At 63.9% G+C, this 54980-nt stretch carries 59 protein-coding genes and 1 pseudogene (2 of these 60 running past the window's edge); 25 read left to right on the plus strand and 35 right to left on the minus strand.

What is annotated here, in order from left to right; translation table 11 throughout:
- The 4 genes and pseudogenes from D2V07_RS07330 to D2V07_RS07345 form a co-directional block, all read right to left on the minus strand.
- Positions 1-633: pseudogene (locus D2V07_RS07330) on the minus strand (isoaspartyl peptidase/L-asparaginase family protein); it reaches 250 nt to the left of the window's first position.
- Positions 634-846: 213 nt separating this feature from the next.
- Positions 847-1704 carry a metallophosphoesterase family protein gene (locus tag D2V07_RS07335; protein WP_119586264.1) on the minus strand — a complete coding sequence of 286 codons (858 nt, stop codon included), beginning with the start codon at positions 1702-1704 and terminating at the stop codon, positions 847-849.
- Positions 1697-2563 carry a diacylglycerol kinase family protein gene (locus tag D2V07_RS07340; RefSeq protein ID WP_119586266.1) on the minus strand — a complete coding sequence of 289 codons (867 nt, stop codon included), beginning with the start codon at positions 2561-2563 and terminating at the stop codon, positions 1697-1699. The genes D2V07_RS07335 and D2V07_RS07340 overlap by 8 nt, the downstream gene beginning before the upstream one ends.
- 36 nt (positions 2564-2599) lie before the next feature.
- The gene (locus D2V07_RS07345) at positions 2600-2866 is read right to left on the minus strand and encodes a hypothetical protein (RefSeq protein WP_119586268.1); all 267 of its coding nucleotides are present in this window, start codon (positions 2864-2866) and stop codon (positions 2600-2602) included.
- A gap of 241 nt (positions 2867-3107) precedes the next feature.
- Here D2V07_RS07345 and D2V07_RS07350 point away from each other — a divergent pair, with 241 nt between their 5' ends.
- Positions 3108-3434 carry a UrcA family protein gene (locus D2V07_RS07350; RefSeq protein ID WP_119586270.1) on the plus strand — a complete coding sequence of 109 codons (327 nt, stop codon included), beginning with the start codon at positions 3108-3110 and terminating at the stop codon, positions 3432-3434.
- Positions 3435-3526: 92 nt separating this feature from the next.
- On the opposite strand, the gene D2V07_RS07355 is transcribed toward D2V07_RS07350, so the two are convergent.
- The 3 genes from D2V07_RS07355 to D2V07_RS07365 form a co-directional block, all read right to left on the minus strand.
- On the minus strand, positions 3527-4273 hold the full coding sequence (locus D2V07_RS07355) for a LytR/AlgR family response regulator transcription factor (protein ID WP_119586272.1): 747 nt from the start codon (positions 4271-4273) through the stop codon (positions 3527-3529).
- Positions 4270-5457 (minus strand): sensor histidine kinase, encoded by a 1188-nt coding sequence (locus D2V07_RS07360; protein ID WP_119586274.1) that lies wholly within the window; start codon positions 5455-5457, stop codon positions 4270-4272. Before D2V07_RS07360 ends, D2V07_RS07355 begins: the two co-directional genes overlap by 4 nt.
- 99 nt (positions 5458-5556) lie before the next feature.
- On the minus strand, positions 5557-7083 hold the full coding sequence (locus D2V07_RS07365; protein WP_119586276.1) for a fumarate hydratase: 1527 nt from the start codon (positions 7081-7083) through the stop codon (positions 5557-5559).
- Between the two features lie 157 nt (positions 7084-7240).
- Here D2V07_RS07365 and D2V07_RS07370 point away from each other — a divergent pair, with 157 nt between their 5' ends.
- The 4 genes from D2V07_RS07370 (at position 7241) to D2V07_RS07385 (ending at position 10285) form a co-directional block, all read left to right on the plus strand.
- Positions 7241-7888 (plus strand): protein-L-isoaspartate O-methyltransferase family protein, encoded by a 648-nt coding sequence (locus tag D2V07_RS07370; protein WP_233548288.1) that lies wholly within the window; start codon positions 7241-7243, stop codon positions 7886-7888.
- Between the two features lie 2 nt (positions 7889-7890).
- On the plus strand, positions 7891-9417 hold the full coding sequence (locus D2V07_RS07375) for a TolC family outer membrane protein (protein ID WP_119586278.1): 1527 nt from the start codon (positions 7891-7893) through the stop codon (positions 9415-9417).
- 11 nt (positions 9418-9428) lie between these two features.
- Positions 9429-9908: a DUF2497 domain-containing protein gene (locus D2V07_RS07380; protein WP_119586280.1), complete on the plus strand. Its 480-nt coding sequence runs from the start codon at positions 9429-9431 to the stop codon at positions 9906-9908.
- Positions 9909-9976: 68 nt separating this feature from the next.
- Positions 9977-10285, plus strand: coding sequence for a (2Fe-2S) ferredoxin domain-containing protein (locus D2V07_RS07385; protein WP_233548289.1), 309 nt, complete (start codon positions 9977-9979; stop codon positions 10283-10285).
- 12 nt (positions 10286-10297) lie between these two features.
- Here D2V07_RS07385 and D2V07_RS07390 read toward each other — a convergent pair whose 3' ends face one another.
- The gene (locus tag D2V07_RS07390; RefSeq protein ID WP_119586282.1) at positions 10298-10642 is read right to left on the minus strand and encodes a hypothetical protein; all 345 of its coding nucleotides are present in this window, start codon (positions 10640-10642) and stop codon (positions 10298-10300) included.
- 126 nt (positions 10643-10768) lie between these two features.
- Here D2V07_RS07390 and D2V07_RS07395 point away from each other — a divergent pair, with 126 nt between their 5' ends.
- The 3 genes from D2V07_RS07395 to xth are packed head-to-tail and all read left to right on the plus strand — an operon-like array spanning position 10769 to position 12363.
- Entirely contained in the window at positions 10769-11197 is a 429-nt protein-coding gene (locus D2V07_RS07395; protein ID WP_119586284.1) for a CBS domain-containing protein, read from the plus strand.
- Positions 11198-11240: 43 nt separating this feature from the next.
- Positions 11241-11570 (plus strand): iron-sulfur cluster insertion protein ErpA, encoded by a 330-nt coding sequence (erpA, locus tag D2V07_RS07400; protein ID WP_119586286.1) that lies wholly within the window; start codon positions 11241-11243, stop codon positions 11568-11570.
- 10 nt (positions 11571-11580) lie between these two features.
- A complete protein-coding gene (gene xth, locus D2V07_RS07405; RefSeq protein ID WP_119586288.1) occupies positions 11581-12363 on the plus strand; it encodes an exodeoxyribonuclease III in 783 nt (260 codons plus the stop codon).
- A gap of 79 nt (positions 12364-12442) precedes the next feature.
- Here xth and D2V07_RS07410 read toward each other — a convergent pair whose 3' ends face one another.
- From D2V07_RS07410 to D2V07_RS07455, 10 genes are all read right to left on the minus strand, one after another.
- A complete protein-coding gene (locus tag D2V07_RS07410; protein WP_233548290.1) occupies positions 12443-13108 on the minus strand; it encodes a cell wall hydrolase in 666 nt (221 codons plus the stop codon).
- 205 nt (positions 13109-13313) lie between these two features.
- A complete protein-coding gene (locus tag D2V07_RS07415) occupies positions 13314-13655 on the minus strand; it encodes a DUF1491 family protein (protein WP_119586714.1) in 342 nt (113 codons plus the stop codon).
- A gap of 7 nt (positions 13656-13662) precedes the next feature.
- Positions 13663-14136: a PaaI family thioesterase gene (locus D2V07_RS07420; RefSeq protein WP_119586290.1), complete on the minus strand. Its 474-nt coding sequence runs from the start codon at positions 14134-14136 to the stop codon at positions 13663-13665.
- Positions 14123-14584 (minus strand): PTS sugar transporter subunit IIA, encoded by a 462-nt coding sequence (locus D2V07_RS07425; protein WP_119586292.1) that lies wholly within the window; start codon positions 14582-14584, stop codon positions 14123-14125. Before D2V07_RS07425 ends, D2V07_RS07420 begins: the two co-directional genes overlap by 14 nt.
- Before the next feature lie 134 nt (positions 14585-14718).
- On the minus strand, positions 14719-15288 hold the full coding sequence (hpf, locus tag D2V07_RS07430; RefSeq protein WP_119586294.1) for a ribosome hibernation-promoting factor, HPF/YfiA family: 570 nt from the start codon (positions 15286-15288) through the stop codon (positions 14719-14721).
- A 55-nt stretch (positions 15289-15343) separates the two neighbouring features.
- A complete protein-coding gene (dnaQ, locus tag D2V07_RS07435; protein WP_119586296.1) occupies positions 15344-16030 on the minus strand; it encodes a DNA polymerase III subunit epsilon in 687 nt (228 codons plus the stop codon).
- A 24-nt stretch (positions 16031-16054) separates the two neighbouring features.
- Positions 16055-16657 carry a dephospho-CoA kinase gene (coaE, locus tag D2V07_RS07440; protein ID WP_119586715.1) on the minus strand — a complete coding sequence of 201 codons (603 nt, stop codon included), beginning with the start codon at positions 16655-16657 and terminating at the stop codon, positions 16055-16057.
- Between the two features lie 2 nt (positions 16658-16659).
- On the minus strand, positions 16660-17517 hold the full coding sequence (aroE, locus tag D2V07_RS07445) for a shikimate dehydrogenase (RefSeq protein ID WP_119586298.1): 858 nt from the start codon (positions 17515-17517) through the stop codon (positions 16660-16662).
- Positions 17514-18092: a Maf family protein gene (locus tag D2V07_RS07450; protein ID WP_119586300.1), complete on the minus strand. Its 579-nt coding sequence runs from the start codon at positions 18090-18092 to the stop codon at positions 17514-17516. The genes aroE and D2V07_RS07450 overlap by 4 nt, the downstream gene beginning before the upstream one ends.
- The gene (locus tag D2V07_RS07455; protein WP_119586716.1) at positions 18089-18943 is read right to left on the minus strand and encodes a pyruvate, water dikinase regulatory protein; all 855 of its coding nucleotides are present in this window, start codon (positions 18941-18943) and stop codon (positions 18089-18091) included. Before D2V07_RS07455 ends, D2V07_RS07450 begins: the two co-directional genes overlap by 4 nt.
- Before the next feature lie 300 nt (positions 18944-19243).
- Here D2V07_RS07455 and hemE point away from each other — a divergent pair, with 300 nt between their 5' ends.
- The 3 genes from hemE (at position 19244) to rho (ending at position 22196) form a co-directional block, all read left to right on the plus strand.
- On the plus strand, positions 19244-20260 hold the full coding sequence (gene hemE, locus D2V07_RS07460) for a uroporphyrinogen decarboxylase (protein WP_119586302.1): 1017 nt from the start codon (positions 19244-19246) through the stop codon (positions 20258-20260).
- Between the two features lie 56 nt (positions 20261-20316).
- Positions 20317-20742, plus strand: coding sequence for a protoporphyrinogen oxidase HemJ (hemJ, locus tag D2V07_RS07465; RefSeq protein WP_233548291.1), 426 nt, complete (start codon positions 20317-20319; stop codon positions 20740-20742).
- 197 nt (positions 20743-20939) lie between these two features.
- Positions 20940-22196: a transcription termination factor Rho gene (rho, locus tag D2V07_RS07470; protein WP_119586306.1), complete on the plus strand. Its 1257-nt coding sequence runs from the start codon at positions 20940-20942 to the stop codon at positions 22194-22196.
- Positions 22197-22243: 47 nt separating this feature from the next.
- On the opposite strand, the gene D2V07_RS07475 is transcribed toward rho, so the two are convergent.
- Positions 22244-23860: an FMN-binding glutamate synthase family protein gene (locus tag D2V07_RS07475; RefSeq protein ID WP_119586308.1), complete on the minus strand. Its 1617-nt coding sequence runs from the start codon at positions 23858-23860 to the stop codon at positions 22244-22246.
- Positions 23861-23869: 9 nt separating this feature from the next.
- Complete coding sequence (locus D2V07_RS07480; RefSeq protein ID WP_119586310.1) at positions 23870-24568, minus strand: dienelactone hydrolase family protein; 699 nt, start codon at positions 24566-24568, stop codon at positions 23870-23872.
- A 67-nt stretch (positions 24569-24635) separates the two neighbouring features.
- Here D2V07_RS07480 and D2V07_RS07485 point away from each other — a divergent pair, with 67 nt between their 5' ends.
- From D2V07_RS07485 to D2V07_RS07510, 6 genes are read left to right on the plus strand one after another with little or no spacing between them, the layout of a single operon-like run.
- A complete protein-coding gene (locus D2V07_RS07485; RefSeq protein ID WP_119586312.1) occupies positions 24636-24905 on the plus strand; it encodes a DUF6489 family protein in 270 nt (89 codons plus the stop codon).
- Positions 24906-24914: 9 nt separating this feature from the next.
- Positions 24915-26189 (plus strand): tRNA uridine-5-carboxymethylaminomethyl(34) synthesis GTPase MnmE, encoded by a 1275-nt coding sequence (gene mnmE, locus D2V07_RS07490; RefSeq protein ID WP_119586314.1) that lies wholly within the window; start codon positions 24915-24917, stop codon positions 26187-26189.
- A gap of 40 nt (positions 26190-26229) precedes the next feature.
- The gene (gene mnmG / locus D2V07_RS07495; RefSeq protein WP_119586316.1) at positions 26230-28083 is read left to right on the plus strand and encodes a tRNA uridine-5-carboxymethylaminomethyl(34) synthesis enzyme MnmG; all 1854 of its coding nucleotides are present in this window, start codon (positions 26230-26232) and stop codon (positions 28081-28083) included.
- Positions 28080-28709 carry a 16S rRNA (guanine(527)-N(7))-methyltransferase RsmG gene (gene rsmG / locus D2V07_RS07500; RefSeq protein ID WP_119586318.1) on the plus strand — a complete coding sequence of 210 codons (630 nt, stop codon included), beginning with the start codon at positions 28080-28082 and terminating at the stop codon, positions 28707-28709. Before mnmG ends, rsmG begins: the two co-directional genes overlap by 4 nt.
- Entirely contained in the window at positions 28706-29482 is a 777-nt protein-coding gene (locus D2V07_RS07505) for a ParA family protein (RefSeq protein WP_119586320.1), read from the plus strand. The genes rsmG and D2V07_RS07505 overlap by 4 nt, the downstream gene beginning before the upstream one ends.
- Positions 29479-30471, plus strand: coding sequence for a ParB/RepB/Spo0J family partition protein (locus tag D2V07_RS07510; protein WP_119586322.1), 993 nt, complete (start codon positions 29479-29481; stop codon positions 30469-30471). Before D2V07_RS07505 ends, D2V07_RS07510 begins: the two co-directional genes overlap by 4 nt.
- A gap of 49 nt (positions 30472-30520) precedes the next feature.
- Here the strand turns inward: D2V07_RS07510 and D2V07_RS07515 are convergent, their stop codons facing one another.
- Both D2V07_RS07515 and D2V07_RS07520 read right to left on the minus strand, forming a co-directional pair.
- A complete protein-coding gene (locus D2V07_RS07515; protein ID WP_119586324.1) occupies positions 30521-31498 on the minus strand; it encodes a glycine zipper 2TM domain-containing protein in 978 nt (325 codons plus the stop codon).
- 112 nt (positions 31499-31610) lie between these two features.
- The gene (locus D2V07_RS07520; RefSeq protein ID WP_119586326.1) at positions 31611-32093 is read right to left on the minus strand and encodes a GAF domain-containing protein; all 483 of its coding nucleotides are present in this window, start codon (positions 32091-32093) and stop codon (positions 31611-31613) included.
- 62 nt (positions 32094-32155) lie between these two features.
- Between D2V07_RS07520 and D2V07_RS07525 the strand changes: the two genes are divergently transcribed.
- On the plus strand, positions 32156-33622 hold the full coding sequence (locus D2V07_RS07525; RefSeq protein WP_119586328.1) for a PQQ-dependent sugar dehydrogenase: 1467 nt from the start codon (positions 32156-32158) through the stop codon (positions 33620-33622).
- A 3-nt stretch (positions 33623-33625) separates the two neighbouring features.
- On the opposite strand, the gene D2V07_RS07530 is transcribed toward D2V07_RS07525, so the two are convergent.
- Positions 33626-34453, minus strand: a complete 828-nt coding sequence (locus D2V07_RS07530; RefSeq protein ID WP_119586330.1) for an ATP-binding protein — start codon at positions 34451-34453, stop codon at positions 33626-33628.
- A gap of 26 nt (positions 34454-34479) precedes the next feature.
- Here D2V07_RS07530 and D2V07_RS07535 point away from each other — a divergent pair, with 26 nt between their 5' ends.
- The gene (locus tag D2V07_RS07535) at positions 34480-35421 is read left to right on the plus strand and encodes an L-threonylcarbamoyladenylate synthase (protein WP_119586332.1); all 942 of its coding nucleotides are present in this window, start codon (positions 34480-34482) and stop codon (positions 35419-35421) included.
- On the opposite strand, the gene D2V07_RS07540 is transcribed toward D2V07_RS07535, so the two are convergent.
- The 7 genes from D2V07_RS07540 to D2V07_RS07570 form a co-directional block, all read right to left on the minus strand.
- Positions 35418-35669 (minus strand): hypothetical protein, encoded by a 252-nt coding sequence (locus D2V07_RS07540; protein WP_325049004.1) that lies wholly within the window; start codon positions 35667-35669, stop codon positions 35418-35420. The two genes, D2V07_RS07535 and D2V07_RS07540, sit on opposite strands and share 4 nt — an antisense overlap.
- Before the next feature lie 158 nt (positions 35670-35827).
- On the minus strand, positions 35828-36595 hold the full coding sequence (locus D2V07_RS07545) for a head GIN domain-containing protein (protein ID WP_233548292.1): 768 nt from the start codon (positions 36593-36595) through the stop codon (positions 35828-35830).
- A 188-nt stretch (positions 36596-36783) separates the two neighbouring features.
- On the minus strand, positions 36784-37317 hold the full coding sequence (locus tag D2V07_RS07550; protein ID WP_119586336.1) for a CarD family transcriptional regulator: 534 nt from the start codon (positions 37315-37317) through the stop codon (positions 36784-36786).
- A 209-nt stretch (positions 37318-37526) separates the two neighbouring features.
- On the minus strand, positions 37527-38354 hold the full coding sequence (locus D2V07_RS07555; RefSeq protein ID WP_233548293.1) for a YihY/virulence factor BrkB family protein: 828 nt from the start codon (positions 38352-38354) through the stop codon (positions 37527-37529).
- Positions 38355-38401: 47 nt separating this feature from the next.
- A complete protein-coding gene (gene fdxA, locus D2V07_RS07560) occupies positions 38402-38740 on the minus strand; it encodes a ferredoxin FdxA (protein ID WP_119586338.1) in 339 nt (112 codons plus the stop codon).
- Between the two features lie 14 nt (positions 38741-38754).
- Positions 38755-39060, minus strand: a complete 306-nt coding sequence (locus D2V07_RS07565; protein ID WP_119586340.1) for a S4 domain-containing protein — start codon at positions 39058-39060, stop codon at positions 38755-38757.
- Complete coding sequence (locus D2V07_RS07570; RefSeq protein ID WP_407641589.1) at positions 39060-41708, minus strand: helicase-related protein; 2649 nt, start codon at positions 41706-41708, stop codon at positions 39060-39062. The genes D2V07_RS07565 and D2V07_RS07570 overlap by 1 nt, the downstream gene beginning before the upstream one ends.
- A gap of 221 nt (positions 41709-41929) precedes the next feature.
- Here D2V07_RS07570 and D2V07_RS07575 point away from each other — a divergent pair, with 221 nt between their 5' ends.
- The 6 genes from D2V07_RS07575 (at position 41930) to D2V07_RS07600 (ending at position 48222) form a co-directional block, all read left to right on the plus strand.
- Positions 41930-43546: a M23 family metallopeptidase gene (locus tag D2V07_RS07575; protein ID WP_233548294.1), complete on the plus strand. Its 1617-nt coding sequence runs from the start codon at positions 41930-41932 to the stop codon at positions 43544-43546.
- Between the two features lie 78 nt (positions 43547-43624).
- On the plus strand, positions 43625-44617 hold the full coding sequence (gene hemB / locus D2V07_RS07580; RefSeq protein WP_199698748.1) for a porphobilinogen synthase: 993 nt from the start codon (positions 43625-43627) through the stop codon (positions 44615-44617).
- Positions 44610-45188, plus strand: a complete 579-nt coding sequence (locus D2V07_RS07585; RefSeq protein WP_119586346.1) for a GNAT family N-acetyltransferase — start codon at positions 44610-44612, stop codon at positions 45186-45188. Before hemB ends, D2V07_RS07585 begins: the two co-directional genes overlap by 8 nt.
- Positions 45181-47370 carry a fused MFS/spermidine synthase gene (locus D2V07_RS07590; RefSeq protein WP_119586348.1) on the plus strand — a complete coding sequence of 730 codons (2190 nt, stop codon included), beginning with the start codon at positions 45181-45183 and terminating at the stop codon, positions 47368-47370. Before D2V07_RS07585 ends, D2V07_RS07590 begins: the two co-directional genes overlap by 8 nt.
- Positions 47367-47960 (plus strand): gamma carbonic anhydrase family protein, encoded by a 594-nt coding sequence (locus D2V07_RS07595; protein WP_233548295.1) that lies wholly within the window; start codon positions 47367-47369, stop codon positions 47958-47960. The genes D2V07_RS07590 and D2V07_RS07595 overlap by 4 nt, the downstream gene beginning before the upstream one ends.
- Positions 47941-48222 (plus strand): DUF167 domain-containing protein, encoded by a 282-nt coding sequence (locus tag D2V07_RS07600; RefSeq protein WP_119586350.1) that lies wholly within the window; start codon positions 47941-47943, stop codon positions 48220-48222. The genes D2V07_RS07595 and D2V07_RS07600 overlap by 20 nt, the downstream gene beginning before the upstream one ends.
- On the opposite strand, the gene D2V07_RS07605 is transcribed toward D2V07_RS07600, so the two are convergent.
- From D2V07_RS07605 to clpA, 5 genes are all read right to left on the minus strand, one after another.
- Positions 48219-48836: a YoaK family protein gene (locus D2V07_RS07605; protein WP_233548296.1), complete on the minus strand. Its 618-nt coding sequence runs from the start codon at positions 48834-48836 to the stop codon at positions 48219-48221. The two genes, D2V07_RS07600 and D2V07_RS07605, sit on opposite strands and share 4 nt — an antisense overlap.
- Before the next feature lie 50 nt (positions 48837-48886).
- The gene (locus D2V07_RS07610; RefSeq protein WP_119586354.1) at positions 48887-50485 is read right to left on the minus strand and encodes a cisplatin damage response ATP-dependent DNA ligase; all 1599 of its coding nucleotides are present in this window, start codon (positions 50483-50485) and stop codon (positions 48887-48889) included.
- Between the two features lie 14 nt (positions 50486-50499).
- Positions 50500-51504 (minus strand): ligase-associated DNA damage response exonuclease, encoded by a 1005-nt coding sequence (locus D2V07_RS07615; RefSeq protein WP_119586356.1) that lies wholly within the window; start codon positions 51502-51504, stop codon positions 50500-50502.
- Between the two features lie 40 nt (positions 51505-51544).
- Complete coding sequence (locus tag D2V07_RS07620) at positions 51545-53245, minus strand: M1 family metallopeptidase (RefSeq protein WP_119586358.1); 1701 nt, start codon at positions 53243-53245, stop codon at positions 51545-51547.
- A gap of 68 nt (positions 53246-53313) precedes the next feature.
- Positions 53314-54980 carry the 3' portion of an ATP-dependent Clp protease ATP-binding subunit ClpA gene (gene clpA / locus D2V07_RS07625; protein WP_119586360.1) on the minus strand. 733 nt of this gene lie beyond the right edge of the window, so only the last 1667 of its 2400 coding nucleotides appear in the window; the start codon falls outside the window, past its right edge; its stop codon occupies positions 53314-53316.

Consider the following 54980-nt stretch of genomic DNA (forward strand, 5'->3'; position numbering starts at 1 on the left):
CCGGTGGCAGAGACGGCGCAAGCGCGGTTGTCAGCATAGGTACCCGCGCCGATCACCGGTGAGTCGCCAACCCGGCCATAAAGCTTGCCGGTCATGCCCCCAGTCGATGTGCCGGCGGCAAGGTTGCCCTCCATATCCAGTGCCACCGCACCCACGGTGCCGAACTTGTAATCCGCACCGGCCAGGTCGCTGGCATCCGCACGGTTGCGCGAAAGGAACTGCTGCAACTGGTCGAAGCGCTCCTGCGTATGGAACCAGTCGGGCCCGGCTTGCTCCAGTCCCTGCTCGATCGAAAATTCGTCCGCCCCGCTCGCGGCCATCATCACGTGCGGGGAATCCTCCATCACAGCGCGCGCCAGGCTGATCGGGTGGCGGGTGGCGGGTGGCGGTAACGCCAGCAACGGCCCCTGCATCGCGCGTGCGACCATCCATTATCGAGGCATCCAGTTCGTTACGCCCCGCGGCGGTAAACACTGCGCCCCGGCCGGCGTTGAAGTTAGGATTATCCTCCAGAACCCGGATCGTCGCCTCGACGGCATCAAGGGCGCTGCCGCCTTCGGAAAGCACCGCGCTGCCCGTTTCCAGTGCCAGTGCCAGCGCCTCGCGGATCTCGGCATCGCGTTCGGGGGACATGCGATCGCGCTCTATCGTGCCCGCCCCACCATGAATGACCAGCCGCCAATCCTGCGCGGCGGCAGGCGTGGCGCTGAGGAAGGCAGATACGATTGCGAAAACGACACCGTGACGCGCCAGCATGGAGGCGACCTTTCCTGATAGCTTCGAGGCTATCTGGCATTATCGACTGGCTGCCGACAAGCCGGATTCGATCGCCAATGTGCCGGGGTGCTAGTGGACTGGGGGATCGGTGCGCGGTACCTTGCCCACGGGGGCTACGGGTTCGCCCGGATCGCGCGGCGGCATGGCATCCTCTGGCACGTCCTCGATCAGCATGTCGCGCGTTCGCACGTGCTCTAGGTTGCGCACGCGCACACTCAGGGCCTTCCCATCCCAGTTAAGTTCGTTGAAGCTGGGCGGTGTCGAACGGACCCGTTGCGACAGTGTTCCTGCACCGATCATGCGTATCCGGCCGTGAACGGTCTCCTCCATGATGTCGAAGGCATCGTGGACATGGCCCGAAAGCACGGCCAGCACCGGTCTTTGCGCAAGTTCGTTGAGGGCGTTCTGCCCGTGCTTGGTAAGCGCCGTGCCCTGCGTGCCGACCTCGCGCAGCGGGTGGTGAACCGTCACCAGCGCCTGAACTCCGGCGGGAAGCGTGTCGATGGCTGTAAGGCAGCGCTCCAGCGCGGCATCGGTTACCCAGCCCTTCGACCAGTTGAGCCGGGGTTGCCAGCGGCGCACCGTCTTCAGGGGAATGATGGCCAGCCCGGGCAGGTCGATCTCTGCTTCCACCTTGTCGGAAATGGCGCGGATGCGCTTGTAGGGGTCGAAGAACCGCTCGATCGGGTTGAAATAGGGCAGGTCATGGTTGCCTACCTCCACCGTCACCGGCGCGTCGAGCGACTGGATCCATTTGCATGCGGCGTCGAATTCCCGCTGCCGCGCGCGCATCGTCAGATCGCCCGTGATCGCCACGGCATCGGGCCGACGCTCGGCAATTTCCTGTTTCACCCAGTCAAGGGCGCTATTGTCCTCCAGCCCGAAATGGATGTCGGACAGGTGGAATAGCAGCTTACCGTCAGTCATTGCCGGGCTTTGCTAGCAGGTCGACTTCGGAAGTCACTAGCTTGAATTCCAGGGGGCCATCCGCTTCTGCCGGTTCTCCGTCGAGGAGGACGCCGAACCTTTCGCCGCCCACGCTCGCGAGTGTTACGCTTTCGGAACTGCCGATCAGGTCGTGCGGTCCCTGGCGGAAATCGTGCTTGGCGAGGGCCAGCAACTGGTCGACGAATTCGGCGGTGGTTTCGGCATGATAGGCATAGAGCACGATTTCCTTATCGTGCGGTTCGAGCAACAGCAGTGGATAGCCACGGGCGCGGCCCAGTTCGGGCTCGATGCAGCGCAGCGGTTTATCCCGCAGGGTGCGGGCAAAGGCCTCCCGCGTCTCGGTCGCCATCGCCAGGACGTCGGTATTGCGCATGGCCTCGCGTACGTCGTTCCAGCTGGTGCCCGGCCCGGCCAGCAATCCCGCATAGGCATTGCCAAGCGAGCTGGAGATGATGCCCGGCCGCCGAACGGCCAGCTTGCGACCGGCCGCCAGTTCCAGCACTTCGTCCAGCGTCATGTCGGCGAACAGGCGATGATAAAGCAGGTTCATCGTGCCTCCGGGCAGCACCAGCACCTGTCCGCTCCAGCCAGACAGCGCATCGAGCGCGGCGTTCACCGTCCCGTCGCCCGCGAAAACCGCTACCAGATCGATCTCGGCCTCATCCAGCATGGCGGGCGTCGGCAGGTCCTCGGTCGGGAAGCTGCTGCGATAGGCGACGTGCAGGCCGCAACTGACGCAACTGGAATCCATCCGCTCCAGCGCCTCGCGATCGTTCGAGCCGCTGGCTTCGTTGTGCACGAGCCAGAGCCGCCTCTGTTGTCCCTTCTGCGCATCCATGTTGCTGAAATCGCCGGAGCGGCAGTGCAGTTCCCGCTACAGCCTTCCCGTGATGACCGACCAGGCGGCACCAAGGTTGATCAGGGAGTATCCGGCATAGAGCCACACCCAGTGCACCACGCCCTCGCTTGCGGCGTAAAGCGCGCCGCATAGCAGGACGAATTCCAGCGCGAGGCTGGCGCTGCGGGCAACCAGCAGGGTGCGCGGCGGCATTTCCGTCAGCATCCGGTGGCCGCTGGCAATCACCGCGCGGTGACAGGCAAAATTGCCCATGCCCAGCAGGAACGTGATGATCAGCGCCATGTCCGCGCCTGTGCCCGAACCGCGTCGCAATCGCAATTGGTCGTTGGTGGAGCCGTGTATGGCGTTGGTCAGGACACACGCCTGCTGGTCGACTGCTCATGCGCACAGGTCGACCCTTTGCAGCGCTCGGCGGCGAACAGGGCTACATCCGTAATCGCACCGCAGCTGTTCCAGTCCCACCGGCTGCGGTGCGACCCCCCAAGAATGACGATACTGGGATTCGAGGAGGAGGAAGCAAGCGATGAAAACCCGTTCAACCAACAGCCTGATCGGCAGTGCTCTGGCCGCTGCCGCCATGACGCTGGCAGCAACCGGTGTATCCGCCCAGGATGAGCAAACACGCGCCGCGAGCGTCAGTCACGCCGATCTGGACCTTTCCACCGCCGAAGGCGTCAGGGAACTGGATCGCCGGATCGACAGCGCAGCGAGGGAAGTGTGCGGTTTCGGCGAAGTCGAACTGGGCAGCCGCATACCCAGCCGCGAGACGCGGCAGTGCTACCGCACTGCCAAGCGCCAGCTTGACCGGCAGTTCGCGCAGATCGTCGAAGACGCGCAGCGCGTCAGCTGATCGGCCTTCCGCACCTGCATCAGGGGCGCTTCCGCCAGGCGGAGGCGCCCTTTTTCATGCTCGTGAGTCAAGCGCCGCAATATTAGCGGCCATCACCGGCCCGCCATGGCCTTTACCTTTTTCAGATAAGTGCGCCCGATACGCAGTTCCTTGCCATCGGCCAATTCGGCGCACCACACGCCCAGCCCTTCGTGCTTCAGGCCGGTAATGAAATCGCGGCGCAGGATGGTGGAGCGATGGATGCGGATGAATTTCTCCGGATCCAGCTTTTCTTCCAGACCCGCAATCGTCTGTAGTAGCAGGTAGCTGGTTTCGCCCACGTGGAGGCGCACGTAGTCGCGCTCTGCATCGATGCGATAGACTTCGCTCGCGTCGATACGCAGCAGTTCGGACCGGTGCGGCACCCAGAATTCGCCGAGCCAGTCGCTCTCGCCCTCCGCCTGTCCCGCGCGCCGCGCCTTTCGTGCCAGGGCGCGCTCGATGGCACGCTCCAGCCGCTCCGTCGCGACGGGTTTAAGCACGTAATCGATAGCTTCGAGATCGAAGGCTTCGACAGCGAAGTTCTCGTGCGCGGTCACGAAAATGACGGCTGGCGGCGTGTCCATTTTACCGGCTTCGGCAGCTACCTGTAGCCCGTCCTTGCCGGGCATCGTCATGTCGAGCAGCAGCAGGTCGGGGTTCAGCTTCTCCGACAGGCGGAGAGCGGATTCGCCGTCACTGGCCGTGCCGATCACCTGCAGGTGCGGGATTTCCGCACACAGGACCTGCATCCGCTCGATCGCCAGCGGTTCGTCGTCCACGATCAGCGTGCGCAGGGTTCCGTTGTCGTTGCTCGTCACGCTGCTACCCTCTCCTTGATCCGTTTCAGCGGCATGCGCAGGTGTGTGGCATAGCCGCCCGGCACCTGGCCGGAGACGACGGTCGCCTCATTGCCGAAGCGCGCTTCCAGCCGCTGGCGCACGTTGCTGAGGCCGATGCCGAAACCCGGGCGCGTATCGTCGCGGTCTTCCGCGCTCTGTCCGTTGTCGGAAATCGTCACCACCAGCCGGTCATACTCTTCCCGCGCGCTGAGCGTGATGGTCACCTGGCCCGACGAAGGGGCCACCGCGTGCTTCACCGAATTCTCGACCAGCGGTTGCAGGATCATGCCAGGCACCAGGGCATTCTCCAGCTCGGCGGGTATGTCGTAATGCGTCTGCAGGCGTAGCGGGAAGCGCACCGCCTCGATCTCGAGGTACAGCTTTTGCAGGTGGATCTCTTCGCGCAGCGGCACGTCGGACGTGGTGTCGTCGGCCAGGCTGCGGCGATAGAAGACGCTGATGGTCTGGATCATCCGCTCCGCCGCCTCGGTCTTGCCGGTCAGCACCAGCGCAGACAGCGAATTGAGCGTGTTAAACAGGAAATGCGGGTTCACCTGGTATCGCAGGCTCTGAAGCTCGGCCGCCTTGGCGGCGTTGCGGAACTGCTGTTCGCGCCGCTCCGCATCGCGCGCCTTTTCACCGGTCAGCAGGGCAAGGTACAGTGCGCACCAGGCAAGCAGCAGGAAATATCGGCTGAAGGCAATCTCGATCAACTGCTGGTACGGGCCCATCGTCACCAGGTCGGAAAGCTCGGTCATCAGCGCCTCGCGCCCGCCTTCCCCGTCCAGGCCCCGCGCCTCGGCAAATTCCTGCAGGACCTTGTCATTCAGCGCACTTTGCATGTCGGCGAAGATCAGCGTGTTGGCCTGGGCGCAAAGCAGGGCGGCAGGCATGGCAAGCAGCAGTGCTGCGGCTATCTTCACCCACAGCGGCCTCGGGTCGAACGGGCGCAGCATGACCCACAGGCCGCAGGTGATGAGGACGCCGAGCGCAACGGAAAGCAGGCGCAACCAGATCATCTGGTCGGCGAAATCCATCTCCAGCAATTCGGCCCGCAGGGTGACGATCACGAAATAGGTCGCCCACAATCCGAAGATCGAGGCGAGCACCGTCTTGAACGGCACGCGCGAGGTAAGCGTCTCTTGCTTGTCAGCAGGTTCCATCCCGCCGGTCTAGCTCACGGGTATTGGCGCGACCAGTAGGCGCAGTGGTTTCCATCGAAAGCACTGTGTCATTGGTCGATCACAAGTTCGGCGCGATCGCTACTTCGTGCCGAGCAGGCCCTCTTCGCGAATCTTCTCGCGCCAGTGCAGCGGAGCGAGCGTGTGAACGTTGTTACCCTCGGCATCGACGGCGACGGTCACCGGCATGTCCTTTACCGTGAATTCGTAGATGGCTTCCATGCCCAGGTCCTCGAAAGCGACAACTTTCGATTCCTTGATCGCACGCGCCACCAGGTAGGCCGCACCGCCGGTGGCCATCAGGTAGGCGACCTTGAAACGGCTGATCACGTCCACCGCGTCGGCACCGCGCTCGGCCTTGCCGATCATGGCGAGCAGCCCCTGATCGAGCATCATTTCGGTAAACTTGTCCATGCGGGTGGCCGTCGTGGGCCCGGCGGGGCCGACGACTTCGCCCATCACCGGGTCCACCGGCCCGACGTAGTAGATAGCCCGCCCCTTGAAATCGACGGGCAGTTCCTCCCCTGCATCAAGCATGTCCTTGATACGCTTGTGCGCGGCATCGCGCCCGGTCAGCATCTTGCCGTTCAGCAGCAGGCGATCGCCGTTCTTCCAGCTGCCGACTTCCTCCGGCGTCAGGTTGTCGAGATCGACGCGGCGTGCCTCTGCATCGGGTTCCCATTGCACGTCGGGCCAGGCGTCGAGGTCGGGCTGCGGCAGGTAGGCGGGGCCGCTGCCGTCCAGCGTGACGTGGGCGTGACGGGTGGCGGCGCAGTTGGGGATCATGCCAACCGGCTTGCCCGCGGCATGGCACGGCCAGTCGAGGATTTTCACGTCGAGCACGGTGGACAGCCCGCCCAGCCCCTGCGCTCCGACGCCCATCGCGTTCACCGCGTCGAATATGTCGATGCGCAGCTGCTCGATATCGGTCTGCGCGCCGCGCTGTTTCAGCTGCGCCATGTCGATCGGGTCCATCAGGCTTTGCTTGGCCAGCTTCATGCAATGCTCTGCCGTGCCGCCGATGCCGATGCCCAGCATGCCCGGCGGGCACCAGCCAGCGCCCATCGAGGGAATCTGCTCCAGCACCCATTCGACGATGTTGTCGCTGGGGTTCATCATCTTGAACTTGGACTTATTCTCGCTGCCCCCGCCCTTGGCAGCCACGTCCACGCCCACGGTCTTGCCCGGCACCATCTCCACCGACAGGACGCAAGGCGTGTTGTCGCGCGTGTTGCGGCGGGTGAAGGCGGGATCGGCAAGGATGGAGGCGCGCAGCTTGTTGTTCTCGTTGGTATAGGCGCGGCGCACGCCTTCATCGACGACCTCCTGCAGGCTCCTGTCCGATTCGAGGCGGCAGTCCTGACCCCACTTCAGGAAGACGTTGACGATGCCGGTATCCTGACAGATCGGGCGGTGTCCCTCGGCGCACATGCGGCTGTTGGTCAGGATCTGGGCGATCGCATCCTTGGCTGCCGGGCCCTGTTCGGCCTTGTAGGCCTCTCCCAGTGCCTGGATGTAATCCATCGGATGATAGTACGAGATGTACTGCAGCGCGTCGGCGACCGTCTCGATCAGGTCTTCTTCGCGGATCGTCACCATGTCGCTCATCGATTATGCACTCCTCTTGATCGGCTTCGCCATAGTCACGCGGGGCCCCGTTCGTCAAAACGCTTTCGTCGACCCCCGATGGCAGCGTGACGAATTGCGACAACGCAGGCCATTGCCCGCATCGCCCGCAATCCCTAAGGCACTTGCCGTCCACCAAATGCGAGAGATTCCAGCCGTGATTTCCGATCCGCTCGATTCAGCAGAAGCCGCCAACACCATTCCGAACACCGGCCAGCACCGCGCCCGCCGCGCGATGATCGACAGCCAGCTGCGCACCAGCGGCGTGAACACGCCTTTCGTCATCCGGCGCATGGGCCAGGTCGCGCGCGAGGATTACGTGCCCGTCGCCAGCAAGGGCGTCGCCTACGTCGATCGCGCGATCCGGCTGGAAAACGGCGCCTGGCTGCCTGCGCCGCTAGTGCAGGGCAAGACGCTGGAAGAAGCGCAGCCCGCAGGCGATGAAAAGGCCATCGTGGTCGATGCGGGATCGGGCTATCTGGCGGAACTGTTCCGCCCGCTGGTGGCAGAACTGACCGTCATTTCTCCCGAAGAGGCCGTGGGCAAGGGCACCAAGGGAAAAGGCGCGGACCTGCTGGTGATCGACGGAGCGGTGGAGGAGATCCCCGCAGCCCTGGCGAAGCGGCTGGCCGACGGCGCCCGGATCGTGACCGGCATGGTGACAAACGGCGTCACCCGCATGGCCGTGGGCCGCAAGACCGACAGCGGCGTATCGCTGATGCCGGTCTATGATCTCGGCATTCCGCAGCTGCACGAATTCGATAAGCCGAAAGGCTGGAGTTTCTGAAGATGCGCAAGACCCTTAGGCTGGCGACCGCGCTTGCGGGTGTCGGCCTGCTGGCGGCCCCCGCTTCAGCCGACACGCTGAAGGAAGCACTGGCCCAGGCCTATTTCGACAATCCCTCGCTGGAAGCAGCGCGGGCGCAGTTGCGCGCAACGGACGAAAACGTCGTGATCCAGCGCTCTGCCCGGCTACCCTCGCTCGACACGACGGGCGGCTATACCGAGTTTATCACCGGCGGTACGGGCGTTGCGGCCCGCCAGGCCACCGCGAATCTCTCGCTTGGGGTGCCGTTGTACCAGGGCGGGGCGGTGCGCAATGGTATCCGCGCCGCAGAGGAGCGGGTAGATGCAGGCCGCGCCGATTTGCGAGGGACCGAGAGCGGTCTCTTCACCCGCGTGGTTGCCGCCTACATGGACGTTATCCTCAACGAGGCGCTGGTCACTCTCTCGGCCAACAACGTCGAAGTGCTTAGCGTCAACCTCGAGGCGACGAGCGACCGGTTCCAGATCGGCGATCTTACCCGTACCGACGTGGCGCAGTCCGAAAGCCGGCTGGCCCTGGCGCGCGGCGACCTTCGCACCGCGCGGGCCAACCTGGTGCAGGCACGGGAAACCTATATCGAACTGGTCGGTGAAGCGCCGACCGATCTCGAGCCTCCGCCGCCGCTCCCCGGCCTTCCAGACAGCCCGGCGCAGGCCGTGGCCGTGGCGCTGGATAACAATCCCGACCTGATCGCGGCCCAGCAGCGCGCCGATGCCTCGGAATATGACATCGCCGTAGCGGGGGCAGGGCGGCTTCCCCGGTTCGAAGTGGTTGGCGGCCCCGGTTACACGAACTTCCTCGGCTCGCGCACCACAATTCCCGGCTCGGGCGCGGCTGCCGATCAGGACGACCTTGGCATCCAGGCCGGTGTGCGGATGACCTTGCCGCTCTTCCAAGGTGGCCGGGTGGCTGCGCAGCAGCGCCAGGCAACAGCGCAGGCGCAGGCCGCGCTCGAACAGGTCATCGCGACCGAACGCAATGTTATCGCCCAGGTGCGGGCTTCCTATTCCAGCTGGCGGGCCGCGCTTGCCATCATCGCATCGAGCCAGGCCGCGGTGGATGCAGCGGCCCTCAGTCTCGAGGGCGTGCGGGCAGAGAACACGGTCGGCAACCGCACCGTGCTCGATATCCTCGATGCCCAGCAGGAATTGCTGCGCGCGCAGGTGCAGCTCGTTACGGCCCGTCGCAACGCCTACGTCGCCGGTTTCTCCCTGCTAGCCGCCATGGGCAAGGCAGAGGCGCGTGACCTCGGCCTTGGCGAAGAGGGTGTGCTTTACGATCCGGTGGACAATTACGACCGCGTCCGTGACATCATCTGGGACTGGCAGCGCGATCCCGAACCGGTCGCCACCAGTTCGCGCACCGTTGACATACCGGCTGCCGATGGAGAAGTTGTCGACGAAAATCCGCTCGAGGAATTCGACACGGAAATCATCGATTATTCCGACACGGCACCCCCGCCGTTGGAAACGCCCGAGACGAACCCGTAGGGAGGGACTGAATGCGGCAGGAAGGCGAACCCTCGGTCGAAGAAATCCTCGATTCGATCAAGCGGGTGATCGCGCGTGACAACAGCGAAGCGGCACAGGCGACGAAAGCGCGCCGCCGCGAAGGCCTGGTTTCCCGCAACGAGGACGACAAGCCAAAGGACGAAGACGTGCTCGACCTGGGCGTTATCGGCTCCGCCCTGCGCGAGGACGATGGCGAAGAGTCCCTGATCGAGGACAGTGACGGGGCTGGCGAGGGCCTGACGACGGACCGGGCCGCCGAGGCCATGCGCCAGTCGCTGGCCGCTCTTGCCATGCTGTCCGATCCACCGGCAAGGCCGCAGATCGTCCGCACCGGTGAAACGTCGCTCGAAGGCATGGTGCGCGAGATGATGCGTCCGATGCTGGCGCAATGGCTGGATGCCAACCTGCCCGAGATTGTCGAACGGCTGGTGAAGGCCGAGATCGCCCGGATCGCAGGAAAAACGCGCTGAGCAAGCCCGCCAGTCCTAGGCGCCTGGCGAAGGCGCGCAAGAAGCTCGCCGAAACCGGCGGGGCTTCGGTGGAACGCCACATCTTCCTGTGCGCGCTGCCCACAAAGGCGAAATGCTGTGTGCCCAAGGTCGGGGAACCGGCATGGAACTATCTGAAAAAGCGCTTGAAGGAACTCGATCTCGTCGGTCCGGGGAAAGTCCAGCGCAGCAAGGCCGATTGCCTGCAGATCTGCGCCGCCGGTCCGGTTGCTGTCGTCTACCCCGAAGGTGTCTGGTATCATTCCTGCACGCAGGAAGTGCTGGAGCAGATTATCCAGCAGCACCTGATAGGCGGCCAGCCGGTCGAGGAGTATCGGCTCCGGCCAGCGGATGATTGACGCGGCGGGCGCCTAGCGCTCTGCCCCGTCCTTCCAGCCCATCGTGCGGCGATCGGCCTGTTTCGCGGACGGATCGAGCGTATCGAGATCGTTTTCGACCGCGTCGTCATGGCCGGTGCCGCTGGACAGGAACACCAGCCCCATCAGCGCGCTCATCAGCAGCATCGAGAACCCGATGCCGAGCGCCGTAGCGATGAAGAAATGCGGCGAAACATCGTCCACCTGGGTGTAGATCACCGCCATCGCAATGATGACCGTCCCCAGCGTGATGCCCATCATCAGGCGCATCAGTCGCCGGTATCGCGCCCAGGCAAAGGCGGCGTTTTCCGGATTGTCGAGGGGGGAAGGCTTGGCCATTCGAGGTCACATGCCCGTCTTGGACCAGTCTGGCAACGCCGATTGCGCGGCGATTTGCCCAGACCCGCCCTCTCGTGGCACAATCGCGACGAGTCCGGGATAGCGCAGGACCAGAGGAGAGGCCGAATGACCGTAGCGAAGATCATCGCGAATCGCGATCACACCATTGTTTCGTGCACGCCGCAGGATTCGGTGCTGCTCGCAGCAAAGCTGCTGACGGACAAGCGCATCGGGGCCCTGCCGGTCATGGATGGAGACGGGATCGCGGGGATCTTCTCCGAACGCGATCTGCTTTATTGTGTGGCCCGCGATGGAGCCGACGTGCTGAATCGTCCAGTGGGTGAGGTGATGACATCACCGGCCATCACCATCGATCAGGATACAAGCGTGCTGAAGGCGCTTTCGCTGATGACGCGGCGGCGTATCCGCCACCTGCCGGTGATGGACGGCAGCCGCATGGCCGGCTTCGTCTCCATCGGCGACCTGGTGAAACACCGCATGGAAATCATCGAGGCCGAGGCCCAACAGATGCGCGATTACATCACCACGGCATGATCGCACGCTTGAGAGCGGGGCGTAGCGGCACTACATTGCGGGAATGACCAGTTCACTCACCCTCACCGAAGCCGCCGCCTCACGCGTGGGCCTGATCGCCCAGAAGCAAGGCAAACCGGCCGTCCTGCGCCTGTCGGTCGAAGGTGGGGGCTGTTCCGGCTTCCAGTACAAGTTCGACCTGGATGACGCGCCGGAAGCGGACGACGCCGTGAGCGAGACCGATGGCGTGAAGCTGGTGGTCGATCCCGTCAGTCTCGATCTGGTGGCCGGTTGCACGGTCGATTACGTCGAATCGCTGGGCGGTGCCGCGTTCCGGGTGGAAAACCCGAATGCCGCGGCAGGTTGCGGTTGCGGAAGTTCGTTCGGCATCTAAGGTTACGGCGATGAAAATCGCCAGCTTCAATATCAACGGAATCAAGGCGCGCCTGCCGCGCCTCAAGGAATGGCTGGAAGAAACCCGGCCCGCGGTCGCCTGCCTGCAGGAAATCAAGACCCAGGACGAGGGCTTCCCCGCCGCCGAATTCGAGGACATCGGCTACAAGGCGATCTGGCACGGCCAGAAAAGCTTCAACGGCGTCGCCATCCTGGCGGACGGTGTTGAGCCGGTAGAGACCCACCGCGGGCTGGGCATCGACGGTCCGAAGGAAGGGGAGGGCGAACAGGCGCGCTACCTGGAAGCAGAGGTGAACGGCGTGCGCGTGTGCAACCTCTACCTTCCCAATGGCAATCCGCACCCGGGCCCGAAGTTCGATTACAAGCTGGCGTGGATGAAGCGGCTGCGCGCCCGGATGGCCGAACTCTCTGCGCTGGAGCAGCCGACAGTGGTGCTAGGCGATTTCAACGTCATTCCGGAGGACAAGGATGTCTGGTCGGTAAAGGCGATGGCCAGCGATGCGCTGATGCAACCCGAATCGCGCGATGCCTACGCCCGGCTGCTGGCAGATGGCTGGACCGATGCCATCGACACGCTCAACCCGCGCGGCGGCGTGTGGACGTATTGGGATTACCAGGCGGGGGCCTGGCAGCGCGATCACGGCTTTCGCATCGATCACCTGCTGCTCTCGCCCGAGGCGGCGGACCGCATGGTCGCCGCGGGCGTCGACAAGGAATACCGTGGCCGCGAAAAGGCCAGCGACCACACGCCGGTCTGGGTAGAACTGAAGTAGCCCGGCCAGCACGCGGCGGCACAGCTACCGGGCGAGACCAGCGCTCACGAACGCGCCGTAGCGCGCCCGCAAGTCGCAATCAGCGATAGAAGACGTGGTTCTCGATCGTGGCGCGGGCCGTAAGGCGACCGGCCCAGCGAGGGCTGACATGCCTGGCATGGAAATACAGCGCATCGTCGGCGGGGCTTTCCCACAACTCGCGGTGCGCAATGCGGGCGATGGCCTTCGCGCGCGTCCATGCGGAGGTTCCGCGGTTCGGCTCCGGAATGCGGCCACCGCGAACGAACGAGAATTGCGAACGCTGCGTCACGACCGAGCAATAGTCGTCGGGGAAGGCGCTGCTCTCGGCCCGATTGATGATCACGCGGGCCACGGCCAGCTGACCATCCAGCGGCTCACCACGCGATTCGAAGTAAACCGCCTGGGCAAGGCACATCATCTCGCGCGACATCGTGTCGCTCGTGTCGACGTGGCCGACCAGCTCGCGCAAGGATGCGGCATCACTGGCCTGAATTTCGGGATCTTCCGGCTGCTCGGGCAGTTCCTGCACCACTTCGTTCATTACGAAGCGAACCTGCGGAGCGGCATCCGGCGCCTGGGTGTTGTTCTGTTCTGCCTGGACCGTTGCGAGCGCTACGGGCTCTGCGTCCTGGGCGACGGCACCATTCAGAGCGGTGCCAAAACTCGCGGCGAAAATCATCGTGGCCAGGGCGAAGGCCCCGGTCCGCTTGCTGATAAATTTCATCTAACCCGTTACTTACGGCGGTGAGAGACACGAAACAGGCCTGCGGACGCGGTTTGATATTTACCGCTCGTCGTCCGCGCTCCGTCCAAGAAGGACCTGCCGGTCATCCCCCCGTCTGCGCGCCGAAAGCCACCGCCTTATTGCGGTGCCAGTCAACCTACGCTGTCGGAAAGCTGCGGGGCAAATAGCCCGCGAACGTCAGATGTCAACCGTTGTGCAGTGCAACATCAATGAAACGCTCTGCATTCGCGATATCCAGCTCAACAACCCAAAGGTCGTCGTCCTGCGCACCGCGGCGTTGATACCATTCCGAGAAATCATGTGGATTTTCAGGGTCTTGCTCTTTCGAGAGCACCCATTTCCGCGTTCCGTCGAGCTGTGGCATCCGCTCGTAGGCCCGCGCCGGAGTGGCGCGATTGCAACAGATTACCATCACCGTTCCTGCTGTGCGCTCACCTTTGGAAAGTACCATGCCGAAACCGCCAGCGCCCTCTACAGCGCGGATCAGGCCGGTCACCTCGAGGTGGGCGGGGATGCGATCGTCCACTCCGCGGTCACTCGGGCTGGCGATAGCCATCGAGACCTGAAAGGGCGATGTGCGAGCGCATGAACGTGCCCGTCCCGCGGCCGATCTCGTCACCCTCGTCGTCCATGAGGTGCGCCTCGGCAATGAACACCCGCCGCTTTCCGCTGATCCACTTGCCTTCGGCAATGACCTTGCCGGTGCGCAGGGGCTTGGTGAAATGCAGGTTGAAGCCCGTGGTGAGCAGGAAACGGTCCGATACCAGCGAATTGGCGGCGTAGAACGCGGCGTCGTCCAGCATTTTGAAATAAAGCGTTCCGTGGGTGGCCCCCGCCGCGTGGAAGTATTTCTCGTCGGCGATGAAAGTGATGCGCGCACGGCCCGCCTCGAGGATGTCGAGATGCGAGCGGAACAGCGCATTCACCGGCGCTGCCGCGTAGAGATTCTCCAAAGCGCGAAAATGGCTGGCAGCGCCGCCCCTGTCAGCGGCCTCAGGCGACGTCACGATCCGTCACATTGGTCAGTACGCCGTAGAGGGCCTCGGCATCGGGCGCATCGCTCAGCGCGTCGTGCACACCCTCGTCGCGGACCAGCCGCGAAATCGCGGCCAGGGCGTGCAGATGGGTAGCCCCGCTATTGGCAGGGGAGAGCAGGCCGAACACGAGATCGACAGGCAGGCCATCGGCGGCATTGAACTCAACCGGGCGCTCCAGCTTGAGCAGGGCGGCAACGGGACGGCCCAGATCGGGCATGCGGGCATGCGGGATTGCCACGCCGCGACCGAAACCGGTGCTGCCCAGCTTCTCGCGCTCCTCGAGGTGCTCGAGAACCTGATCCGCATCGAGCGAGAATGCCCCGGCAAACAGTTCGGCGAGCTGGCGCAGGATGCCGTCCTTGCTATCGGCCTGCGTCACGCAGACCGATTCCGGTTTCATCAAGAAAATCGAATCCATGGTACTGAAAAACTCAAATTGGTTCCGTCCAAGGGGCAGCGCGCGGCCACGCGCACTGTCCGGTGCAAACAACACCTCTCCCTAGAAAGATCGCTGGAAGCGTCGCCCCAATATGGCTCTGGACGCAAGTGCGATCAGGACGGTTCGACCCACCCGATCGACCCGTCTTCGCGGCGATAGACCATATTATGCCGCCCGGTGCCAGCATTTTTGAAGAACAGGGCGTTCGTATGGCGCAGGTCGAGAAGCATTACGGCGTCCGAAACGCTGACTTCGGGCACGTCGATACGGGTTTCGGCGATGATCGGCGGTGATTCCTCGCCAGCCTCTTCCTCGGTTGCGGGCTCTTCGGAGGCGAAGATGGTGTAGGCCGCTTCCTCTTCCTTGGCTGCATGGGAGGCCTGCTCGTGGCGATCCTTCAGCCGGCGCTTGTAGCGGCGCAGCTGCTTCTCGATCTTTTCTGCTGCCTGGTCGAAGGCGAGGTGCGCATCCTGCGCCTGCCCGTGGCTTTTCAGGATCAGACCGTGGTTCACGTGCAGCACGATGTCGGCCGCAAATCCGCTGGCAGGGGCCTTGCCGAAGGTGACCGTGGATGAAAGCGCGCGGCTGAAATGCTTGTCGACAATGTTCTCGAGACGCTCGGAAGCGTGCTCCTGCAGTGCGGTACCTGTATCGACCTGATGTCCAGACACGCGAATATCCATGGGGCTTTGCTCCTTCTAAAATCGTTCGCTCAATCCCTCATGTGGGACCTAAGTCTCATGAGGTCCAGAGGGGAGATTCCAACGATTCAAGAAAGGCTTTGTGCCTCGACAACTCTTCCACCGTGGCGGCATGGGCCCGCGGTGCGCGGTACTCGCCTGTTTTCGGGACGAAACGTGTCTGCACTGCGGTCTGCGTGTCGGTGTTGTCCACCGCCAGCTGCAGCCCGATCTGACGCCCGCCGGTGAGTTCGACATAGACCTGCGCCAGCAATTCTGCGTCGAGCAGTGCACCATGCAAGGTGCGATGACTGCGATCGACTCCATACCGCGAACACAGCGCATCGAGCGAGTGCTTGGCGCCGGGGTGACGGCGGCGAGCCAGCACCAGCGTATCGACCATCCGGTCATTTCCGATGGCGACCTGACCGCATTGCCCCAACTCGAAATTGAGGAAGCCGAAGTCGAACTGCGCGTTGTGCGCCACCAGCGGCGAATCGCCGATGAATTCCAGCAGCGCCGCCACCTTCTCGGCAAAGCGCGGCTTGTCCGACAGGAAACTGGCGGAAAGGCCGTGCACGCGCTCTGCCTCCATCGGCATGTCGCGGTCGGGATTGAAATATTCGTGGAACGTGCGCCCTGTGGCAACGCGGTTGACCATCTCGATACAGCCGATTTCAACCATCCGGTCGCCGGTGTTGGGGTCAAGGCCCGTGGTTTCGGTGTCGAAGATGATTTCGCGCATGTTGCCCCTATCGCGCGGGACGGCTCAGCCGCGCAAGTCGGCTTTCAGCTTGTCCACCAGTGCCTGCACCTGCGCCGCCGTTTCCTCCAGCGTGGTGCCGGTGTCGATCACGTGGTCGGCGCGGGCGCGCTTCTCCGCATCGGGCAATTGGATGGCGAGAATGTCGGCGAATTTCTCGGGTGTCATGCCCTTGCGCGCCAGCACTCTGCCGCGTTGCTGTTGGGGCGGGGCGGAGACGACAACGACGGTATCGACAAAGGCCGCACTGCCTTTTTCGAACAATAGCGGAATGTCGAACAGGACCAGAGCCTTGTCGCCGTGGGATTCAAGGAACTGTTCGCGCAGGCGCGCGACCGCGGGATGGACGAGCGTTTCGAGCCGGGCGAGGGCATCGGCATCTGCGAAAACGATCGCCCCCAGCTTTTCACGCAGGACACCCTCCGCGCCGGTGCTGCCGGGAAAGGCAGCCTCGATTTCCGGCAACAGCAAGCCGCCGGGCCCCTGCATGCGGCGCACTTCCGCGTCAGCGTCGAACACCGGCACCCCGGCGTCGGCAAACATCTTCGCGACAGTGCTCTTGCCCATGCCAATGGAGCCGGTGAGGCCGATGATATGCGGTCGTCGCAGCGTCACTGGGTCAGCATCCTGCGTAACTGCGCGTCACCATCACCGCGCGGCGGGGCGACGCCGAAGAACTTCTCGAAAGCGACCGCAGCCTGCCCGATAAGCATGGATAAACCGTCAACCGTGCGAAAACCCCGGTTCCGCGCTTCCTCGATCAGCGGGGTTTCCAGCGGCGCGGTGACGATATCGTAGACCACGCTGCCGGGCGGAACATGGCTGAAATCGAACGCCAGCGGCGGCTGGTCGCGCATCCCCAGCGGGCTGGCGTTTACCACCAGATCGAAACATCCTTCGCGGTCATCGAACGCAAAATCGGTCGGTTCGGCAAAGTGATCGAGCGGAACGGCATGGTGCTGCTGGCCGGGTGCAAGTTCATCGAGGATGGCCTGCGCCTTGGCCGGGTCCCGGCCCGCCAGCACGACGGTGATGCCGTGGTCCAGCAGCCCGGCCACAATTGCTCGCGCCGCTCCGCCGGTGCCCAGCACCCGCGCCATGCGGAAATAATGCGGGCTCGCAAGATCCTGCGCCAGCGGCTCGAGAAATCCGGCAGCGTCGGTGTTGTATCCGGTAAGCGAGCCGTCGCCTCCGCGCACGACCGTGTTCACCGCCCCGATCCGTTCGGCTAGCGGATCCAGCCTGTCGCAGTGATCCATAATCGCCAGCTTGTGCGGCATGGTAACGTTGCAGCCCGCCCATTGCGGGTCGTCCCTCCGCGCTGCCAGGTACTCCGCAAGCCCGCCGGTTTTCACCTGCTGGCGATCATAACGCGCATTGAGGCCCAGCTGGTCAATCCAGTAGCCATGGATTGCGGGCGATTTCGATTGCGCGATCGGATCGCCGATGACCTCGGCATGGCGGCTCATCGCCGCAACTCACCCAGATCGCGGAGCGCTCCCAGCACCGACAACAAAGGCATGCCGAGAACGGTGAACTGATCCCCCTCGATATGTTCGAACAGTTGCGGGCCGCGCGCCTCTATACGAAACACGCCGACGGAATGACCGACTTCGGGCCACTCGGCGTCGAGATAACTTTCGATGAACTCTGACGACAGCTCCCGGACCTGCAGGCGTGCGACAGACGCGTGACGCCATACCACTTCGCCGCCGCGGGCGATGGACGCGGCCGAGTGCAGATGCATCGTCCTGCCCGAAAAGAACGCCAGGTGTGCGGCAGCTTCGTCGCGGCTGGCCGGTTTGTCGAAGCGCCTGGCGTCCACCACCACGAGCGAATCGCTGCCGAGCACGGGGCGTGATGGTTCCGCGATCGCCAGCGCCTTCGCCTCTGCCAGCGCCAGCGCAATATCTGCCGGGGCCGCACCGTCCATCCGCGCTTCGAGTGCGCGCTCATCGAGGTCTGCCGCCTGCGCCTCGAATGCCACTCCGGCAGCCTCCAGCATCGCGCGGCGCGAGGCGGATTTCGATGCGAGTACGATCATATCGGTTTCGTGCCAGCCTGCGGCGCACGGTTGTCGTCCCGGCGGGCCTCGCGCTCCTGATAGAGTTTGATGATTGCGGCCGCGGTCTCTTCGATGGAACGGCGCGTCACGTCGATCACTGGCCAGCCGTTGTCTGCGAACATCCGGCGGGCGAAGGCGACCTCCTTGTTGACGTTCTCCTCGTCCACATAGGACGTCTCGGTCTTCTCGTTCAGCGACAGCAGGCGGTTGCGGCGTATCTGGATAAGCCGGGTCGGCGCCGTGGTCAGGCCGACGACCATCGGATTCTTCAGCTTGAACAGCAGGTCTGGCGGGGGGCTTTCCACGACCAGCGGGATATTGGCGACTTTGAAGCCGCGATTGGCCAGGTAGATGCTTGTCGGCGTCTTCGACGTGCGCGAGACACCTGCCAGCACCATGTCGGCCTGCTCCCAGTTTTCCCACGAGATACCGTCATCGTGCGCAATGGTGAACTGGATGGCATCGACGCGCTTGAAATAGGCCTCGTCCATCTTGTTTTTGCCGCCCGGGCGGCCATGCGCCTCCTGTCCCAGCCGTTCCTCCAGCGCCTCCACCACAGGGTCTAGCGCGGCGACATGGGGCAGGGCCTCCTTGCGGCAGAATTCCTCCAGCCGGTCGCGGGTCGCCTCGTTGCTGAGCGTATAGAGGACAAGACCGGGGTTGGCCTTGAGGTCTGTCACGATCCGTTCAAGATGCTGGACCGAGCGGACCATCGGCCAGAAATGGCGCTGCACGTCGGCATCGCCGAACTGCGCCAGCGCGGCCTTGGCCAGCATTTCCAGCGTCTCGCCGGTGGAATCGGACAGGAGGTGAAGGTGCAGTGAGGCCATGTGGATATCTCCACGCATAAACCACGGGAGCGATTGGGGGACAAGCTGTTGGTCAAGTTAGCCCCGGATCCAAACCGGTTTCATCAGGCCACTCGTGGACAGGCGGGCCTGTTTCTGGACAGGCTGGGGATAGTGGGGAGAAGTGTCGTTTGACTCAAGACCGGCCATGAGTCGCGCTCAAGCAAATGGGTTCTCAAGCCGGGAGAAATCGGGCAGTGACGCGCAATCCCCGTAATCCACAGGGCCAACAACGTCCTGAATCCTTCTATATATATATTTATTGTTTGATTGGACTCTTCGATGCCCGGATGTCTCCTTGATACGCTTGCCGGCCAACGGACCCACAGGCGTCCCGTATGGTTCATGCGCCAGGCCGGGCGCTACCTGCCCGAATACCGCGATCTGCGCGCCGAAAAGGGCGGTTTCCTGGAACTGGTCTATGACAGCGAGGCGGCTGCCGAGGTCACCATCCAGCCGATCGACCGGTTCGGCTTCGACGGGGCAATCCTTTTTTCGGACATCCTGATCGTGCCATACGCGCTCGGGCAGGACCTGTGGTTCGAGGCGGGCGAAGGTCCGCGGCTGGCCCCTCCGCTTGTCGATGGGGCCTGGGAAGGGCTGGAACGGGCCTTCCAGCGCTTCGACGCGGTCTACCTGACCGTGTCCCGGGTAAAGGAGCGCCTGGGCCCTGAGACCACCTTGCTGGGCTTTGCAGGTTCGCCATGGACCGTGGCGACATACATGGTGGCAGGGCAGGGATCGAAGGACCATCACGCCGCACGCAAGCTGGCCTACCGCGATCCGCAGGCCTTTGCCTCGCTGATCGGCGCTATCGAGGCCGCGACCATCGAATACCTGATCGGCCAGATCGATGCCGGGGCCGAAGCGGTGCAGCTGTTCGACAGCTGGGCAGGCTCGCTTTCGCCGTCGCAGTTCGAGCAATGGGTGATCGCTCCCAATGCCCGCATCACGGCCGCGGTTCACGAGGCACGGCCGGGCGTTCCGGTCATCGGATTTCCGAAAGGCGCCGGGGCCAAGCTGATCGCCTATGCCAACGAGACCGGCGTCGACGGGCTCGGCATCGACGAAACGCAGGATCCGGTCTGGATCCACGCCCAGCTTCCTGCCGATATGCCGGTTCAAGGAAATCTCGATCCCATGCTGTTGCTGGCAGGTGGCGAGGCGCTGGACAGTTCCGTGCGCAGTATCCTTTCTGCCTTTGCCGATAGGCCGCATATCTTCAACCTGGGCCACGGTATCGACAAGGAGACGCCGATTTCCCACGTCGAACATGTGCTGAAACTGGTGCGCGGCTAAGGGGTGACGAAACCGCTCCGCGCGCCTAGATACAACCCATGCAGGATGCCCTCGCGATGACCTATCTTTGGCTCAAGGCCGGTCATATCATTTTCGTGATTTTCTGGATGGCCGGGTTGTTCATGCTGCCCAGGCTGTTCGTCTATCATCAGGAAGCGCCCGAAGGCTCCGAGGAAGCGGCGAAATTTGCCGAACGCGAGCAGAAGCTGCTCAAGATCATCCTGCTACCCTCAATCATCGTCGTGTGGGTGCTGGGCCTCGCGCTGGCCTTCACGCTCGAGGCATGGAACCAGGGCTGGCTGCATGCGAAACTGCTGCTGGTGCTGATCCTGTCGGGCTACCATGGCTATATGTCGGCCTATGCCAAGAAGCTGGCGAGGGGCGAACGCCCGTTGAGCGGAAAGCAGCTGCGGCTGCTGAACGAGGTGCCGGGCATAGCCGTGGCGCTGATCGTCGTGCTGGTGATCGTCAAGCCGTTCTGATTCTCCGGCGAGCCACGCCGCCCTCCGATTTTGCGAATTGACCGGACATGGCGAAAGCCATATCTGCGTGTGCACTCCAACGGCAAAGAGTCGCCTTCCATGAGCGACACGGTCTGCTTTCTCCAAGCCCAGATTGACCAGCCGGCATCCCGAACTATCGGCCAATTTACTGGCCAAAATACTGGAATTTAACGACAATGCATCTCAAAGAACTCAAGAAAAAGGCGCCGGCAGAACTGGTCTCGATGGCCGAGGAACTGGGCGTCGAGGGCGCTTCCACGCTGCGCCGGCAGGAACTGATGTTCGCCATTCTCAAGGAAGTGGCGGAAGAGGGTGAGGAGATCCTCGGCATCGGCACCATCGAAGTGCTGCAGGACGGCTTCGGCTTCCTGCGCTCTCCCGAAGCGAATTACCTTGCCGGGCCGGACGATATCTACGTCTCGCCCAACCAGGTCCGCAAATGGGGCCTGCGCACGGGCGACACCGTGGAAGGCGAGATCCGCGCGCCCAAGGATGGGGAGCGGTATTTCGCACTGACCAAGCTGAAGGAAGTCAATTACGAGGATCCGGACGCCGTGCGGCACCGGACCAACTTCGACAACCTGACCCCGCTGTATCCCGACAGCCGCCTAAATCTCGACACGAAGGACCCGACGGTCAGGGACAAGTCGGCCCGTGTGATCGATCTCATCAGCCCGCAGGGCAAGGGCCAGCGCGCACTGATCGTGGCGCCGCCGCGTACCGGTAAGACCGTGCTGCTGCAGAACATCGCCAAGGCCATCACCGACAACCATCCGGAAGTTTTCCTGCTGGTGCTGCTGGTGGACGAGCGGCCCGAGGAAGTCACCGACATGCAGCGCAGCGTGAACGGCGAGGTGATTTCCTCTACCTTCGACGAGCCTGCCTCGCGCCACGTGCAGGTCGCCGAAATGGTGATCGAGAAGGCCAAGCGCCTGGTGGAGCACAAGAAGGACGTGGTTATCCTGCTCGACTCGATCACGCGCTTGGGCCGTGCCTACAACACCGTAGTCCCATCATCGGGCAAGGTCCTGACCGGGGGTGTGGACGCCAACGCCCTGCAGCGTCCCAAGCGTTTCTTCGGTGCTGCACGTAACATCGAGGAAGGCGGCTCGCTCTCCATCATCGCCACTGCGCTGATCGACACCGGCAGCCGCATGGACGAGGTGATCTTCGAGGAATTCAAGGGGACTGGTAACAGCGAAATCGTGCTCGACCGCAAGGTGGCCGACAAGCGTATCTTCCCGGCTCTGGATGTCGGCAAGTCCGGCACCCGTAAGGAAGAGCTGCTGGTGGACAAGGAACAGCTTTCCAAGATGTGGGTGCTGCGCCGTATCCTGATGCAGATGGGGACCATCGATTCGATGGAATTCCTGCTCGACAAGATGAAGGATTCCAAGACCAACGAAGACTTCTTCGCCACGATGAACCAGTAATCGGCAAGGCAGGGGCGGGGTCGATCTTCCCACCCTGGCCGCGCCTTTCAGGATACCGGCAGGAAGGTGTCGGCGCTGGCGGCATCCCAGTGCCGGGCGTAGGGGGTTCCGGCTGCATCCTGCAGCAGTTCTCCGTGGCCGAGAAACCGATAGAAGCGGTCCATTGAATCGGATCGGACCGGGTTCTGGCGCTCGCGAATCAGGTGCGGGGTTATCTGCCAGGGCGTCTCGAGGCCAAGGGCGACTACGATTTCGCGCAGTGCGCGCAGCGTTTCGCGCTGATAACGGGTCACGCGCTCGGCCTTGTCTTCGACGACGAGCCCACGCTGGCGAACCGCATCCTGCGTGGCGACCCCGGTGGGGCACAGGTCCGTGTGACATTTCATCGTCTGCACGCACCCAAGCGCGAACATGAATGCGCGCGCAGCGTTGCACCAGTCCGCTCCCAATCCGAAGTTCATCGCCATGCCCGCGCCCGAGTGGACTTTTCCGGCAGCCGCTATCTTTATCTGGTCCTTCAGCCCGGTTCCGACCAGCGTGTTACGCACCATGATCAGGCCCTCGCGCAGCGGCATACCTACCGTGTTGGAAAATTCGATCGGGGCCGCTCCAGTGCCACCCTCGGCCCCGTCCACAGTGATGAAGTCGAGGGTAATGCCCGTTTCCAGCATGGCCTTGGCAAGGGCCATCAACTGGTGCGGCTGGCCCACGCAGAGCTTTACCCCCACCGGCTTGCCCCCGCTCATGTTGCGCAGGCTGGCGCACCATTCGATCAGTTCGACAGGGGTGGAAAAGGCCGAGTGAGCAGCGGGCGAAATGCAATCCTGCCCCTGTTCGACACCGCGCACTTCGGCGATCTCGCGGGTGACCTTGCTTCCCGGAAGCACCCCGCCGTGCCCGGGTTTCGCACCCTGACTGAGCTTTACCTCGACCATCTTGACCTGGTCGATCGATGCCTGTTCGGCAAACCGGCCCGGATCGAAGTCGCCGCCTTTTGTGCGACAGCCGAAATAGCCGCTGCCTATTTCCCACACCAGATCGCCGCCGGCAGACGTGTGATAACGCGAGAGGCCGCCCTCGCCAGTGTCGTGATAGAAATTCCCCGCCTTCGCACCGGCATTCAGCGCCATGATGGCGGTTGCGGACAGCGAGCCGAAACTCATGGCCGAAATGTTCAGCAGGGCGGCGTCGTAGGGCCGTTTGCACTGCTGCGATCCCACCGGACAGCGCCAGCTCTCGTCCGCTTTCGAATTGGGTGCCATGGAGTGGCTAAGCCATTCATATTCCTCGGAATACACATCGAGTTCGGTACCAAAAGGATGTTCGTCGAGCTGCCCTTTCGCCCGGGCATAGATTATAGCCCGCTGGTCGCGGTTGAATGGCCGCCCCTCCAGATCGGTCTCGACGAAATAGGGCTGGATGTAGAGGCGCAGATCCTCCGCCAGCCAGCGAATGCGCGCCAGTAAAGGATAATTGCGGCGCAGGGAGTGCTTGCGCTGGACCAGGTCCCACAGCCCGATGATGGACAGGGGCCCGGTGATCACCGCCAGCCAGGCTGCCGGATGCCATATCGCGGCCAGCGCCGTGAGCCCGATGACGAGGACCAGCGCGCCGAAGCGCGTCACCAGGTCGCCAGAGAGACTGCTCCTTGCGTTGTTCTTCACCGGCTGGCTTCAGCCAAGGTGCCTGGCGAAGAATTCCGCGCTACGCTTATCGGCCAGTTGGGCCGCTTCCTCGTCCCGCCGCTTACCGAATTCGGTGGCGAAGCCGTGATCCAGGCCTTCGTAATCGTGCAGCGTCACCTTGGGATGGTCGTCCAGCCCTTCGTGCATCTTGGTCTGCGTTTCCTTGTCGACAAAGCCATCTTCCGTGGGGATGTGCAGCATCAGGGGATGGGCGATGGCGTCCTTCTCCCGCAGGAGTTCGTCTATACCCACGCCGTAGTAGCCGACAGTCGCATCGGCGTCGGTCCTCGCTGCGGTCATGTAGGCAAGGCGACCACCAAGGCAGTAACCCACTGCACCGACCTTGCCTGTTTCCGTAAGCGTCCGGGCGTACTTGATCGTTGCTTCGATGTCGCGGATCGCCGCGTCCTGGTTCAGCTTGCCCATGAGATCGAGAGCACGCTGGAATTCAGGTTCGATATCGGGGTCCAGCTCAACGCCGCGCTCGATGCGCCAGAACAGGTCGGGGGCGAGGGCGAGATAACCTTCCTCCGCCAGCTTGTCGCACTTGCGCCGGATGCCTGCGTTCACGCCGAAGATTTCCTGGATCACGATGATGGCTGACTTCGGTTCACCCTCGGGGCGCGCGATGTAGGCGTCGAAGGCTTCGCTACCGTCGAGGGTGGAAATCCGCACTGTCTCACTCATATAGGACTCTCCTGGGCGTTGAATTGGTCTATGCCTATCTACGCGCGTATCGAGAAAGGTGTCCGCAATGAAGGTCAATATCGAAATCGACTGCTCGCCAGAGGAAGCGCGGCGCTTCATGGGACTGCCGGATGTGGAGCAGGCCAACGCGCTGTATATCGAGAACATTACGAACGCAATGAAGGGTGTCTCCAACACAGAGCAACTCGAAGAGTACGCGAAGCAGCTCGCGCCGATGGGTCAGATGGGCTTGAAAATGTTCCAGAACTTCATGGAAGGTGCGGCAAAGAACGCCGCGACAGGTCCTTCCACCAAGGGGCCGAAATCGGGCGACTAGGCTAGGCCAATGGACACGATTTTCGCGCTTTCCAGCGGGCAACCGCCCGCCGGGATCGGTGTCATTCGCATAACCGGCCCGCGAGTGCGCCATGCAATCGAAACGTTCACAGGCAAAATTCCCCCACCTCGTCAGGCAAAGCGAGCGGTGTTTCGGGATGTTTCACGTGAAACACTGGATGACGGACTTATCCTTTTCTTCCCCGGCCCGAACTCGGTAACGGGTGAGGACTTGGCTGAATTTCACTGCCACGGCGGGCGCGCAGTCATTGCAGCGATGGAAGCGGCGCTGGGCCAAATGGAGGGATGCAGGCGGGCCGAACCGGGTGAATTCACGCGACGGGCCTTCGCCAATGGGCGGATAGACCTGGCCGAAGCGGAAGGGCTGGCCGACCTTCTTTCTGCAGAGACCGAAATCCAGAGACGCAGCGCGCAGGCCCTGATGGGCGGTGCCCTTTCGCGCCAGGTCGAAGGATGGCGAGAGCAACTGCTGCGCCTGTCGGCCCAGGTAGAGGCAGCGCTCGATTTTGACGACGAGGACGATGTTGGCGGACTGCCCCAAAGTTTCGGCACGGGCGTGGACCAGCTTCGACAAGCACTGCTGGAAAGCCTGTCGGCGCCCCACGCAGAGACGTTGCGCGACGGATTTCGCGTTGCCTTGGCGGGGCCGCCGAATGCCGGGAAATCCACCTTGTTTAATGCCTTGGTCGATCGCGAAGCAGCGATAACTGCCGATATCGCGGGGACCACGCGCGATATCCTTACCCAATCTGTGGCGCTGTCCGGTATCCCGTTCACCTTCGTCGATATGGCTGGCCTGCGCGACAAAGGCGGCGACGTGATCGAAACCATAGGTATCGCACGGGCGCGTGAGGAGATCGCCAAGGCTGATTTAGTTCTCTGGCTCGGTACTGAAGGGGAGGGACCTGAAGACTCTTGGGAGATCGAAGCCCAGATCGACCGGGCCGCTACTTCCTCCAAAATGGCTCCGCAGTTCTCCGTGTCAGCGGTAACCGGGGAAGGCATGGATGCACTCCGGCGTGCGCTGGTAGAACAGGCTCGCGGCGCCATGCCGAAACCGGGTACAGTAGCGCTAAACGCCCGTCAGAGAGGGCGCATGGTTGAAGCAGCGACTGCTCTTGGCAGTGCGATTGACGAAAACGACCCGCTCTTGGTCGCAGAGAACCTCCGGCGGGCGCGACAGGCTTTCGACGCGCTTGTGGGGCGAACCTCGACAGAAGATGTGCTCGATACGCTCTTCGGCCGGTTCTGTATCGGGAAATAGCCTGTTCCACGTGGAACAGTTCCGCTAAGGGCGGGGCGAAATGAAGACGTTCGATGTCATAGTTATAGGTGGCGGCCACGCCGGCTGTGAGGCCGCGGCGGCCTCTGCCCGCGCGGGTGCCATCACCGCGCTGGTTACGTTCGATGCGGCGACGCTTGGCGCGATGAGCTGCAATCCGGCGATCGGCGGTTTGGGCAAGGGGCACCTCGTTCGCGAAGTGGACGCGTTCGACGGGCTTCTGGGCCGTGCGGCAGATGCCGGGGCCATCCACTATCGCATGCTCAACCGGTCGAAGGGTAGCGCCGTCCAGGGCCCTCGCGTGCAGGCTGATCGAAAGCGTTTCCGCGCGGCAGTTCAAGCCATGCTTTCGGCGCAGGACAACTTGCAAGTTGTCGAGGGCGAGGCTGCGGAGCTTATACTGAACAAGGGCAGGGTCTGCGGGATCCGGCTAGCGGATGGATCGGAGATTGGCGGAAAGTCCGTCATTCTGTGTACCGGCACTTTCCTTGGTGGTACACTCTTTCGTGGCGAGGAACGCTTCGAGGGCGGACGCATCGGGGAGAATTCCGCACAGAAGCTCGCAGATCAGCTGCGCGCTACCGACCTGCCCATGGCCCGGCTGAAGACCGGCACACCTCCTCGTCTCGACGGGCGCACGATAGACTGGTCGCGCCTTGAAGAGCAGCCCTCGGACGCGGATCAGTGGACCATGTCGGCGCTTACCCGCGAGCGGTGCAACCCGCAGATATTCTGTGCCATCACGCGCACCAATCCCCGTGCACACGAGATTATCGCGAAGAATCTCCACCGGTCACCGCTGTTCAGCGGTGCGATCGGTGCAACCGGGCCGCGCTATTGTCCCTCGATCGAGGACAAGATTCACCGCTTTGCAGACCGTGACGGGCACCAGGTATTCCTTGAGCCGGAGGGGCTCGACACGCACCTGGTCTACCCCAACGGCATCAGCACATCCCTGCCGGTCGACGTGCAGCTCGCGATGTTGCGCGCAATGGAGGGACTGGAACAGGTTGAGATGGAAGTCCCGGGTTATGCCGTGGAATACGACCATATCGACCCGCGCGCCCTGGGACAGGATCTGCAGCTCAAGGCAATCCCCGGCCTCTATTGCGCGGGCCAGATAAACGGTACGACCGGATATGAGGAAGCGGCCGCCCAGGGCCTCGTCGCGGGCTTCAGCGCGGCCTGCGCCATTCTCGAGCGCGATCCGCCTGCCATCGACCGGGCGAATAGCTATATGGCGGTGATGATCGACGATCTGACCCTGCATGGTGTGAGCGAGCCTTATCGCATGCTCACTTCGCGCGCCGAATACCGCCTTCGCCTGCGGGCGAACAACGCGACTTCGCGCCTCACTCCACTGGCGATGGACGCTGGTTGTGTGGGAATAGAGCGAGCGGAGTGGTTCCGCAAAAGGGAGGCCGAGCGTTCCACGTGGAACACTGCCTTGCAGAGCATTGTACCTGCGACCGCTCTCTCGGACGCGGGCTTGCCGGTGAAGCGCGACGCCGGACGAAAGGCGCTGGGCGAATGGCTGGCGTTGCCCGATATAACGATGTCCGACTTTGAGAATTGGCTACCGCCGGAATGTGACCCGAGTTCCCCTCTTGCCGACGAGTTGGCAGAGGATGCCGCCTACGCTCCCTACCTTGTGCGTCAGGACGCCGAATTGCGCGACCTGCGTAGTAGCGAGGCTCTCGAACTGGGGCCCGATTTCCCCTTTGCCGACGTGCCTGGCCTGTCCAACGAAATGGTAGAGCGTCTCGGCGCTGCTCAGCCGCAAAACCTGGCCGCTGCGGGACGAGTGCGGGGTATCACCCCTGCAGCACTCGCGGCCTTGCTTGTTCACGCCAAACGTCGCAATCAGGCGGCATGATCGAAGATGAAGCCCAGGCGAGGGCGTATTGCGCCGGACGTTTCGATGCGGCTGCAATGGACAGGCTGGAGCGGTTTATCCCGCTTCTCATTGCGGAAAACGAGCAGCAGAACCTTGTTTCGAAGCCCAGTCTTGAGAACGTCTGGACACGCCATATAGCCGACAGCGTCCAGCTTCTTGATTATGTTCCACGTGAAACAACCGCCCCTTGGCTTGATCTCGGCACCGGAGCCGGATTCCCGGGACTGGTTATAGCACTGGTACAGCCCGACCGGCCGGTAATGCTGGTCGAATCGCGCAAACGGCGAATCGAATGGTTAGAGTGTGTTGCTCGAGAATTCGCACTGGAAAATTGCCAAGTACTAGGCTCACGCCTCGAGACTGTGGAAACCTTCGAAACAGGCATTATCACCGCGCGGGCCTTCGCTCCGCTTGGTAAACTTCTGGAGTTATCCGCGCGCTTTTCCACACGCTCTACCACATGGTTGTTGCCCAAAGGGCGCTCGGGGGCGATTGAATTGGCTGAGCAACCCTCGGCGATTCGGAAAATGTTCCACGTGGAACAATCAGCCACCGATTCAGACGCCGGGATCTTGGTCGGCAAAGGGAGGCCAGCACAGCGATGATCGTCATAGCCATTGCCAACCAGAAGGGCGGGGTGGGCAAGACCACCAGCGCCATCAACATAGCCACAGCCATGGCCGCAAGCGGTTGGCGTACGCTGCTAATCGATCTCGATCCGCAGGGTAACGCCTCGACGGGCGTCGGCGTCGGGGCTGCGCAGCGCGACATGTCGAGCTATGACGTGCTGGTGGATGAAATCGCCATCGACGACTGTGTCATGACCTCGTCGATCCCCGGTCTCGACCTCCTGCCTGCAACCGTGGACCTCAGTGGTGCCGAAGTTGAATTGGTCGGCGTCGAAGATCGCACACATCGGCTGAGGAAGGCCCTCGCGAGCCACCAAGGGCACGATATCTGCTTTATCGATTGCCCGCCGTCGCTCGGGCTCCTGACCCTTAACGCCCTGTGCGCTGCCGACACCCTCCTGGTGCCGTTGCAGTGCGAGTTTTTTGCGCTGGAAGGCCTTAGCCAGCTTCTGCAGACAGTCGAGCAGGTCCAGCAGCGTTTCAACCCCGATCTCGGCATCATCGGGATCGCGCTCACCATGTTCGACCGTCGCAATCGCCTGACGGATCAGGTTTCCGACGATGTGCGCGAATGCCTGGGTGATCTGGTGTTCGAAGCTGTCATTCCGCGGAACGTGCGCCTGTCCGAAGCGCCCAGCCACGGACTGCCTGCATTGATTTATGACCATTCCTGCCCCGGAAGCCGCGCTTACATGGCGCTGGCGCGGGAGCTGATCGGTCGACTGCCCGAAGAGAGGAAGGCGGCATGAGTGAAGCGAAGAAAGCCGCCAGCGACGCATCGACCCGGCAACCCGCCTCCCGGCGCAAGCTGGGCCGCGGTCTCGGCGCGCTTATGGGCGACATGAAGCGTGAAGAGCCGCTGTTTTCCCAGCGTGCCAATGCGGCCGGCGAGGCAGGGGAGGGTGGATCATCCACCATCGCGGCGAGCAGGTCGGACGGTCTGGCCATGCTGGCGATTGCCGCCATAGAACCGCACCCGGACCAGCCGCGCCGCCATTTCGATGACGAGGCGCTGGCAGAGCTCGCCGCCTCCATCGCATCGCGCGGCGTGATCCAGCCGGTGATCGTGCGTCCGGCGGCGAAGGGCAAGTACCAGCTGGTGGCGGGCGAACGACGTTGGCGCGCTTCGCAGAAGGCGCAACTGCATGAAATCCCGGCGATAATTCGCGAGCTGGACGAGCGTGACGTTATGGCGCTCGCGCTGATCGAGAATATCCAGCGCGAAGATCTCAACCCGGTAGAAGAAGCCCGCGCCTATCAGCGTCTGGCAGACCTTGAAGACATGACGCAGGCGGAGATCGCGGGTCTGGTCGAGAAATCGCGCAGCCATGTGGCGAACCTGCAGCGCCTACTCGCCTTGCCCGAAGGCGTGCTCGATCACCTCGAATCCGGGCGGATCGACATGGGTCATGCCCGCGCGCTGATTGGCCTCGACAATGCCAGCGAGCTTGCCGATCGGGCGGCGAAGGACAACCTGTCCGTCCGCGAAGTGGAGAAACTGGCGCGCAAGTCGCGCAATGGGGGAGACGCCCCGGTTCGACGCCAGGCTCGCCCTCCGCGTGACCCTGCGCAGGATGCCGATATCGCCGCGGTGGAGAATCACCTCGAGGAATTTCTCGGACTGCCGGTGAAGATCGCAACCGATGAAGACCCGCGGTCGGGAACGGTGACAGTACGCTTCCGCACGCTCGACCAGCTCGACCTGATCTGTCAGCGCCTGACCGGCGGCGGAATTTAGCGTAATATCAGTGGCTTAGTGCCGCGTAAAGTCGCGCGGCGCGATTTCCCTAGTCGAGCGGAACGGTCTTTCCGGCCGGCTGCGGGCGCGGGGCGATGGTGCGGCGCGCGGGTCGCGGCGCGGGTGCAGGAGCTTCGACCTCCACCCATTCCTCCCGCACGGTGGTGGTGCATTCGGGACCGTGGCGGTGCCCGTGCTCCCCATGGCGCGCGGGAGCGGCAACGGTCTGCACCAGCATTACCGGCTGGCCGTAGGACATGTGCCCCTGGAAGGCTGCCCCACCGCCCATTTCGTAACGGCGCAGGTAGGCTTCGCAATAGCGCGCGGCGTAGAGCTGGTTGGCACTGACTCCGCGTTCCTCGTATTCGTATTCGTCCTCGTCGCCATCGATCAGCGAGCCGATGACTGCCCCGGCGACTCCGCCGACACCGGCGCCGATCAGCGTTCCGGCCAGCCTGTCGCCATCGGCGATGCGGTTGCCGGCAAAGCCGCCCGCTACCGCGCCCAGCAGGCCGCCGATCAGGCCGCCATCGGCATCGTCGCGGTAGTCGCGATAATAATCGCCGTATTCGTAATAACCCCCGGCATTGGCCATCAGCACGCGGCAGTCTGCCAGCCACGCCTCGCGCTCCGCCAGGGTGTAGCCCAGGCGACCGTCCGGCGATGCGCCGAGCGACGTGTGGTGACGCTCGACCTCGATCTCGTAATGGCCTTCGCCTTCATGCCAGCCGTTGTTATCCAGCATCAGCATGCGGCCATCGTCGGTGATGAAGTGCCCTTCGCCTACGAAGGTGCCGACATAGCGGCCTTCCAGAACCTCGCCGTCGAGGGTGGTATAGGTTCCGTTCCACATGCCGCGCCAGGTGTCGCCATCCTGCCAGTGGCCGGACCATTCGCCATCGTATTCACCCACAGAGTGGACAACCTCCACCTGGTTTTCATGCGGATGATCGTCATGCGCGGCGGCCGGGGTTGCGAGTGCCAGCGCGGCTGCACCGGTGAGAAGCTGGATGGCGGCGGTCTTCATTGCGCGGTTTTCCCTGTTGCGGAATCGGGCCGGTTGCCCGGTTAACCCCACATTTACCGTCGAGAAACGCACAAATCCTAGCGGGCAGCAAGAGCTGTCCCGTTACGGGGCATCACAGGCGGGTGGAAAGCAGCTTCGCGAGGGCTTCGATGCCATCCCGATCTTCATGATCGAAACGTGCCAGATCGGGCGAATCAAGGTCGATCGCACCGATCACCGCGCCATCGCGCACGATGGGCACCACCAGCTCGGACCGGCTGCGGGCGTCGCAGGCAATGTGGCCGGGGAAGGCATGGACGTCTTCGACAAGCTGCGTCTCACCGGTCTTGGCCGCGGCGCCGCATACGCCTACTCCCAGTGGGATACGGATGCAGGCCGGTCGCCCGGTGAAGGGGCCCAGCACCAGTTCGCCTTCCACCATGCGATAGAACCCGGTCCAGTTGCAGTCGGGCAGGAAATCACCCAGCAGCGCCGCGACATTGGCCATGTTGGCCACTGCGTCAGGCTCTCCGGCAGTAAGCGCGTCAGCAGCGGACAGCAGTTCACGGTAAATGTCGGCCTTGGCGGCGTCGGGGTCTGGCTTGAAATCGAACATGGCTGCACAGATAGCGGGCAAAGAGATTGCCGCAAGGCCGTGGCTCGCCTAATCCTGCCGGCATGAGCACTTTCAAGAAGATCCTGATCGCGATCCTCGTCCTGCTGCTGATCGCCGCGGGCATTATCTGGTACCTGCTGCAGGGCGATCCCGCGGAGTATACCCTGGAGCAGACGACCGGTACGGAGCCCGTGCTGGCCGCGCCCGATGCGCAGACCATTCCCACGGTCGACATCGCCGAACCGGTCGGCTGGCCCGATGGCGCCGCGCCCGGGGCAGCGGAAGGGCTGGCGGTCAACCGGTTTGCCGAAGGACTGGATCATCCCCGCGTGGTCTACGCAATGCCCAACGGCGACGTGCTGGTGACACTTACCCGCGCGCCGGAGGGCGAGGTTTCGGGCGGGTGGCTCACCAACCTGATCGCCGGTTTCCTGTTCGACAAGGCGGGCTCTGCCGGACCATCGGCCAACCAGCTCGTGCTGCTGCGCGACACCGACGGTGACGGCACGGCCGATGAGCGCCATATCCTGCGCGAGGACGATCTCGATTCGCCATCCGGCATCGCCTGGAACGACGGGAAGCTCTACGTTGCCAATCACGATGCCGTGCTGCGCTTCGATTACGAGGAAGGCGCCAATGCCGTAACGGGCGCGCCCGAGAAGCTGGCCGATCTGCCGCCTGCCGGAAATCACTGGATGCGCAACATCATCCTCTCGGACGATGGCAACCGTCTCTACATTGCCGTGGGTTCTGCATCCAACATCGGTGAAGGCGGAATGGAGGTCGAGGAGAACCGCGCCGCCATCCACGAACTCAATCTCGAGACCGGCTCCGCCCGGCTGTACGGCGCGGGCATGCGCAATCCCAACGGCATGGCGTTCAACCCGTGGACCGGGGAACTGTGGACCACGGTGAACGAGCGCGACATGCTCGGCTCCGATCTGGTACCCGATTACCTTACCAACGTGCCCATCGGCGTTCACTACGGCTGGCCATGGGTTTACTACAACGACGTGGTGGATGAGCGCGTGGAATCGCGCATGCCGCGTTTCCTTACCGAATATACCCGCACGCCGCAGTTCGCGCTGGGCGCCCACGTCGCGCCGCTGGGCATGGTCTTCACCGAAGGCGGCACCACCATGGGCGCAGGCTTCGGCCAGGGGGCCTTCATTGCCCGGCACGGTTCGTGGAACCGCATTCCACCCGCAGGCTACGACGTGGTGTTCGTGGAGTTCGACGACCGCGGCAATCCCGTCGGAGAGCCTCGCACGGTGCTGGAGCCGTTCCTGGCGGGCGAGGGCACGACCTATGGCCGTCCGACCTGGGTCGAATGGGATAGTACCGGTGCCCTGCTGGTCAGTGACGATACCGCGGGGATCATCTGGCGTGTCACTGCGCCCGGTGCCGAACCCGCGTCGGCCATCGAACGGGTGCAGAGCGAACGGCTTCCGGCGCGCCGCCGCCTGGTGGACGATCCCGCCCGCGCGTTCGAGGCAGGCGCGATCAGTCCCGGCGATATCGGGATGTAGGTTTCAGCCGAGCGGCTTGCCTTCACGGCCAGCCAGTTCGGTTATGAAATGCCAAGCGACGCGGCCCGAACGCGCGCCGCGCCGCTTGGCCCATTCCAGCGCCTCACCCTCGTCCAGAGGCAAGCCATATTGCGCCGCATAGCCGCGCACGATTGCGAGGTAATCTTCCTGGCTGGCGTTGTGGAAGCCCAGCGACAGACCGAACCGGTCGGCCAGTGCGAGGTTATCGTCCACCGCATCACGCGGGTTGATGGGATCGTCCTGTTCACTGCCGTGGCGCGACAGGATTGCCCGGCGGTTCGAAGTTACGGCAAGGCGAACGTTCTCCGGCCGCGCCTCGACCCCGCCATCCAGCCAGCTGCGCAGGTGACGCGGGGTGGTCGCATCCCCTTTAGCGAAACCCAGGTCATCGAGAAAGACAAGGAAGTTGCGCGCGACCCGTGAGAGCTCGCCGAACAGTGCGGGAAGTGACGCCACGGCGTCGGTCGCTATCTGGACCAGCGCGATGTCGCCGCCCTTGTCCTGCGCATCGACAACGCTGGCGCGTAAAAGCGCGCTCTTGCCCATGCCGCGCGCTCCCCAGAGGAGCATGTCATGCGCGGGAGACCCGGCGGCCAGACGGGTGACGTTGCCGGTAACCTCCTGCTTTTGCTTGTCGATCCCGCGCAACAGGCTGAGTGCCGGGGCCTCGATCCGCCCGACGCCGCGCGCACCGCTGTTGTCCCACACATAGGCGGGGTGGGCACGCCAGTCGGTCGCGGTAAGGGGGGCTGGCACCATCTGTTCCAGCGCGGCGGCGATACGGGCCAGGAGTTGGGCTTGGTCTTCCATCGCAATCGTCACTATAACGGTGGCCGATGAGCGGCAAGCCGACCCTGATAGCGCCCGATGACGAAGGGCTTGTCCGCGCGGCCGCAATCCTGCGCGAGGGGGGCCTCGTCGCAATGCCGACAGAGACGGTTTACGGACTGGCCGCCCGTGCGGACAGCAGCGATGCGGTGGCCCAGATTTACCGCACGAAGGGCCGACCCGACTTCAATCCATTGATCGTGCACGTCGCCTCGGTGCAAATGGCTCGCGCGCTGGGGGTGTTCGATGCGGAAGCGGAAGCGCTGGCGGCGCGTTTCTGGCCCGGGCCGCTCACCCTGGTGCTGCCCTTGCGAGAAGGCGCGGGCATCGCCCCCGCCGTGACAGCGGGGCTGGGTACGATCGCGCTGCGACAGCCGGGCCACCGCGTGGCTGCCCGCCTGTTGGCCGAAGTCGACCTCCCGCTGGCCGCGCCTTCCGCCAATCGCAGCAACGCCGTCAGCCCCACGCGGCCCGAACACGTGGTGGACTCGTTCGGAGATACCTGTCCGCCCGTGATCGACGGTGGCCCATGCGAGGCTGGACTTGAATCGACCATCGTCGCTCTGGACGCGGGAGGGGACTGGCGCATGCTGCGACCTGGCCCGATCGCCACGGAAGACCTGACCGATCTGCTCGGGCCGCAAGCAAAGTCGCGCGGCGCGACTATCGAGGCGCCTGGTCAACTGGCCAAGCACTATTCGCCGGGCAAGCCGGTGCTGCTGAACCAGTCTAAACCTGATGCTTCGGCGTTTGTCATCGGCTTCGGAAGTGTGGAGGGCGATGTGAGCCTGTCATCTTCCGGCGATCTGGCAGAGGCGGCTTCTTGTCTCTACGCCGCGCTGCATGCAGGGGCCGCTTCGCGCAAGCCTGTGATTGCGGTTGCGCCAATCCCGGAGGAAGGGATGGGCCGGGCGATCAACGACCGGCTGCGGCGGGCAGCGACGCGTTAATCGCGCTCGGGCTCTACCGGGACAGTGGGGATGATCGCGGCGATTTCGCGCCGCGTTTCCACGGCCTTGCGACAGGCACCGTCGTCACCGTCGAGACAGTCTTCCTCGAGATCGGCAAGGTCCTCATGCAGTTCGCCGAGCCGCTCTTCGCGTCGGCGTATCTCGCGTCCGCGCTCTCGGTCGGCCTCGTCCTGGCTGGTGGTGGCCCAGTCGGCGACCTGCGCTCCGGCGCGAACGGGCGCCGTCACGATGTCGACCGCTGTCCGGGCGATGCAACCCTGAAGTGCGAGAGTTGCGAGAGGGAGGGTTACAAGCCTCTTATCAAGCATTTGCGGGCCCACTGTGGAGGAATTCCCCACCATGGACCCGCAAAGTTGAGCTGGCAATAGGCTGAACGCAGGGGGCTTCAGACTTCCTCTTCGGTACCTTCTGTCGTGCCCTCTTCGCAAATCAGCTCACCCGACCCCACGCTGCTGACATCGCAGCGTGCCGATCCGCGCACGCGAACGTTGCCCGATCCGACGATGGACGCATCGACAGTGCCGTTGGAAGCAAAAGCCGCATCGCCCGATCCGGCGACGGTGACTTCGGCGCGTTCCGCCTCAAGCCCTCCCATGTCAGCACTGCCGCTGCCCGCCACGGTCAGTTCGAGCTGGTCGGTGGTGCCGGTCGCAGCCACGGTGCCGCTTCCCGCCACGGTCACTTCCATGCTCTCGGCCGCGATTCCGTTCGCGGTAATCGTGCCGGAACCTGCCATGGTTATCTCCGCGCGGGAGGCCATGGCATCGGTGGTAATCGAGCCGGAGCCTGCCATGACCAGCGATTCCGGTGCCGGCATGGTGATGTTGATCGTCGCCAGGTCGCCATCGGGCCAGTCGCCTTTCTGACGGTGAACGGCCAGCGAATCGCCATCCAGCGCGAAACGCAGGCGGTCCTGCGCCTCCGCGCTGCCTTCGACATCGATGGTGAATTCCTCGCCATCAGTGATGACTACGCTATCGGGCGCCGCGAGCACGAATGACGCCGGAGCATCGCCGCTCAGGTCGAGCTCCGCCAGCGGGACACCCTCCGTATCGCCAAACTGGATATCGACATTATCGCAGCCAGCCAGCCCCGCAGCCGCCGCGATGGCCATGACCGGCGCGATCTTGCCAAGCATTCTTCCGATCCGCACTTCCCATCTCCTGTTCCTCTAGCGTGTTATAGAGGCAATACAGCAACGCGGGTGATTTCGCAAAGCTGTTCATCGAGTGGTGTAGCGAACTCGCAGATGGCGGGCCTGAATACAAAAGGGGCCGCTTACCTTTCGGCGAGCGGCCCCTTTTTAAGGCTTACCGGCACGCGGAGTGCCCAGGACCGACCCTAGGCGTCTTCGGTGTTCTCGTAGTACTGCGGAGCATGTTCCTTCAGCACATCGAGGATCTTGGTGAGCGCGGTCGGCTCGTCGGTCTTTTCCATTGCTGCCAGTTCGCGGGCGAGGCGGCTGGAAGCGGCCTCGAAAATCTGGCGTTCGGAATAGGACTGCTCGGGCTGGTCTTCCGGACGGAACAGGTCGCGCGTCACTTCGGCGATGGACACGAGGTCGCCGGAGTTGATCTTCGCTTCGTATTCCTGCGCACGGCGGCTCCACATGGTGCGCTTCACCTTGGGCTTGCCCTTCAGGGTTTCCATCGCTTCCTTCAGCGTCTTGTCGCTGGAAAGCTTGCGCATGCCGATCGATTCCACCTTGTTGGTGGGAACGCGCAGCGTCATGCGTTCCTTTTCAAAGCGGAGAACATAAAGTTCGAGCTGCATGCCGGCGATTTCCTCGCTCTGCAGTTCGATGACACGGCCAACGCCGTGCTTGGGGTAAACAACGTAATCGCCTACATCGAAGGCGGGCGCATTCGCAGCCATGGACATTCCTTTCTTTGGCGGTCACCGCAGCGAAAAACCTCTTCACGCCGCAAAACGAAGCGACGTTTTGTGAAGAGCCATTTCTGTAGCTTGAAGCGGGGACCTGCCTTCCTATCCGCCTGCACATCCGTAAAGATCGTGCAGTTGACTTATTATATAGCAGAGTCGCAACATAATTGCGAGTCTTGCAATTCACGGTCCAAAGGCCGTCAGTCGTGGTCCCGTGACTTTACGGAGACTGCGGCAATTTCGGCTCCCAACAGAAGCACATAGGCCGACAGCCACAGCCACGTCAGCAGGACTATGACGGCACCGAGCGAGCCGTAGGTGGCGTTGTAGCTGCCGAAGTTGGAAACGTAGAAGCCGAAAGCCAGGGTCAGCACCACCAGGCCGACGCTGGCGAAGATCGCTCCCGGCAGCACTTCTCGAAAGCGCGGAGAAACCGAATTGGGCACGCGGCGGTAAAGCCATGCCGCGCCCAGTGCGCCCATCACTGCGAGCAGGACGTAGGCGACCGCCTTGGCCAGGAATTGCCCCGCCCCTGAAAGACTGGGCAGCATCGCCGTCAGCGAAGCGGTGACCGCGAGAACGCCGATCACCACGCCCATGCCGATGATGGCGCCAAGCGTAATGGCCAGGGCCAGGGCATTGCCGCGCAGGAAACCGCGTTGCTCCCTGTCGTTGAAGGCCAGCGAAATCGCCGTCACCAGCGAGCCTGCCCCGTTGCGTGCGCCGAACAGGGCGACAGCCAGTGCCACCGCCAGGCCGAAGCCTTTTGCGGTGCCGGATGTTTCCACCATCGATTCCAGCTGCCCGCCGATCAGTTCTGCCGCCGACTGCGGCAGTTCCTGGGCCAGCCCGGCTATGTGCTCGGCAACCATGGCGGGATCGGCAAACAGACCGTAGCTGAGCACGATCGCGCCCAGCAGCGGTACCATGGCCAGGAAGGCGTAGTAGGCTACACCTGCGGCAAGAATGGGGATGTTATCCTCGCCGGCGGCGGCGAAGGCGCGCTTCAGTCTGTCCAGTATGCCCATATCCCGCCAACGCAAAGCGCGGGATATGGTTCACGAAATGCGCGCGATCAGTCGCCTTCGCCCGGTTCCTCGGAGAAGAACTTTTCGAACTTGCCATCCTCACCCTTGTGTTCGTCGGCATCGGCCGGCGGGTCTTTCTTCTCGGTGATGTTGGGCCATTCGGCGGAAAACTTGGTGTTGATTTCAAGCCACTTTTCCAGCCCGCCTTCGGTGTCCGGCAGGATCGCCTCGGCCGGGCATTCGGGTTCGCACACGCCGCAATCGATGCACTCGGACGGGTTGATGACGAGCATGTTCTCGCCTTCGTAGAAGCAATCCACCGGGCAGACTTCGACGCAGTCTGTGTACTTGCATTTGATGCAGGCGTCGGTGACGACATAGGTCATGGGTAGGCTTGTCCTTAATGCTCGGCCGTGCGTGGCCGCGATTCGGTCCCTGCTATGGCCATAGACGCGCGAGCGTCAAGCTTGCGATAGCAGCTTTGCGCCTCCGCTGCCGGACCCCGCCGCTCTGGTAAAGCAAGGATTTCTATCACCTGTACATGGCGATCGAGGGGAATGGTGAGGACATCCCCTACTGCAATGGCGTGCTGGACACGCGTGACGCGATGCCCGCTGCAGCGCATGTGCCCTTCCTCGATCCAGCACCTGGCAACCGTTCGACTCTTGCAGAAGCGAAGCCGGACGAGGAGCAGGTCGAGCCGCATCAGCCCTTCTTGAGCAGGTCCGCCAGTCCGGCAAATGCCTGTCCGCCATCGCCCTTCGGCTCGGCCCGCCGCGGAGGTGGAGGGCCCTTGTGCGGTTTGCCGCCTGGCTTGCTTCCTGCCTTGCCATGGGGCTGACTTTTTTTGCTGCCATCGCGGCGCGGCTTGCGCGGCCCACCGCGGGCGGGGGCAAAATCCTTTCGCGGTGCGCGCCAGGTCCACGGTAGCGGGCGTGGCGGTCCGTATGCGCCTTCGGCCAGTTCTGCCGCCTGACCCGGGCGGAAGCCAGCGTCTTTCATGAGGCTGCGAAAGCTTTCCGGCGCAAGGCCCATGCTCGTGGCAAGCGCCGTGTCCACCGCAAATCCGCGTGTGTCCCTGCCTTGCGGAGCCTTGGCGCGTTGTTCGTGCGCGGCGCGGAACAGCTTTTCCGCCATGTCGATGCGGATTGCCTGCTTGCCCGCACGGCGATAACCCGCAGGCGGCCTGTCCGCGCTTTCGATGACAGCTTCCATGTCTTCGCGCACCGGGCGCGGATCGAGGGCGAGCCGGTGCAGCAAGTGACGCGGCGCTGGTTTCAGTAGCGCGGGCACGAAAACATCGAGAGAGCCGATGGTGACGCCAAGACGGCGCAGGAAAGGCCGCTTTTCCTTGGGCACGTGAGCAAGGCCAGCATCCTCGCGCCGGGTTGTGCCGTTGCGGTCTGCCAGTGTCAGCAGCAGGGCACGCACCTCGGTTCCGGCGTCGGGATCGGTGGCGGCATCTTCCAGGGCACGCAACGGAGCGAGCGGCGCGAGCTGCTCTTCCAGCCACATCTCCAGGGCATCCTGCAGCCGTGCGCGGTGTGCGGGGTCGAGCTGGCCCAATTCCTTTGCCATCACCAGGCGCGGGCGGCTGGGCGTCTTGCCCTTTTCCAGCATGGCAACGGGCTGATCGCCGCGCATGATCTGGCCGTTCTCGATGCGCAGGTCGCCCAGCTCGTCGGCCACCAGCTTCTGCGCCTTTTGCGCCAGCAGGCTGGCCATGTGCTTTTCGGCAGCAGCAAGCATCAGCTTGCGCTCTTCGCTCGACGCCTCGGCATCGACCACGAACCGGAAACCTTCGAGATGGCCGATCGGCTGGTCCTCCACCGTGACCTGGCCATCGTCCTTCAATTCAACGCGCAAGAGGCCTGCATCCTTTCCCATACCCTTCATCAATACCGATGTTCGGCGATTTACGAAACGCTCCGTCAATTTCTGGTGCAGCGCGTCCGACAGTTTCGCCTCGGCCGAGCGGGCCCGGGCCGCCATCTCGTCGCGCGCCAGCACCCAGTCCGGCCTCTGGCAGATATAGGCCCAGCTGCGAATACCCGACAGTCGCCCCTGCAGCGTGTCGATATCGCCCGAGGTGTTTCCGAGCTCGGAAATCCGCGCAGCCACGAAATCCGCCCCGATATGGCCGCCCTTCAGATCCGACCAGAGGCGGGCGACGAAGCGGGAATGCGCATCGGCGCCCTGCTGGCGGAAGTCGGGCAACTGGCACGCTTCCCAGAAGCGGCGGACATTGCCCGGCGTCCTGACGTCGCTCGCTATCTCGGGCTGTTCCGCCAGGCGCTTGAGCACGGAATGATCGATCGCTTCGGGCGCAGGGGCCAGTCCCTCCTGCAAGGGTCGCGCCTCGAGATCTCCGATGAGCACGTCGAGATTGTCGAAGCGGGGATTGGGTTGGCGCCAATAGAGCTTCGTGATCGGGGCGAAACGGTGGTTCTCTATCGCGTAGACCTCGTCCTCGGTCAGTTCCAGCGGTGCGCCACGGCGATTGCCCGAGAGTGTGCCGAAACTGCCATCGGTCTGGTGGCGACCCGCCCGCCCGGCGATCTGCGCCATCTCGGCCGGGGTTAGCCTGCGCTGGCGCACGCCGTCGAACTTGGAAAGGGCGGCAAAGGCGACGTGATGCACGTCGAGATTGAGACCCATGCCGATAGCATCGGTGGCAACGATGTAATCCACCTCACCGGATTGGAACAATTCCACCTGACGGTTTCGCGTTTGCGGTGAAAGCGCGCCCATCACGACGGCAGCCCCACCGCGAAAACGGCGCAGCAGTTCGGCCACCTGGTAAACCTGCTCGATCGAGAAGGCCACGATGGCGCTGCGCGGTGGCAGGCGGGAAAGCTTGGCGCTGCCGGCATAGCTTAGCGTTGAAAAACGGGGGCGCTCCTCAATCTGGGCGCCGGGTATCAGCGTGCGCACCATCGGTTCCAGCGTGGCGGAGCCAAGCAGCATGGTTTCTTCCCGTCCGCGCGCGTTCAGCAGCCGGTCGGTGAAGATGTGCCCACGCTCACGGTCAGCGCCGAGCTGCGCCTCGTCCAGGGCCACGAACGCGCGGCCCCCGCCATCGCGCGGCATGGCCTCTGCCGTGCACATGAAGTAGCGGGCATTGGGCGGTTCGATCCGTTCCTCGCCGGTGATGAGCGCGCAGGCACTCTCGCCCTTCAGACGGCAGACCTTGTCGTAGACTTCCCGCGCCAGCAGCCGCAGCGGGAAGCCGATTGCGCCGCTGGAATGCCCGCACATGCGCTCTATCGCGAGATGGGTCTTGCCGGTGTTGGTCGGGCCGAGGACGGCGCGAATCCGGCTGTCGGTGGACTTGGCGGTGCGGGACGGTGTCACAGTGGCCCAGACATGGCCTTTCCCCTCGCGTGACGCAACCGAGGGGCGGTCATTACCCCCGCAGACTCGGTTCGGCGCTGGACAGACTCGGCTCATCGCCGTTAAGCGCAAATTTACTTTATTGCGGCACTCTTTCAGACAATTACCGGGGCCCGAAGGTATGGGCGGAAAACACCCCATCTGGAATGCGGCATTTATCACGGCCATCGAAGGAGGGCGCGTTGTTCACCGAACGCGGCAGTGAAGGACAGGTATCGGCAGTGGGCAGCAGCTCGCCCGCCGACCCGTCGCTGGCGGGTGTGGCCGACGCGGGCGAAGCGAAGCCCAAACGCCGCAAGCGTGCAGCCGCGACGCTGGGCGAAGCCGCCGGCGGCTGGCGCACCGCAATAGGCTCGCGCCTCTCCCGCCTCGATCTTGCGCCTGACCTTGGCAGCGATATCGGCTCGCGCCGCTGGCTGCGCGGCGTCGCAACGCTGGTAGGTCTTTCCGCAGTTGCCATTGCTGCATTCCCCGGATTTTCCGCCGTGGAGGCGGCACCCGCCATGCGCATCGACGACCGGGTGCGCGACGAATTTCGCAGCCAGATGATCCTTCCCCTCGCGCTGGGCGCAGATAGCGGCCGCCGCATGGGGGCAACGCTGGCGGTGCAACCGCTGGCCTCGGCACCCGAACGCCCCAGCCTGGATCTGGTCGCAACCCTTGCCCAGGGCGACGGTTTCGACCGTATGCTTCGCCGGGCCGGGGTAAGCCGCGACGAGGCCGTGCTGATCGCCGGCATGGTAGGCGGGGCTGTCGATCTCGACTCGATCGAACCCGGCACACAGGTCGACATCACCCTTGGCCGCCGCGCCGCGCCCGATGCGCCGCGCCCGGTGGATGCCCTCTCGTTCCGTGCCCGGTTCGACCTGCAACTGGTGGTGGAGCGGCGCGGCGACCGGCTTGCGCTCGATCCCCGTCCCATCAAGGTGGACACTACCCCGCTGCGCATCCGCGCGCGGGTGGGCGACAGCCTCTATCGCTCTGCCCGCGCCGCTGGGGCACCGCCCAGCGCCGTGCAGCAGTTCCTGCGCACCATCGGTACGGAGCTCGACATGAACCGCGAGATCAGCGCGGGTGACGAGTTCGACATGATCGTGGATTATCGCCGTGCAGCCACGGGCGAGGTGGAAGTCGGCGACCTTGTCTACGCCGCGATCATCCGCGGCGATCGGCCGCGCAAGCAGATGATGCGGTTTGGCCGCGAGGGCCAGTTCTACGATGCATCGGGCGAAGGCGCGGCACAGGACGGTCTGGTCGCTCCCGTACCTGGCGCGATCACTTCGCGCTACGGCATGCGCCGCCACCCCATCCTGGGCTATCGCCGGATGCATTCCGGTCTCGACTTTCGGGCGCGCCACGGCACGCCGATCTATGCCGCCACCGACGGCACGGTCAATTTTGCCGGGCGCAACGGCGGCTACGGCAATTTCGTGCGCATCCGCCACGGTGGCAACCTGTCGACTGGTTACGCTCACATGAGCCGGATTGCCGTGCGCAATGGAGAGCAGGTTCGCCGCGGCCAGGTAATCGGCTACGTCGGTTCGACCGGCCTCTCCACCGGTCCGCACCTGCATTACGAGATGTATCGCGGCGGGCAGAAGATCGACCCGGCCAGCGTGCGCTTCGTCAACCGGGCCCAGCTGTCCGGGCAGGATCTCGTCAATTTCCGCGAACAGCTGGTTCGCCTGCAGCTGGTGGAACCCGGCGCAGCCCTGTCGGACCTGCCGCAAGATCCGGCGGAGCAGGACGAGCCCGTGCGCGAAATCGACCGGATCGAGAATCGTCAGAAGGTCAGCTAGCGTCTTCGCAGCTTGCCGCTGCGACCGGCTTCCTCTGCCGATTGCCCAAGCGTTTCTTTTGCGGCACATGGGATCGCCATGAGAAGCTATCCCAACAGCCGCCTCCGCCGTTCTCGCGCCACCAGCTGGAGCCGCGCCATGCACCGCGAAACGGTGCTGACCAGCGCGGACCTGATCTGGCCGCTGTTCGTCACCGGGGGCAAGGGTGTGGAAGACCCCGTCACCAGCCTGCCCGGCGTGTCCCGCTGGTCGGTCGACGGGATTGCTTCCCGGGCGAAGGAAGCGGTGGAACTGGGCATTCCCTGCATTGCTCTGTTTCCCAATACGCAGGCAGACCTGCGCAGCGAGACGGGCGAAGAAGCGCTCAATCCCGACAACCTGATGTGCCGCGCCATCAAGGCGATCCGCGATGCCTGCGGCGATACAATCGGCATCCTTACCGACGTGGCGCTGGACCCCTATACCACGCACGGGCAGGACGGCCTGGTGAACGACGCGGGTTATGTCGTGAACGACGATACCGTGGCCGTGCTGGTGGACCAGGCGCTGAACCAGGCAGAGGCGGGCGCGGACATCATTGCCCCGTCCGACATGATGGATGGCCGCGTGAAGGCGATCCGCATGGCGCTGGAAATGGGCGGGCACCACAATATCCAGATCATGAGCTATGCAGCCAAGTACGCCAGCGCCTTCTATGGTCCGTTCCGCGATGCGGTGGGGTCCAGCGGGGTGCTGAAGGGCGACAAGAAGACCTACCAGATGGATCCGGCAAACGCGTCGGAGGCGCTGGCCGAAGTCGCTCTTGACATTGCCGAAGGTGCGGACAGCGTGATGGTGAAGCCGGGCCTTGCCTATCTCGACATCATCTGGCGCGTGAAGGAACGGTTCGAGGTACCGGTGTTCGCCTATCAGGTAAGCGGAGAATACGCCTTGATCGAGGCGGGAGCCGCTGCGGGCGTCGCCGACCGGGATGCCCTGTTGATGGAGAAGCTGGTCGGCTTCAAGCGCGCCGGCTGCTCTGGCGTGCTGACCTATCATGCTCCGGTGGCCGCGCGCATCCTGAATGGCTGACTTTCGTCACGAGACAGACCGCCTCGTCCTGCGCGACTGGCGCGAAGAGGACTGGCCGCGCTTCTGGGAGCTGACCAATACGCCGCGTGTCATGCGCTGGCTGGGGGGCGTTGCCAGCGAGGCGACCATGGCAGCGGCCCGCGGGCGGCTGGAAGGCTACTGCGCGAAATTCGGCCACACCTTCTGGGTGCTGGAGCGCAAGGACGACGGCGATCACCTGTCCGGGGAAATGCTGGGCTTTTGCGGCCTGAAGCGCGCGAACGTCGAAGGCAGCCCGGTTTTCGACATGGTCGAAATCGGCTGGCGAATGCGCGAGGATTCCTGGGGCCGCGGCTACGCGAAGGAGGCGGCGACGGCCTGCCTGGACCTAGCCTTCGATCGCTTTGGAGCAGAGACGGTTATCGCGCTGACGCTGGATGGCAACGCCGCCAGCTGGGGCCTGATGCGCAGGCTGGGCATGACCCGGCGAGAAGACCTCGACTATATCGACGACAACTGGCCGGCAGAGTTCAATCCCAACATCGTTCACCTGATTACCGCGCAGGAGTGGGCGCAGCGCAGCGATGGTTGACGAGGCACCGCCGCGCCGGTGGCTGTTCACTGCCACAATCTTTGCCGGCAGCTTCCTGCTGTTCCTGGTGCAGCCGATGGTGGCGCGCATGGCGCTGCCGCAACTGGGCGGCGCGCCCAATGTCTGGAACAGCGCCATGCTGGTGTACCAGGCGCTGCTGCTGGCAGGATATGGCTATGCCCACGCGCTGGGCCGCTTTTCTCTCCGCAAGCAGGGGCTGATCCATCTGGGCGTGCTGTTGCTGGCCGGGCTTACCCTGCCACTCGCGCTGCCCGACACGGGCGCGCCGCCAAGCGGGTGGGAAGTGGTCTGGGTGCCCTGGCTGTTCGTCCTGACCGTCGGCCCGGCATTCTTCGCCGTGTCTGCGCAGGCGCCCTTGATCCAGCGCTGGTTCGCCGCGCACCCGCAGGCGGGCGATCCCTATCCGCTCTATGCCGCGTCGAACCTTGGCAGTTTTGCCGGGCTGCTCGCCTACCCGCTGCTGGCAGAACCGCTCCTCAGCCTCGGCGCGCAGAGCTGGGGATGGACGCTGGGCTACATCGCCATGTTCGCCCTCGTCGGCGGCGCGATATTCAGCCGGGCGGACGACCTGGAGGATCATCACCCACCGGTCGAGGCGGAAGAGGTCGGCTGGAAGCGGAAGGCCCTGTGGCTGCTTTTGCCAGCGGTGCCATCGGGCCTGATGCTGTCCACCACCACCTTCCTCACCACCGATATCATGGCGATCCCGCTGCTCTGGGTCATTCCGCTGGGCCTATACCTGCTCAGCTTCACCATCGGATTCGCCGAACGACGCGGTGCGGCGCAGGTCTTCCTGTTCCTCGCGCCGCTGGTGCTGCTTGTGGATGGCGGCATCGCTATCTTTGCGGCGGGCCGGGCCGATCTGCTGGCAGCCGGTGCCAGCGTAATGCTGCTGTTCGTGGTGGCGACCGCCCTGCATGCCCGCCTTTACGACCAGCGCCCGGGACCTGCGCGCCTGTCACAGTTCTATCTTTACATGGCCGCGGGCGGCGCGCTGGGCGGCGTGTTCACCGCCTTGCTGGCGCCTGTGCTGTTCGACTGGACGTGGGAACACCCGCTGCTGATCCTGGCCGCTGCCGCCCTCGTGCCGCTGGGCGCATGGCGCAGACTGATGGGCCTTATCACGAAGGATCGCCAGACCGTGCGGGTGGTGCTGATCGTGGGCCTTTTCGTTGTCTTCAACGCTGCCCTGCTGCTCTATGCCCGGGTGCAGGCAGAGACCGAGATGGTGTGGATCGACTGGCTCGCATTGCTGGTAATCCTGTGCCTTGCCATGGTGCTGGCAGCGCGGAGGCTATCCTTCGTCATGGCCTGCGCCGCGCTGCTGTTGGCGCTGGGCGGCCTCAGCAACCTGATCGCCAGCGTGGAAGGCGGGCGCGAGCGCAGCTATTTCGGCATCTATTCGATCACCCAGCGCGATGACGGTGACCGTATCCTGATGCACGGCACAACGATTCACGGCATCCAGCGCGGCGGCAGCGCCTCGCGCGAGCCCACCGCCTATTATGGGCGCAGTTCGGGCGTGGGCCTGGCGCTTGCCAATGCCTCGGCCATCGTTGGGCCCGATGCCCGGATCGGCGCGGTTGGCCTGGGGGTGGGAACACTCGCCTGCTATCGCCAGCCCGGGCAGCAATGGACCTTTTTCGAGATCGACCCCACCGTCGTGCATTTCTCGCGCGATGGCAATTTCACCTTCCTCGACCAGTGCGCGCCCGATGCCGCCATGGAACTGGGTGACGCGCGGCTCAGACTGCAGGCCCTGCCGCCGGGCAGTTTCGACATCCTGGTTATCGATGCCTTTTCGTCCGATGCCATTCCGCTGCATCTGCTGACGGCGGAGGCGATGGCCATCTACGAGCGAGCCCTGGCGCCGGGAGGGCTCTTGCTGCTGCACACCTCGAACCGCTATGTCCGGCTGGAACCTGTCGTGGCGCGGCTGGCCGAGGTGCGCGACCTTCATGCCATGGTATGGCAGGATGAACCGGCGCGGCGGAACGACCTCTATTCGTCCACGTGGATCGCGCTGGCACCCCGCCGCGCGCCGCTGGATGCCTTGTCGACCACCGCCGACTGGCGCTTGCTCGTGCCTCCGGAAGGGCCGGTTTGGACCGACAACTATGCCTCTGTATTGCCTTACCTAGTGTGGGAGAACTTTCTGTGACCGCGAATAGCCAGATAACCGGCGACCCCCGCTTTCCCGGTGCCACGATCCTGCCCTTCGAAGGCAAGGTGCCGAAGATTCACGAAAGCGCCTTCGTCGCGCCCGGTGCCCGTATCATCGGCGATGTCACGATCGGGCCGGAGGCCAGCGTCTGGTACAATTGCGTCCTGCGCGGCGACATCCACCGCATCGAGGTTGGCGCGCGCAGCAACGTACAGGATGGCAGCGTCTTCCACGTCGAGGGCCCTCGACCCGACACCGATGGCGAGCCGACGATTATCGGCGAGGATTGCGTGATCGGTCACATGGCCGTGGTACACGGGTGCCAGCTGGAAAACCGCGCCTTTGTCGGCATGGGGGCGGTCGCGATGGACGGGGCGCGCATTGCCGAGGGCGGAATGCTGGGGGCGGGGGCGCTGCTCAGCCCGGGCAAGATGATTGGCCGCGGCGAAATCTGGATCGGGCGCCCGGCCAAGTATTACCGCACGCAGGACGATGCCCAGATCGAGAAGATCAGGTTCCAGACGGAGCGTTACTGCCAGCTGGCGCAAAAGCACCTGGCAGAACTGCGTGCCGCGACCCAGGGTTGAATTTCCGCCGCCCACGGCCCTGCAAGCCCTGACGGACAAGGAGGGGCGGCTGGCAGTCCGCGTAACTCCCGGCGCACGAAGCGAGGGGATCGAAATCAGGGCGGGCAGGGTGCTGGTGAAAGTCCGGGCAAAACCGCAAGACGGCGCGGCCAACGAAGCAGTCAAAACAATGCTGGCCAAGGCCCTGGGCTGTGCGCCTTCGCACATCGTATTGTTGCGCGGCGCAACTTCGCGGGAAAAGGTGTTCGCTATAGCGAGCTAGGCTGAGACGCTGCGGCGCGCCATCGCCTCGCTCGCCAGCAGCAGCAGTGTGGCATAACCCACGCCGATCCATAGCGCCGCCGATGGGACCTTCTGCGAGGCTACCGCGCCAAGGAAGGCTCCGGCCAGCAGGGCGGTCCACAGCCATGCAAAGGCTGACCAGCCGCTCGACTGCTTGCCCGTGATACGGTCCCCCAGTGCCTGACCCATGCGAACCAGCGCCCCTGTCATGTAGGTCAGGCCCACAGGGTTCCTGCGATTGCCGCTCAATGTCGTGTTGAGCGCACCCATCGCCAGCACCAGGCAGGCGAGCGAAGGCGCTTGCCAGTCCAGAGCGCGTGCCGTGGCTGCGCTGACCAGCAGGGCGATGACGGCGCAAAGCACCCGGCGTTTGCGATGGGTATGGCGCAAGTCGCCGAGCCAGGTCCCCAGCGTAACCCCAAGGACGAAGCCTGCGATCAGAAGCGCGGGCACAAGCACGCGCGGCGCGCCCGATGCAATGTCCCGCGCCAGCAGCGTGGTGTTCCCGCTCATGAAGGAGACGTAGTAGCCATCGACCTGCAGGAAGCCCGTCGCATCGACAAAGCCCGCCAGCAGCGCAATGCCAATGGCCATGCGGCGACGGGGTGGATCAAATCGCTCCATCCCCGTGCCGTAATGCGTCGCTAGTCGCGGATCAACGCGCGAAGGCCATCCAGCCTGTCGGCTTCGTGGACCGGTTTGTCCCAGCGAATGCGGTGGATGCGCGGGAAGCGCATGGCGAGGCCGCTCTTGTGTCGCTTGCTGGAATGGACCGAGTCGAAGGCGACCTCAAACACGAGGGTCCGCTCCACCTCGCGCACGGGGCCGAAGCGGTTTAGCGTGGTCTGGCGAACCAGCTTGTCCAGCTTCTTCAGTTCGGCATCGGTGAATCCCGAGTAGGCCTTTCCGACGGGCAGCAGTTCCGCGCCTTCATCCGGATCGCCGTCCCAGCAGCCGAAGGTGTAATCGGAATAGAAGCTGGAGCGCTTGCCGCTGCCGCGCTGCGCGTACATCAGCACGCAGTCCACCAGCAGCGGATCGCGCTTCCACTTGTACCACAGGCCCGTCTTCCGGCCCGGTACATAGAGGCTGTCGCGCCGCTTGAGCATCAGCCCCTCGATGGCATCATCGCGCGCGCCTTCACGGATCTGTGCCAGGTGGTCGAAGTCGCGCGCCTCGACAAGCTGGCTGAGATCGAAATGGCTGTCCGGCAGGCGCGGCACCAGCTTCTCCAGCCGCTTGCGGCGGTTTGCCCACGGCAGGCCGCGCAGGTCTTCGCCGTCCAGCATCAGCACGTCGTACAGCCGGACAAACGCCGGGCTTTCGGTTAGCATCTTCTTGCTCACCGTCTTGCGGCCGAGGCGTTGCTGCAGCGCGTTGAAGCTGGCTGCGCCGCCTTGCTCACCGCCCTGGTGCACGCCGCGCACCAGCAATTCGCCATCGAGCACGGCAGGCAAGTCCAGCGCATCGACCATTTCCGGGAAAGTGGCGCTGATATCGTCACCGCTTCGCGAATAGAGGCGCGTCTCTCCCGCCACGTGGACCAGCTGTACGCGAATACCGTCCCACTTCCACTCCGCTGCGTAGTCGGCGAGATCGACCACCGTCTCTTCCAGCGGGTGGGCCAGCATGAAAGGCCGGAACAGCGGCAGGTTCTCCGTGTCGGGCGGATCGGCACCATCGGCGCCCCAGGCGAACAGGTCGGCATAGGGAGGCTCCAGCGCGTGCCAGTATTCCTCCACGTCATCCACCGGCACATCGAAGGCTTGCGCAAAGGCAACCTTGGCGAGCCGACTGGAAACGCCCACCCGCATCCCCCCGGTCGCCAGTTTCAGCAGGGCATAGCGACCCGCTGAATCGAGCCGGTCGAGCAGGCGGGGCAATTCGGTCATCACAGAAGTTCGGGTCATGACGCCCAGCGCATCCACCGCCTCGCTCACAGTAGGAGGAGGTGTGCCGACCCCGCCCAGCGGCTCTGGCCAGAGCAGGGCTGCGGTCTCCGCCGTGTCGCCCACGAAGTCGCGACTCAGGCTCCACAGGACGGGGTCGACCCGTTCTTTCAGCAGGTTCCGGATGGTGGAGCTTTTCACGGCCTTGAAATCGAGGCCATCGGTCAGCGCGGCCAGCGCCCAGCCGCGATCGGGATCGGGCGTTTCGCGCAGGTACTCGGCGATCAGGCGCAACTTCTCGTTGCGGCTGCGCGTATAGATCAGCGCGTCGAGCAGGGCGGCAAACTCTTCCACGCTAGTCGTCCCCCCTAATCATCTTCGTCCTCGTAGCCGACCAGCGCCAGCGCGCGGGCGCGGCGCTGGTGCAGCTGGTGCCAGCGCAGCAGCGCTTCCTCGCGCCCGTGGGTGATCCAGGTTTCGTGGGGGTTCACTTCCTCGATGGTCCGGGTCAGCTCGGCCCAGTCGGCATGGTCGGAAATGACCAGCGGCAATTCGACATTGCGCTGCCGGGCGCGCTGGCGCACGCGCATCCACCCGCTTGCCATGGCGGTGATGGGGTCGGGCAACCGGCGGCTCCACCTGTCGTTCAGTGCCGACGGCGGGCACACGACCACGTGGCCGCGTATGTCATCCTTGTCATGGTCGGCAACCAGCCGCAGTTCGCCCAGGTTGACGCCGAATTCCTCGTAGAGGCGGCACATCTTCTCCATCGCGCCGTGCAGGTAGATGGGCTGGTGATGGCCCGCTGCGCGCAGTTCGGCGATCACGCGCTGCGCCTTGCCCAGCGCATAGGCGCCAACCAGGACGCAGGCATCGGGGTGGGCCTCCAGCCGGGAAAGCAGCTTCCCCATCTCCTCCGCGATGGGCGGATGGGCGAACAGCGGCAGGCCGAATGTCGCCTCGGTAATGAAGATGTCGCAGGGCGTTACCTGGAAGGGCGGGCAGGTCGGATCGGGGCGCCGCTTGTAGTCCCCTGTGATGACCACGCGCTCGCCGGCATGTTCCAGCAGGATCTGCGCGCTGCCGAGCACGTGGCCCGCGGGAATGTAGGTGGCATCGACGCCGCCCTTCAGCCGGATTGTCTCGCCATATTCCACCGGCGTCGCGCCTTCGCGCGTGTTGTAGCGCAGATCCATGATCGCCAGCGTCTCGGGCGTGGCGACGGTTGTGCCGTGGCCGCCACGCGCATGATCGGCGTGACCATGGGTGACAAGCGCCGCGTCGACCGCTTTCGAAGGGTCGATCCACACATCTGCGGGGACGACGTGCACGCCGTGCGGCTCGGGCCTTATCCAAGAGAACGGTGCTGCCATTGCCACTTAGAAAGTTGCGCCGCGCGACATTCGTTCCGGGCTAATCGGCGGATTTCCCGTTTTGCGCGGCTTCGACAGCGGCATCGTATTTCAGGATCCGGTTGGCAGGATCGAGCGCGTAGTCCCTGTCAGCGCTGCCAAGGTCCAGACGCCCGCGTCCGCCGGCCATGTCCACTGTGCGCACCTCGTCGCCCACCTGTACCTCTACGGGCATGACGAAGGGCAGCGCCGATGAGGTCTGCCATTCCAGTTCCAGCTGGCTGCCCTTGCGTGCGGCCACCAGCCTGGGCAGGTCTGCTTTGTAGAGGTAGGCGTCGAAAAACCATTCGAGATCCTGCCCGCTCATCTCTTCCAGAATCGCGCGAAAATCCTCGGTCGTGCGATTGATCGGGCGAATGGACCCGGGTCGCGGATCGTCGGTATCGTAAGTCAGCCGGGTGATGGCGGGAAACAGCACTTCGTCGCCCACCAGGCTGCGCAGGGTGTGGATGATCCATGAGCCCTTGAAGTAGATGTCATCACCCCACAACGCTTCGCGGTCGTTGTAGTCGGGCAGTTCGCCTTCAGGGGGCACCAGTGGCACACGGCTCCACACGCGTTCGCGGTTGCTCCGCATTTCTGCGTCGTAGAATTCCTGCCCGCGCGTATGGGCGAGGTACAAGGGCTGGGTCCAAGTGGTGATCCCTTCCGCCAGCCACATGTCGTTGGCGCTGGTGGGGCGCAACTGGTTGGCGAACCATTCGTGCGCGAATTCGTGCTGCAGCAGCCAGTCATGGCCGTTGGCTTCGAGCTGGTAGCCGTTGCCGTAAGCGTTGATGGTCTGGTGTTCCATGCCAAGGTGCGGCGTCTCTGCCACGCCAACCTTTTCGTCGCCGAAGGGGTAGGGACCGAAACGGTCCTCCATGAAGGCGATCTGGCCCTCGAGCTCGCCCAGCAGCCGGTTCGCCCCTTCCGCCTTGCCGGGAAGGTGCCAGAACATCAGCGGGATCGTGTTGCCAAACCTGCTTTCGTAGGAACGCTTCGCCAGCTCGTAAGGCCCGACCTGCAGCGTGACACCATAATTGCTGGGATTGCGGGCCTGCCAGGTGAAGGAGGTGGTGTCTCCGTTATCCTGCGTGCCGATGAGGCGCCCGTTCCCTGCCGCGACCAGCCCCTTCGGCACGGTCACGACCAGGTCCAGCGCATCGATGCCCTGCGACGAATGATCGATGCAGGGCCAGAACAGATCGCATCCTTCGCCCTGCACGGCGGTGGCGATCCACGGTTGCCCGTCGTCGGTTTCCGACCACACTATCCCGCCTTCCCACGGAGGGTTGATCGCCTCGTGCGGGGAGCCGTCCCACGCGATCTGGACGAGGGTGGTATAACCCGCCTTCAATCCCTTCGGCAGGGCAATCGTCAGGACGCCATCCGTGCTGGACCACTGGTTCGCAGCCAGTTCTGCCCCTTCGAGGCGGATCGAATAGACGCGGAACCGAGGATCGAGGTCGAACTCGAGTCGCGCGAGATCCTCGCGCGCCTGCACCTGGTACTGGCCGTTGCCGTTGAGATAATGCCGCTCGGGATCGAGTTCGAAGGAAAGCCCGGCGTAGAGCAGGTGCATCGCTGCACGCGGGCCCGTCAGCGGCAAGTCCGACTGTGCGGTGCGCGTGTCGAGCGGCGGCGCGCCCTCTGCCCATGAAGGAGCGGCGGGAGCCAGAACCCCCGCCGCCAGCAATGCGATAGCGGTTTTCGGCGTCATGAGGCTCACCTTACGACGCGGTAAGCGATCCGCACAGAGCCTATCGGCAAGGCCTTGATTGACCGCGATTACTCGTCCGAGGAAGGACCATCCTCGCCGCTACCGTGGTCCTTGTCGGCAGCAGGTGTCTCGGACTTCTTGCCCTCGGCCTTCTTTGCCGCAGCCTTGCGCTTGCGCTTGGGCTTCGCCTTGGGCGGCGCAGGCGTGAGCTCGAAAGCGAGTTTCTCGTCCTTGACGGTGACGTGCACTTCACCGCCTGCGGCCAGCTTGCCGAACAGCAGTTCCTCGGCCAGCGGCTGCTTCACCTTCTCCTGGATCAGGCGCGCCATCGGGCGTGCACCCATCAGCTTGTCATAGCCGCGCTTGCCAAGCCATTCGCGCGCATCGCCATCGAACTGGATGTGCACGTTCTGCTCGGCCAGCTGCAATTCCAGCTGCAGGATGAACTTGTCGACCACGCGGCTGATCGTTTCCTGGCCGAGGTAGCCGAAGGGAACCACGGCATCGAGGCGGTTGCGGAATTCGGGGGTGAACATCTTCTTCACCGCCTCTTCCGCGGCTTCCGTCTTCTGCCCGGCGCCGAAACCGATACCCTGCTTCGCCGCATCGGATGCGCCCGCGTTGGTCGTCATGATCAGCACGACGTTGCGGAAATCCACGGTCTTGCCGTGATGGTCGGTCAGCTTGCCGTTATCCATCACCTGCAGCAGGATGTTGAACAGGTCCGGGTGCGCCTTTTCGATCTCGTCCAGCAGCAACACGCAATGCGGATGCTGGTCGATGGCATCGGTCAGCAGGCCGCCCTGGTCATAACCGACATAGCCCGGAGGCGCGCCGATCAGGCGGGAGACGCTGTGACGCTCCATGTATTCCGACATGTCGAAGCGTTTCAGCTCGATACCCATGATGTTGGCAAGCTGACGCGCGACCTCGGTCTTGCCGACGCCGGTGGGGCCGGAGAACAGGAAGGAGCCGATGGGCTTGTCCGCCTCCCGCAGTCCCGCACGGCTCAGCTTCATGGCGACGGACAGGCGTTCGATAGCCTCGTCCTGGCCATAGACGACCCGCTTCAGATCCTTGTCGAGACTGCCCAGCGCCTTCTTGTCGTCCTTCGAGACGGATTTCGGCGGGATGCGCGCCATGGTCGCCACGACCTTCTCGATCTCCTTGGCGGTGATCGTCTTGCGGCGGCGGCTGGGCGGCACCAGCATCTGCATCGCGCCCACTTCGTCCACCACGTCGATGGCCTTGTCAGGCAGTTTGCGGTCGTTGATGTAACGCGCGCTCATTTCCACGGCGGTCTTCAGCGCATCGGGCGTGTACTTCACGCCGTGATGCTCCTCGAACGCGCTCTTCAGGCCCTTGAGGATCTTGATCGTGTCCTCGATCGTCGGCTCGTTCACATCGATCTTCTGGAACCGGCGCAACAGGGCGCGGTCCTTTTCGAAGTGGTTGCGGAATTCCTTGTAGGTGGTGGAGCCGATGCAGCGGATCGTGCCGCCGGAAAGCGCGGGCTTCAGCAGGTTGGACGCGTCCATCGCGCCGCCACTGGTTGCCCCGGCTCCGATCACCGTGTGAATTTCGTCAATGAAAAGAATGGCATCGGGCAATTTCTCGAGCTCGTTCACGACCTGCTTCAGTCGCTCCTCGAAATCGCCGCGATAGCGCGTTCCGGCCAAAAGGGCGCCCATGTCGAGCGAGTAGATGATGGCAGGCTCGAGCACTTCGGGCACGT

This window comes from Aurantiacibacter zhengii (assembly GCF_003584125.1).
In the GTDB taxonomy this organism is placed as follows: Bacteria; Pseudomonadota; Alphaproteobacteria; order Sphingomonadales; family Sphingomonadaceae; genus Alteraurantiacibacter; species Alteraurantiacibacter zhengii.

Coding starts and splice junctions, on each gene's coding strand:
- D2V07_RS07335 (WP_119586264.1), bottom strand. CDS start 1,704: ATGACTGACGGTAAGCTGCTATTCCACCTGTCCGACATCCATTTCGGG.
- rsmG (WP_119586318.1), top strand. CDS start 28,080: ATGATCGAAGATGAAGCCCAGGCGAGGGCGTATTGCGCCGGACGTTTC.
- D2V07_RS07565 (WP_119586340.1), bottom strand. CDS start 39,060: ATGCGGCTCGACCTGCTCCTCGTCCGGCTTCGCTTCTGCAAGAGTCGA.
- D2V07_RS07455 (WP_119586716.1), bottom strand. CDS start 18,943: ATGGCCTCACTGCACCTTCACCTCCTGTCCGATTCCACCGGCGAGACG.
- D2V07_RS07510 (WP_119586322.1), top strand. CDS start 29,479: ATGAGTGAAGCGAAGAAAGCCGCCAGCGACGCATCGACCCGGCAACCC.
- aroE (WP_119586298.1), bottom strand. CDS start 17,517: ATGAGCCGCCATGCCGAGGTCATCGGCGATCCGATCGCGCAATCGAAA.
- D2V07_RS07530 (WP_119586330.1), bottom strand. CDS start 34,453: ATGGAAGACCAAGCCCAACTCCTGGCCCGTATCGCCGCCGCGCTGGAA.
- hemJ (WP_233548291.1), top strand. CDS start 20,317: ATGACCTATCTTTGGCTCAAGGCCGGTCATATCATTTTCGTGATTTTC.
- D2V07_RS07485 (WP_119586312.1), top strand. CDS start 24,636: ATGAAGGTCAATATCGAAATCGACTGCTCGCCAGAGGAAGCGCGGCGC.
- D2V07_RS07605 (WP_233548296.1), bottom strand. CDS start 48,836: ATGGCCATTGGCATTGCGCTGCTGGCGGGCTTTGTCGATGCGACGGGC.
- D2V07_RS07505 (WP_119586320.1), top strand. CDS start 28,706: ATGATCGTCATAGCCATTGCCAACCAGAAGGGCGGGGTGGGCAAGACC.
- hemB (WP_199698748.1), top strand. CDS start 43,625: ATGAGAAGCTATCCCAACAGCCGCCTCCGCCGTTCTCGCGCCACCAGC.
- D2V07_RS07340 (WP_119586266.1), bottom strand. CDS start 2,563: ATGGATGCGCAGAAGGGACAACAGAGGCGGCTCTGGCTCGTGCACAAC.
- D2V07_RS07620 (WP_119586358.1), bottom strand. CDS start 53,245: ATGACGCCGAAAACCGCTATCGCATTGCTGGCGGCGGGGGTTCTGGCT.
- dnaQ (WP_119586296.1), bottom strand. CDS start 16,030: ATGCGCGAAATCATCTTCGACACCGAAACCACGGGCCTTGACCCCAAC.
- D2V07_RS07450 (WP_119586300.1), bottom strand. CDS start 18,092: ATGATCGTACTCGCATCGAAATCCGCCTCGCGCCGCGCGATGCTGGAG.
- D2V07_RS07395 (WP_119586284.1), top strand. CDS start 10,769: ATGACCGTAGCGAAGATCATCGCGAATCGCGATCACACCATTGTTTCG.
- D2V07_RS07360 (WP_119586274.1), bottom strand. CDS start 5,457: ATGGAACCTGCTGACAAGCAAGAGACGCTTACCTCGCGCGTGCCGTTC.
- D2V07_RS07365 (WP_119586276.1), bottom strand. CDS start 7,083: ATGAGCGACATGGTGACGATCCGCGAAGAAGACCTGATCGAGACGGTC.
- hemE (WP_119586302.1), top strand. CDS start 19,244: ATGCCCGGATGTCTCCTTGATACGCTTGCCGGCCAACGGACCCACAGG.
- D2V07_RS07350 (WP_119586270.1), top strand. CDS start 3,108: ATGAAAACCCGTTCAACCAACAGCCTGATCGGCAGTGCTCTGGCCGCT.
- D2V07_RS07555 (WP_233548293.1), bottom strand. CDS start 38,354: ATGGGCATACTGGACAGACTGAAGCGCGCCTTCGCCGCCGCCGGCGAG.
- D2V07_RS07375 (WP_119586278.1), top strand. CDS start 7,891: ATGCGCAAGACCCTTAGGCTGGCGACCGCGCTTGCGGGTGTCGGCCTG.
- D2V07_RS07535 (WP_119586332.1), top strand. CDS start 34,480: ATGAGCGGCAAGCCGACCCTGATAGCGCCCGATGACGAAGGGCTTGTC.
- D2V07_RS07585 (WP_119586346.1), top strand. CDS start 44,610: ATGGCTGACTTTCGTCACGAGACAGACCGCCTCGTCCTGCGCGACTGG.
- D2V07_RS07615 (WP_119586356.1), bottom strand. CDS start 51,504: ATGGCAGCACCGTTCTCTTGGATAAGGCCCGAGCCGCACGGCGTGCAC.
- erpA (WP_119586286.1), top strand. CDS start 11,241: ATGACCAGTTCACTCACCCTCACCGAAGCCGCCGCCTCACGCGTGGGC.
- D2V07_RS07520 (WP_119586326.1), bottom strand. CDS start 32,093: ATGTTCGATTTCAAGCCAGACCCCGACGCCGCCAAGGCCGACATTTAC.
- D2V07_RS07515 (WP_119586324.1), bottom strand. CDS start 31,498: ATGAAGACCGCCGCCATCCAGCTTCTCACCGGTGCAGCCGCGCTGGCA.
- fdxA (WP_119586338.1), bottom strand. CDS start 38,740: ATGACCTATGTCGTCACCGACGCCTGCATCAAATGCAAGTACACAGAC.
- D2V07_RS07390 (WP_119586282.1), bottom strand. CDS start 10,642: ATGGCCAAGCCTTCCCCCCTCGACAATCCGGAAAACGCCGCCTTTGCC.
- D2V07_RS07345 (WP_119586268.1), bottom strand. CDS start 2,866: ATGGCGCTGATCATCACGTTCCTGCTGGGCATGGGCAATTTTGCCTGT.
- mnmE (WP_119586314.1), top strand. CDS start 24,915: ATGGACACGATTTTCGCGCTTTCCAGCGGGCAACCGCCCGCCGGGATC.
- D2V07_RS07550 (WP_119586336.1), bottom strand. CDS start 37,317: ATGGCTGCGAATGCGCCCGCCTTCGATGTAGGCGATTACGTTGTTTAC.
- xth (WP_119586288.1), top strand. CDS start 11,581: ATGAAAATCGCCAGCTTCAATATCAACGGAATCAAGGCGCGCCTGCCG.
- D2V07_RS07410 (WP_233548290.1), bottom strand. CDS start 13,108: ATGAAATTTATCAGCAAGCGGACCGGGGCCTTCGCCCTGGCCACGATG.
- D2V07_RS07480 (WP_119586310.1), bottom strand. CDS start 24,568: ATGAGTGAGACAGTGCGGATTTCCACCCTCGACGGTAGCGAAGCCTTC.
- D2V07_RS07590 (WP_119586348.1), top strand. CDS start 45,181: ATGGTTGACGAGGCACCGCCGCGCCGGTGGCTGTTCACTGCCACAATC.
- D2V07_RS07380 (WP_119586280.1), top strand. CDS start 9,429: ATGCGGCAGGAAGGCGAACCCTCGGTCGAAGAAATCCTCGATTCGATC.
- hpf (WP_119586294.1), bottom strand. CDS start 15,288: ATGGATATTCGCGTGTCTGGACATCAGGTCGATACAGGTACCGCACTG.
- D2V07_RS07425 (WP_119586292.1), bottom strand. CDS start 14,584: ATGGATTCGATTTTCTTGATGAAACCGGAATCGGTCTGCGTGACGCAG.
- D2V07_RS07370 (WP_233548288.1), top strand. CDS start 7,241: ATGCGAGAGATTCCAGCCGTGATTTCCGATCCGCTCGATTCAGCAGAA.
- rho (WP_119586306.1), top strand. CDS start 20,940: ATGCATCTCAAAGAACTCAAGAAAAAGGCGCCGGCAGAACTGGTCTCG.
- mnmG (WP_119586316.1), top strand. CDS start 26,230: ATGAAGACGTTCGATGTCATAGTTATAGGTGGCGGCCACGCCGGCTGT.
- D2V07_RS07525 (WP_119586328.1), top strand. CDS start 32,156: ATGAGCACTTTCAAGAAGATCCTGATCGCGATCCTCGTCCTGCTGCTG.